We start from the raw sequence: 57,671 nt of genomic DNA on the forward strand, positions 1-57,671 counted from the left end.
ACGTCCTCAATCACATAATCAAAGGGAGCCTCTGGGGTTTGTGGACGCTCTGGCGCTTTTACTATTTCAATGCTGCGGTTGAGCACCAGTGGCAGTTTTGCACTACCTTGAGTAAAGGTGCCGGTTATGGTGTCTGGATTGCTGAAGCTTCCTGTAAAGCGCATGCCAATCGCATTTACTTTAAAGCTGACTTCTGGCAGCGCTACTACCACTTCGTTGATGGGGATGCCAGTTGCACCTTGTGCTGGGCTATCTAAGGTTGCGGTGATTTGGTCACTTTCTTGAGAAAAATGCACGATCATCGGCAAACTGGTGTTTTCATTCACCTTTAACTCACCTTGCCAACTGCCAATCACATTTGCCAAAGCGCTAAACGCGGGTAGCAAGCCCCAAAAAATAATGATGAAAGAGATTAACGGTTTTGTTTTGAACATTTTTTATTTCCTCTAGTTAGTTAGTGACACAAAGCTTAACTATCTGGATTGCTCATTTGTGGATTATATGACTAACGGTAAATGGCGAGGATGACTGGTAAAAAAGCATGTTTAGCAAATCTAATATGCTTTCAGAGTATATTAACCACTAACGGGTTTGCTATGATACAGGTTATCAAGATGCTGATATCTTTTTCATGCATTCAATATGGACTTATCAAAGTACAAGGATTAAGAGTGACTTTAAGGAAGATAGCAGTAGATGCAAACCGGTAATTTATCATCGCAAGTTGATGAACTGAGTATTAAACAAAAAGGCCTACATTTTTTACAAAACTCAGCTGGCGCGAGAGCCGCTTTACTGCTGATTAGTTGGGTTTTGGTTTGGTTCAGTGGCGCTTTGGTTGAATTTTCTCACCATGCCAGTGTTTGGTTTCCGCCAGCGGGGTTGACCTTTGCTGTGTTTTTTGTGGTGGGCGCTCGTGCTATCCCAATCGTCATGTTGGCGGCGATTTTGGTCACTTTGTTTACTAACAAAGACTACCAAATTGAACTGCAAAGCGTCGAAGCCATAGAAGGGGGCGTGCTGTTTGGCGTTGCCCATATCCTTCCATATTATGCCGCTAGTCAATTATTGCGTTGGTTAACGCAAACAAAGCAACTTACCTTACCACTATCTATTATCAGCTTTTTGCTAATTGCTGCGGTTGCATCATTAATCGCGACTTTTTTAGTTTTAAATTCGCTGGTCTTCTCCGATATGATGCAATTGCAAGAGATTATGTCTACTTGGTTACCGTTTTGGATAGGGGATATGGCTGGTATTGTTGTGCTCAGCCCATTATTTTTTAGCATCATGCATGTTATTTATCCGAAAAAATTCTTTTTGTTACTTGAGCATATTGAAGGCCAGTTAAGCACCTCAACCCCGCAGTATAAGTACAAGTTGTTGGTTTCAATAGCATTAATTGTAATAGCTATGTTGCTGGCCAAATTCACTCAATCTATGGATAGCTCGTTTGCAATCTTCTTCTTGGTCATACCGCATATGTGGATTGCCTGCACTGAAAATGCCTTTTTCAATATTTTGAGTTTGGCCGTGAGTAGTTTGCTGGTGGTATTTTTAGTCGATGCGTTAGAGCTGATGGAGTTTGTTATGGTCTATCAATATGCGATTAACGTGGTAGCGACTAATGCGATGTTTGCCATTGCTGTGCCTGCATTAACTGCACACAATCACCAACTTAAAAGCAAAGTTTTTACCGATAATTTGACCCAAACGGCATCCAGAGAATACCTAATACAGCGCGCTATTTCTGAATTACGTCATGCTCAATGGGAAAACAAAGATTTATGTTTGTTGGTTTATGATATTGATCACTTTAAAAAGATAAACGACTCCCACGGCCATAATGCGGGAGACAAGGCTTTAAAAATACTCAGTGAAAGCGTTAAACAATTATTACGTCCAAATGACTTATTGGGGCGCTTTGGTGGCGATGAATTTATTGTTCTGCTGCCTGATACCAATCAGCAAACGGCAATGATGGTTGGAAATCGTTTATTGGCGCATATCAATGGTATGCAATTGAATGATGGTGAACCTCTTTCTATCAGCATCGGGATAACCGAAATGCAAGCTGATGATGATTTTGAAAGCCTCTTCAAACGTGCAGATAGTGCTTTGTATGAGGCCAAACGTTCTGGAAGAAATTGTATTTATCAACATTAGCCAAAGCCCGGTTGAGTTCAGTTTATTCAACTGCACACCGCTGCTTTACTTAAGTCGTACATAAACCTCTGCTTAATTTAGATGACGCTTTGTTGCTATTTATCAAAAGCGCTTCAAAAAGTCAGTGAATAACCTTGTAACTTGATCCATTGACGAGTTAAGTCGGTGGTCTCCAGTAATCAAATGTAATTCACAACCAGATTGGGCAGCGTATTTTTCTGAGTGTTGATAGGGTATCACCTCATCTTCTTTACCATGCACGATGCAAATCGGTTGCTTGCCTGATGAGTAACTTTGTTTGTCATAACCTGGCATGAATAGGGCAGGTGCTAATAAGAATACACCTGCGCATGGATGACGCTCGCAGGCTACCAATGAAACATAGCCGCCCATTGATGAACCCACCAGTAATACGGGCTCAGTAACCTCGGCTAAACGCCCAATTAACTTTTCTACCCGTGCATCTGGATTGGCAATGGCTGAATAATCGAGGCTATCTACCTGATGACCATGGTGTTGCGCAATCTTTGCCAAGGTAGTTATTTTAGAGCCCCAAGGACCACTTTCTTTTCCGTGAGAGAAAATCACCTGCATAATTTTTCCATTAGTAAATTGTCATTTTATTGTTTAAGGCAGTGTATCAAATTGCCCGTGGTTTGCTGTTGAATACAAATGATTTTTTAGCTGATTTATAAAGTACTTGGAGCAACAACGATGTGCGAAAAATGAGTGAAAGTAGACTCATTGAAAAAATATAAATCTTTTATCTTTCATAAATCTGTCATTAATCCTGTTGTTTTATGAAGCTTTTATCACATTTTTTTTATGTAATAGAACTGTCTTTTTTATCTGCTAGTTTTTTTCTGCACTATTTATTCCTCAAAAAATATTCACGTGAAATGCAATATTTCTCGGGTTTTTTGTGCTGATTTTTAGTGGTTTGTCTTGACTTTCTCAAAGTTAAAAAAGTACCGATTAGGCGCGTTTTACTTTGTGTGGAATTGAAAAATCAACTCATATTTGATGGGAAAATTATAATGAAAACTAAGTTTGCGAACGCTCGTTCGTTAGGTTTGCTGTGTCTTGTTGCCACACTTGCTGCCTGTGACGACGATAAAATTGTAGAAATTGAAGTGCCTGTAGAAGTACCAGTTGAAATACCTGTGATGGTTAACGCAGAGCATGCAATGTTAACCGACCCATTCTTACAATTACCTACTGAGAGTTCCGTCAGCGTGGTGTGGTTTACCAATTTCGAAGGTACTGAGCATACTTTGCAATACGGTGAAACAACCACCACTAATGTTGTTACAACCTCATTAACTCGTATGATGGAAGATGCGTCATCTCAACAATTTGGTAAAACCTATGATGCAGTGAGTTATCGCTCTGTGTTTCGTCACGAGGCGGTGGCAGAGGGCTTAACGCAAGGTGAGCGTGTAGAATATTCAGTTTCCAGTAAAGATGAAGATGGGTTTGTATTTGCCAGCGATACTTTCACTTTAGCGCCAGCTCCTGCTAAAAATGCTCCTTTGAAGATATTACTTACATCAGATTTACAGTCGAAAAAGAATGTTGTCGCTAACTATCAAAAAGTAGTCGAAACCGTCGGTGTCCCTGATGCAGTATTGTTTGCTGGTGACTTTGTTAATGTACCGGATCGTGCATCTGAATGGTTTGATCAGGCAAAAGATAATGCGCCAGGTTTTTTCCCTGCACTACAAGGACATTATCAAAAGTATCTACCGGGATTCCCATACAATGGTGGAGAAATACTGCAACATTCACCTCTATTTGGGACCATTGGTAATCATGAAGTGATGGGGCGTTATCGTCCTACTGAAGATGATTACTCCCTTAATGGTGGCTTTAATGATCCGCAACCAGCTTGGTATGCGGAAGCCGCTTATGAGCAAGTAAAAGCCGACGTAAACCCGACTGATGATGCTCAGATTAAAGCCCAATGGATTGCTGATCAATCACATAATCAAAACAGCTTCTTAGATATTTTCTCTTTCCCTGATGATGGCCAAGGTGGTGAAGAATATTATGCAACTGTATTTGGTGATGTGTTTATTATTTCAATGAACGTGTCGAGAATCTGGCGTTCGTGGAGTGTCTCTGGTGCTAGCAAGTCTAAATTTGTGGAAAGCTTAAGCACCTTAGAAGATCCTTCACAATGGGGATTTGGTGAGTTTTTGTTTGAACGTTTTGACAAAGATTCCGAGCAGTACGCATGGTTAGAATCGGTTATGCAAACTGATGCTTTCAAAAATGCTAAATATAAAGTGGTAATGGCCCACCAAGGGGTATTTGGCTTAGGTGATAATACCGTGCCGGTGTTGTCACAACCAGTTATGCAACTTGTTGAAACGGATGCGCAAGGACTTGAAACTATCACTGAGTTCACCTTTCCGTTGAGCACTGAGACCTGGACCAATGACGTTGAACCAATGCTCAGTAATATCACTGAAGTGCGTTATCAATATCCGTTAGCTCAAGACGTATGGCTCAACGATATTGAACCACTACTGTTGGAAAATGGGGTGGATTTAGTACACATAGGACACTCACATTTGTGGAATCGAGCGCAAGTGGAAGACCTCCATTATTTAGAAAGCTCAAACGTAGGCAATTCTTATGGTGCTTATTATGTTGATAGCAGCGGTGTGTATACCAAAGACGTGCGCTCTAGTTATGCCGATTTTTGGGCCGATGTAAATTCGGAAAATCCACGCTGGGCAATTGAAGATTATCCACCAAATGGCGATCCACAAGGCCGCGCAATGAGTTTTCCAACGGTGTTTAGCCCGATGAGTTTAGAAAATGACGCTTATCCAAACTTGCCTTTTGTAACCAGTAATACCTTGTCAGTCTTTTCTATCTTAGATACTGGAACGGGCACAGTACAAAGTTATGTGTTTGATCCGACTAATCTTAATTCTGAAGTACAGTTATTCGATGAGTTTTCGATAGAGTAATTGCTGAAATTCTATATTGGCTAATAGTTGCGGCTAATATTCGCGGCTAATAGCGCATAGTGCGCTATTAGCCGATTTTTTAATGGTTTTACCTTTCGCTAAAGTTAACCGTTTGGGTGCTTTAACCTGGTTTGTACTGGCGGTGCAAATTTAGCGAAACGCAATATTCAGCTGTGAGCGTTAGTTTAAATCACGCCGCTAGCGTATTCACTTCATTTATCTGTGGCAACATCTAACTGTTGTATATGCAATTGAATCTCTATCTCCGAATCTGTGGCATCTTTAGAAAAGTAGTGCCCTTGAATAGGATCAATCACTTCGGGACTATGGCTCACCGCGGTGGGAATAAAAAAACTGTTAGCCAATATGCCGTTAGTGGGATCAAATCCCTTCCAGCCAGCCCCCGGTAAATAAACCTCAGCCCAAGCGTGCATAGAACCAACCGCCCGATTGAAAGTATACTCAGCACCATTTTCGGCCGGAGGATCATACAAATAACCACTAACAAATCGAGCGGCTAGGCCAAGTTGACGAACCACAGAGATAAACAAAACGGCCATATCTCGACAGGAGCCTGAGCCTAACGAAAGAGTGTCATTTGGCAGCTGTATGCCTTCTTCATCTCTGCGTATATAACGAATGTCTCGACGAATCGCTTGGTTTATATCCATTAAAAATTGAATAATATCCGGATGTTTCGAAGGCGAGGGAACCGCTTGCTGATACCAATCGAGAACTTGCGATTGGTTCTGTTGTTGCGGATCTAAAATATAGGGAGTGAGCGCTTTTACGTCAGCGCCACGATATTCAAATGGATATTCAAGGGCGTAAGATTCAAGTAAAAAGTCGTAGGGGTTGTCATCATCAATCTCAACATCGATTACCGTCAAAAATTCCAAAATTTCTGACTCTGTCATTCCGAAGTTACATTTGAGTAATGAGTTACCTTCAACATCGCGCACAAAACTTTGTTGTGAAGGGGGAATGGTCTCAACATCAAAACGATGGACACGTCTTAAGTGACCTTCGATTGGACGCAGATATAAACTATGTCCTGAAAAACTAACAGGCCCAGTGTAAGTATGACGGGTTAAATGTTCGATGCGTAATTTCATAAAATTAACAATGCCATGCTTAACTATTCAAGTTAGTTGAGGTTATACGCTATATAGTGGCTATGCAATCAACCTAGCTATATATTAACTTGCGTAACTTAAAATATCGGTTAACATTTTTTCATAAGCCTAGCTTAATTTTAATCGGAGGTAAGACGTTTTATTTATATCGAGTTAAAGTTACTCAACCTTTGAGCTGAAAATGTCATCCCATTCACGATCCAGTTGGGTCTGGGCGGCTTGTATCGATATGGCGCTATACATATTATTTTGTTTGTTAACTATGCCAAATCGAAGCAATTTATTTAACGCATCTTCAATTTCGAAATCTATTTCAAAATCGAATCGGCTGGCAAACCAATCTTCAATCTGCTGATCTAGTTGTTCACTGCTGATAGGCTGTTTAAATGTCAGTAAAAAATAATAGGCTAGTATCGCTTCTTTACATTCTTCTTCTTCCGCAGTATCAATTAGATGGTGAAAAACCCCAGCATTGTTGTCGAGATTTTTAAAATAGAGGTTATCAGCCAGTGCTTTCATAAATTTCAATTTACGATTTTTAAACTTACTCCATTCTTTGAATATAAACCCGCCAATTACCCCAGCTCCTGCGCAAAGAGCGATGAGTTCTTGAGTGCCAATTGTCACTGCTTTATCTGACAGACCAATCCAATAACTGATAATGCCTGCCATCAATAATAAAGACGCGCCTAGTTTTGTCACTAACACCACGGTTCCGCCAACTAACGCAGAGCCGCCGATAATGGCTTTGTCTAAGGTGCGCATGCGCACTTCGCTGTTGGGGAACAGCATTTCTAAATCCGCTTTTGGTACATTTTGGAATAATTTGATGATGGTTGAGTCAGGTTCAAAATTAACCGGTTTCATTTTCTTTGAGGCAAAGTATTCAGCGTTTTTAAACTTTATATAAACTGCTACTTTGTCATAGTTGGTGAAGCTTACCTGCTGTTTCTTCAGACCCCAAAACTTGCTCAGTGTTTCGGTTTTCTGGTATTCGCCACGGCGATAAAATACCACTTCGGCGAAATCTTCAAATTCCACTTCCAGCCTAACTTTAAATAAAGACGCTTCATGCAACGCCTCTTGTAAATCCTGCTCGGTAACCTTTTCAAAGTTTGCGGCATTTAACACCTGAGCAAAGGTTTGCGCGAAAACCTGTTGTTTGTTATCTAAGGAATCTTTAGAGGTTGAATGAACGGGCAGGGTGTCTGAGTTAGGATCAAAGGGGGCGTAACTATCTTTTAATATTTCAAGAGTCTGATGATATTCAAAATGTAAGGTGCTCACCAGAATATGGCACAAGTCTATGAACGCATTTTTATCCTTTTCATTGAGCTGGCCTTGTTGCAAACAGGCGTTGATAAGATCCGCTTTTCGTAACGGAATAAACCGATCTTTCTTAATACTTTGCTGCATAAAGGTTTATTAGCCTGTTTGGTTGCGTTTATTCAGGTTTTTCGTCTATGCCCACTATGCCCACTATGGCCAACGCCACAGCTTCGGCTACGCGAATACCATCAATTCCGGCCGACCAAATGCCGCCAGCATAACCTGCTCCTTCGCCAGCGGGATACAAACCTGCTACGTTGACACTTTGGTAATCTTTACCGCGTTTAATACAAATCGGTGAAGAGGTGCGGGTTTCAACGCCAGTGAGTAAACCATCCGCTTTGGCAAATCCTTTGATCTGACGATTGAACGCTGGAATGGCTTCGCGAATGGATTCGGTTACGAAATCAGGTACCACTTTGGATAAATCAGTTAGGGTGATACCTGGGGTATATGAAGGTTTTACATCACCTAATTCTGCACTGGCTTTACCTGCTAGGAAGTCTCCAATTAATTGCGCCGGTGCGTGATAGTTTTCACCTCCAACTGCAAAGGCCAGATCTTCTAAACTACGTTGTAATTCGATACCTGCCAAAGGATGACCTGGATAATCTTGTTCTGGGGTAATGCCAACGACTATGGCACTGTTGGCGTTACGTTCGTGGCGAGAATATTGGCTCATGCCATTGGTAACGACTCTTCCTGGTTCTGATGCTGCCGCGACTACCGTGCCGCCTGGACACATACAAAAACTATAGACGGTGCGTCCATTTTTACAGTGGTGGACTAGTTTGTAGTCAGCTGCACCCAAAATAGGGTTGCCGGCATTGTCGCCGAAGCGACATTTGTCGATCATGCTTTGTTCGTGTTCGATTCTAAAGCCTACTGAAAATGGCTTAGCTTCAATATACACGCCTTGCTCATACAGTGCCGTGAAGGTGTCCCTTGCACTGTGACCCACTGCTAATATTACGTGTTTGCAGCTAAGGTAATCCCCATCAGCTAAATGTAAGCCTTTTATTTTATAGCCGTCATTTTGCGGTTCTAAATCGAGTTTTTCTACTCTTGTACTGAAGCGAAATTCACCCCCTAAAGATATGATTTTTTCACGCATTTTTTCGACCATATTGACCAATTTAAAGGTCCCAATATGGGGTTTACTTACGTACATGATTTCTTCAGGTGCGCCTGCAGCGACAAATTCATGTAGCACTTTGCGCCCGTAATGTTTGCGATCCTTTACCTGACTATAAAGTTTGCCATCGGAAAATGTACCAGCACCACCTTCACCAAACTGCACATTTGATTCTGGATTGAGTGGTTTTTTTCGCCAAAAACCAAAGGTGTCTTTGGTCCGTTCTCGAACTTCTTTGCCCCGTTCCAGTATTATCGGCTTAAACCCCATTTGGGCCAAAATTAATGCGGCAAATAAACCACATGGTCCTAGTCCAACCACTACTGGTCGCTCGGTTAATTCATTTGGTGCTTGGGTGACAAATTTATATTGCATGTCAGGCGTGATGCGAACTTGCGGATCCCGCTCAAACTGTTCGAGCAGTTCAGATTGGTTTTTGACTTCCACATCAAGGGTGTAAATGAGCTGAATGTCTCTATTATTGCGAGCGTCATAGCCTCGTTTGAACATATTGAAGGATATTAACTGGCTTGGGGTGATTTTGAGTTTGCTAAGTATTGCTTGCTCAATAGCCTGTTCTTGATGATTTAGGGGTAATTTAATATCCGTCAAACGTAACATAATACACACTCTTTAAACGCCGGACAGCCTTTCTGTCAGGGCGCGATATTTTAAATCAGCTAGTCTGTGATAGATAGCCCTGTTAAATTGTATTTAGGTTGAAAACATCTGGTTATTGTTAACCACAACAAAATTTCAAAGAAACTTGTGTTTTTATCGTGCTTCTTTAAACTTGTCGGCATATTTTCAGCCTAACCAAAATAGCTTTCAATGACCTTTGTAGTGACCGACAATTGCATTAAATGTAAATATACCGACTGTGTTGCCGTATGCCCTGTAGATGCGTTTTTTGAAGGGCCTAATTTTTTGGCGATCGATCCAGTAATTTGCATAGACTGTGCGTTATGTGTCCCAGAGTGTCCGGCAGATGCGATTTTTCAAGATACCGAACTGCCAGCCGATCAACTCCAGTACTTAGCGCTAAATGAACAATTGAGCCAAGAATGGCCGAATATCACTGAACTAAAAGCCCCTCCAGAAGATGCCGACAAATGGAACGGTGTTGTCGAAAAGTTGCCGTTGTTAGAGCGATAGTCATTATTTAGATCTTGTTTTAGCCTTTGAATCCTTTTGCGACTATGTACACTTCGCGAGAGCGTGGGCGAGAGGCATCAGGTTTACGGATCACCACTTTATTAAAAGAACTACGAACGTCTTTCAAATATTCTTCATAGCCAACACCTTGAAACACTTTTGCACAAAAACTGCCGCCAGGCTTTAATACATTGCGGGCCATATCTAGTGCTAACTCGACAAGGTACATTGAGCTGTATTGGTCAGTGGCATTGACACCACTGATGTTCGGCGCCATGTCAGACACCACCACATCAACTTGTTCGTTGTCTAAGGTTGCCACAATTTGATCGTAAACCGCTTCTTCGGTGAAATCACCTTGGATAAAAGTTACATCCAATATCGAATCCATTGGCAAAATATCTGAGGCTATCACTCGGCCTTTTTTACCTACTAGGGGAGCGACTATTTGTGACCAACCACCAGGAGCTGAACCTAGATCCATGACAATACTACCGGGGCGAATTAACTTATCTTTTTCATTAATTTCGATAAGTTTATAACTAGCACGGGAACGATATCCGTCAATTTGTGCTTTTTTTACGTAGGGATCGTTAACGTGTTCGTCCAGCCATTTTTTACTGGTTTTAGAGCGTGCCATAAAGTGAGTCTGCTATTTTTGATGGTTTAAACGGCGCTTATTGTAAGCTGGCACGGCAAATTTGCAAATTACCTAGGCGAAAATAGCGTTTTTAACGGTAATTTATTTGCTTTAACTTGTTTTCCCTGACTTGATTTGAGCAAAGCGTTACAATTATCAACCTTGAGTATTTATTATTTCGTTTAGCCAATCTACAGACTAGGATTTTACATGACCGAACTTGCAGTATTTAACTTGTGCCATGCTGCACCAATTTATAAAGGCAAGTTAATATGAAATTTGATGATGTAAAAAAGCTCCACCAAAAGAAATATCGTTCGCAGTTTGGTTATTACCTTGTGGAAGGTGAACATCTGGTTTTAGAGCTTCAAAAAGCAGAACATGGATTAGATGATATTACCTTGTATGTCACTGAAGAATATCAAGATTGGGGCAAACGATTTACTCATCAATGTGCTTTAGTTGTGTTGAATAAAAAGCAAATGGCACAGCTCAGTGACACCAAAACCCCGCAGGGCATTATTGCTTGTGTGCCATTGCCAAAGGCCGCTAAATTGCAGCAAGCGAACCTGCAGGGTGAACGCTGTATCTATCTTCATGAAGTACAAGATCCCGGTAACTTAGGTACCATTTTACGAACCTTAGCTTGGTTTGGTGGTTTTCGCTTATTGCTCAGTCCCAACAGTGTCGATCCGTTTAACTCCAAAGTGGTAAGGGCCAGTATGGGCGCGATATTTCATGTGCCCATTGAGTTGGAGGTTGAATTGGCTGATCTACAAACACGCTTTAAGCGCTTTGCCTATTTAGATATGCAAGGCAAACAAATTCAAAGTACAGATTTTGTCAATTACCAGTGTTATTTGTTTGGCAACGAAGCGCGTGGCGTTCCTACTAATGCCTTATCGGCCTGTGCTGCCGACGCCTTTACTATTGCTGGAAGTGGAAAAATTGATTCACTTAATTTAGCCAGTGCAGTGAATATTTGCGTGTATCAGTTGTCGAGCTAAGTAATTTTTAGTTATTAGCACGATTAAAGTGATGTTATTCGATACGTGGAAATGCTGCTTTAACCATAGTGATAAGCGATTAAAGTGATTAAAGTGATGGGCAATCGCTTGTCTTAAGTAAAACACTATAGATTAGCTAAAATCTATGTTTAGTGGTCACTCTAAATTCAACACTGTTTACATTCGGATCTGAACTAATCGGCTTAATAACATCAATATGAATTACCCGTGCTTCACTGGTACGGGTGGAATAAAATCGAGCTCCAAGGCCTACGGATGTCATTAATGACGATTGCTTTTCTGATGACTCTGATTGGTCAAATACTTTACCGGAATCTATAAATGCAGCGCCACCTAACTCCAATAATTTGTAGATATTAATCTGCGGATAATAGCGGGCCTCAGCGGTAAATTGTGTGCTCTTTGTGGCGTGCTGATATTGCAATGGGTAACCTCGTACACCAGTTTCACCACCTAAAACCACAGGTGAGTCTAAATATTGATTGTCACTTATTACATTGGCATTTTTAAAATATGCCCCCCAATGCTGATTGAACTTGTAGAAATACTCAGCACTGGTTTTGAGTAGGACTCTGTCTTGTTGTTGCGAATTGTTGTATTGCTCGCCTTCAAGTGAGACATCAAAATACACTAACGCATTTTCAGATATTTCGATTCCTTTAGATAAGTTGGATTGCCAGATTAGGCTAGGGGCGTTATCTCTATCTGAAAAATCAGTACCGATACTAGCACTGACATGCCAGCCTAAATTGTAATCTTCGATATGGTTGATTAAGTGCAGATTGGTTAATTTCCTAAAATCTTTCTGCAAATACTCGATGGAAACAAAGGGATAATTAAACTCTCTGTCGTTGGGCAAAAGGTTAGTCTCGTTGAGTGCATTTTTGATTAAATCTGAAAAACGATGTGATTCCCGCGTGTAACCGACACCAAAGCGTAACGTATCTGTGGATGAATTTGTTTGCAGCCATTGCCACGCAATAGTGGAGAATCTTTGTTCATGGCTAAAGCGGTTAGATTGCTGGCCCAATTCGAATTGTGTGTCTATTTGACTGAAATTATCAAACCCTATTTGATATGCATATTGGGTATCGAAACTCACAAATTGCTTATTAATAAATGCAGCCTTTGAGCTGCCATCATCATTGCTCGTTAGTGTGATAGAGGCATTAATATTGTTTTTTAGATAAAGGGGGAATTGGGTATCAAGTCTATAACCCGTGCGCTGTTCATTACTGAAATATTCTATTTCTGCACCTATTCCCAAACCAAGCAAATTACGATCTCTTATACCAATAGCAAACTTATTTTTACCGCCTTTACGACTGAAATCTATGGTTGGCAATAACGTCCAGTTGTCCCAAGTTTCTACCGAAACTAAATTATTCTCATCATATTTTACTTTCGCGTCTCTTATGTATTTTTGATTGCGTAGATGTCGTTCCAGTTCGAGTAAATCATCGTAGTTAACCTCACATTTTTTGAGGAAAAAAGCAGCTTCATTTTCGAGGGTATCTTGCTTGGTTTTGATATGTAGAAAGTTGGCCCAATCGTGTATGAAAATACTGTCATCATCTTCTAAGTTGAATATATCGTTGGGTTTAAAGTGAACCTTGTCAGTTTGACTACACTCCTTTTCTTGCTGAGCGAGCAGCTTAGACGGCAAAAATAAAGTCGCGCAAATTATAATAAAAACAGTGAAAAGGTTTAAGTTCATACAACCACCAATAAATGTATGTATGAACTTTATATTGTTAACCTTAAGAACGGCTTAACAAAAAACCTTTAAAACTCTTAAGTTTACATTTTACGAGAGCTTTTTCATTCTTCTGAGCTCGCCGCGGCACAGTCAGCAAAAGTCTAAATAGGTTAAACAGCTTGTAAAACTACAATTTAAAGCGATTAACTACAGTATGCACTTTATCACTGAGGGCTTTTAGCGCCTGACTAGCTTGGTTTAAGGTGGCTGCCGTTGTGACAGATTGTTCTGAGGCATCGTTTAAATCATTAAGTCGCAAGTTAATGGCTTGCGCGGCTTGAGTTTGTTGCTCTGTCGCTTGGGCTATCTGGCTGTTCATTTGCGACATTTGGCCCATTAATCTTGCAACTTCTTGCAGTGTTTCATTCGCTTCGTTTATGTTTCCTACCGTTTTTTGAGAAGTGTCTTGGCTGGTTTTTACTGCTTCCACTGCGGCTTTAGCATCGCTTTGTAATTTCTCAATCATGGTTTGAATTTCGTCAGTACTATGTCCGGTGCGGCTGGCTAAGGTACGGACTTCATCGGCAACGACAGCAAATCCTCGGCCTTGCTCTCCTGCGCGAGCCGCTTCGATCGCCGCGTTTAATGCTAACAGGTTGGTTTGTTCTGCAATCGCTCGTATCACATCGAGTACGCTACCAATGTTTTCGCTTTGTTTGGCTAATTGAGATACAACCGAATTAACCTGATCGATGTTACTGGTTAATGATTGAATATCCTCTACGGTGCGATTCACCGCTACGGCTCCCGATTGGGCATTGGTTTTAGCATCAGTTGTGGTGTTTTCCGCATTCAATGCACTGCTACTAACTTCGCTAATTTGTTTCGTCATTTGATCAATAGCATCTGCTACTTGTAAGGTGGCGTCACTTTGCTGTTGGGCAAAGGTGTTACTGCTTTGACTAACACTGGCAACCGAATTGGATTGTTCTATTAACTCTTCAACGATTGTGCGCACTTGCAGAAGAGATTCTCGTATTTTGGAGGTAAATTGATTAAAAAACTGGTTTAGCTGGGTTATTTCATCATTTCCTTTTACCGGCAATTGACGGGTCAAGTCTCCCTCACCTTGAGCAATGTCACGCATTCGTTCACTTGCTTCTTGAATCGGCGCAGTAATACTCCTGCTAATTAACCAAGTAGCGCCAAGAATAACAAGCAATCCGATAAAAGCTTCGAGGATATATGAATTACGCAGTTTGGCGTAAAAGGCGTCAAGTTTATCTAAGTAAATTCCCGAGCCTATAGTCCATCCCCACGGCCGGAATTCTTTGACGTAGGATATTTTCGAGGTTGGTTCTTCCTCACCTGGTAGTGGCCAAACATAGGTCACAAAACCACTGCCTTGTTTTTTGACTAATTGCGACATTTCTCGGAAAAACGTTTTCCCATTGGCGTCAGTGCTGTTGTATAGAGACTCTCCATTTAACGCCGGTTTGAAAGGATGCATAATCATATTGGGGGTTGCATCTTGTAACCAAAAATAATTATTGTCGTCGTATCTAAGCTCACTCACAGTTGCAATCGCCATTGATTTTGCATCGTCTTCGCTGAGTTGTTGGGTACTGGCTAATTGATGGAAGTGTTCAATTACGCTGTATGCGACATCCACAACGCTTTTGTTTTCTTTGTAGGCTTGTTGTTCCAGTGCTTCATAATGATGGTTCAACACACTGAAGCTCAGAAGTACCAGTACGAGCACCATTAAAATGACAATAAAACTTAATCGGTATATCAATGAAAAATTGCGTAAAAATATCATTGCTAATTCCTCGACTATTGCAGCCCAACTTTTAGGCGACGCTTGCTGCCGCGTTATGCTTTTTCTTTCAGTCTAGTCTATTTTTGTTGATTCAAAACTTAATCACTTAAAATAGTCTTTAATTGCTGACAAATCATAACCTTTTGAGGAACATAGTTGTTGTAACTGTTGGAAGCTGGCCTGTTGTTTTTGACTCAACGCCCAAAGGTGGACTGCACGAGTGCCACTTCTGCAAAAACAATGGACTAAGCCCTTATGTTGTTCAAGCAAGCGTTTAAATAACGCAATTTGTTGATTTGAGTAAATACCCGATTTAACCGGAATATGCTGATACTCAATTCGAAGTGAACGACATATCTGTTGCCATTGGTGACTATTTATTTGAGTGGCAGACTCATTATCGGGGCGAACATTAATTAGCATGGTTAAGCCATTTTCAACTAACTGTGAGAGTAATTCATTATCGAGCTCACCAGATATTGAAAAGTGGTCGTTTAGGTTGACGATAGGCATGGCAAATCCTGGTTTAAACGTTGGTCATAAAGGTGTAGGCCGATAGCGCAATTAGCCCAGCACCGAATAGGCGCTTTATCACCAATTGGGGAAGTTTATCTGCGATTCGCAACCCGACTAATATTCCGCCTATTGCACAACTGCTGACCAGCGAGATCAACGGCCAATTTAAGCTGATATCAGCATTTTGAAATACTTTTAAGTACTGGGAAAAGCCACTAATACTCTGCATTACAATAATGACTAAACTGGTACCCACTGCCTGCTTGATGGGGATTTTGGCAATAAACATAAGTGCCGGCACTATCAGGAAACCACCGCCTACACCAATTAAGCCGGCTAAGCAGCCCACCAACAAGCTCGCAGGAATTAGCCAAAACCCTGATTGCGGACTGGTTGTTTGGGTGAGGTTAGGGGCGAGCGGTTTGAGCATAAAAAAACTCGCTAAAAGCATTATTACTGCAAAAGTAAGCAGTTGTAATTTTGCGCTGACAAACTGCGCTAAATAAGCGCCTCCATATGCCGCAAACATACTAGGAATGCCAAAATACAATACCAATTTGTAGATGATATTACCTTTTAGATAGTGGGATATAGTGCCAACTAACGCCACTATTCCTACAATAAGTAGAGATTCTGCAATGGCTAACTTTTCAGGTTCTTTGGCAATAAAAATCAGTAAGGGTAAGGTCAATATACTGCCACCGGAGCCCAGTAGCCCAAGACTCAATCCCATAGCAATTGCACCTAACCAAATCATTGGATCGTTCATGGTTTAAGCCAATTTTGTGGTTAACGGAATTTTGAGATACGCAACACCGTTATCCTCGCTATCTGGCAGCAGTCCAGCGCGAATATTAAGTTGAATTGATGGTAGCAGAAGTCTTGGCGCGGCTAATGTTTTGTCACGTTGATTGCGCATATTGACAAAATCCTCTTCAGTGGTGCCATTTTTTACATGGATATTGTTGCGTTTTTGCTGAAATACCGTGGTTTCCCACGCATATTCGTCACGACCTTCGGCTTTATAATCATGAGCGACAAAAATACGGGTTTCGTCAGGTAGTGAAAGTATTTTCTGGATGGACTGGTACAAGGCTTTGGCACTGCCATTGGGGAAGTCTGCTCGCGCGGTACCATAGTCGGGCATAAACAGTGTGTCACCAACAAACACAGTGTCTTCAATCAGGTAGCTAATGCAGGCAGGTGTATGACCTGGGGTATTCATTATTTGAATGTTTAGATGGCCTAAATTGATCATTTCACCGTCACTAAAAAGGTGATCAAATTGACTACCGTCACAAGCAAAGTCTGGTTGTAAATTAAAGATTTTTTTAAAGGTCGATTGGACTTTGCGTATATGCTCGCCTATGCCGATTTCGCCACCACGTTTTTCCTTAATATATTGAGACGCAGTAATATGATCAGCGTGAGCATGAGTTTCCAGTATCCATTCCAAGGATAAATTATTGTCATCTAAATACTTGATCACTTTATCGGCACTGGTGGAGGAAAGCGTGCCGGAATTTGGATCGAAATCTAATACTGGGTCAATAATCGCGGATAGGTTACATGTTTTGTCAGTTACCACATATGTGACAGTATTGGTTGTTTCATCCAAAAATGGTTGAATGATGAGTTTATTCATAATGAATGGCACCTTCTTTGTTTAATTCCGAATGCAATGGAGGATCAAGAGATATTTGCTGATCGATTTTCAGTTGACGTGGAATAATATGAGAGGCAACCAACACGATTTTATGTTGGGCCAATGTGTTGAGTTGGCGGCAGGCAATTTCAATATTGGTTTCATCTAAGGCTTCAAATGGTTCGTCAATCAAAATTAAATTTGCTTTACTTAATAGTGCTCGAGCCAAGCCCAAACGTTTTTTCTCACCGCCAGAAAAACGTCTACCGTTTTCTCCAATCCATTGATTAATATCGCTCATGTAGCCCAAACCAACATCATTCAGGGTTTCAATTAAACATCTATCGGACGCCTCTGGATTGGCAATAAGTAAATTACTTTTTAAGGTATCTGATAAACAAAATGGAAATTGTTCTATGTATAAGCTGTCATTAAGTAACCCTTCAGGCATATCGCTATGGTTGATCAAACGTTTACCTTGGTTGGGGATAAGGCCTGCGACAGCCTGTAAAAAACGACTTTTCCCAGAGCCAGAGCTTCCCACCAGTAAGCTCAAACTTGCTATGTTGAATGTGCCAAACACTTCCGGCATTACTGTATTTTGAGCTTTAAAGTTCGAAACTTCGAGATTCTTAACATGGGGATTAAGTCGCGAAATTGGCACTGACTCTTTTACTAGTTGAGCAATGTTGTTATTGGCAACCTGATAACTTGCCAGCTTGTTTTGAGATTCGATTGAGCGACCCAACCAATCATTTACACTCAGTAACGCCATAGGAATAATCACAAACAAACTGTTTCCTAAGTGAGTACTAGCGTGACTTACTAAAATAAAACACAAGGTTGAGATACTGGTTATAGAGGTCAGCAACGCGGCTAATCTTGTGTGTTGTTGGATTCGGTTTTGTATTTTTCTAATGCTATTTAGTTGTGGTGGTTGCAGTTGATTTTGCATATGCCAGATAGGCGCACTTTCAATATGCTGAATTAAGCGTAATTGTGTCGCTTTTTGATATTTGGCTAAGCGCTTAGCGTTGTGCAAAGTTGTGAGTACTAAAGTGGCGTAAATGAGACTAAATACGCTAAAGAAAACGATTAATGGCCAACTTAATGTCGGTGTAAATACAACAGCACAAAACATAAGTGCGCTGATGGATAATAACACACCTGCATTTTGCCCCACCCAAGCAATCCAAATAGAAGCCACTTCTTCACTTTGATAAGCAAGTGCGTTTAAGGATACATCTCTAGATGTAACATTATTGTCGGCGAGGGACTTGAACACCGATAAACGAATGTCTGCCAAAGAGCCAAGCAAGTGCTGATGGCCAAACAACATACTGAAATAGCCAGACGCAATCCGCAATATAGCAAGGGCGCGGATGATGACAGCCGGTAACATGTAATTGAAGCCTATGCCAGCAATGGCTGAGGCGGCAATAAACCAAGAAGACACCAGTAAAATAGTGAATCCCACCAGAAAGTGCACTATGGCCAGAAACAAACTGACGGCTAATAGCTTTTTATGCTTCATTTGGGATCCTCAATACACCATTTTCAAGTTGCCAATGTTGTGTAAACCAGTGATCTGGAATGGACTTGTGTGATGCCCAAATTACAGTCTTGTGTTGCAAGCGTTGACGCAGCAGTAAACTTAGGATTCTATGCTGTTCCTGAGTCAGGTGAGCAGTGGGTTCGTCGAGAAAAACCACTTCGGGGTTAATCAGTAAGATGCGCGCAAGGGCTAAACGCTGGGCTTCACCGCCGGAAAGTGGAGGGTAGTCACCTAAAGGTGTATCTAATTGCTGTTCAAGTTTGATCGCCCAGTCATTCAGTTCTACGTCGACTAACACCTCCCAAAGCATGTGATCGGCGAAATCGCGCCCTAGGGTGAGGTTATATCTCAGCGTATTATCTAGCACTACGGTATCTTGAGTTAACAAGTAACTTAGCGCAGGGAATTGATGTGAAGCTTCCCTAAAACCCATCAATGCCTCTAGCAAAACGGTTTTGCCTGCGCCGGATTGACCCTCGAGAAATATCCATTCACTGGGCTGGATGGAAATCTTTTTTGCGCAAATATTTGGTTGTTTAACTTGAAAATTAAGCCAATCAATTCCGCTGAAGTTTTGTTGGATGACGTTAGGTTTAACCTCTTGATATATCTCTGCAAACCTTTCCGCACTCGCTTCGGCTTTGGATTTTTGGTGGTAATATCGGCCTAATGTTTTTAATTCGGCAAATAATAACGGTGCAACCAGTAACATAAACAGACCAGTGTGTAGATTCATTGACGGTCCAAATTCAAATTCACCAATTAGACTGAAACCGATAAATACGGCCACCAGTGCAATTGATAAGGTCGAGAAAAAATCTAGAACCGTGGTAGACAAAAAAGCCACAGATACCACTTTCATGGTTTTTGAATTTACAATATTGCTGGCATGACTTAAGCGCATCTGTTGCTCATGATGCTGATTAGCGCTGGTAATCAGCGGCAAGGCTTTTAATCTATCTGAGAACATCGCGCCTAAACGTTCTAAAGCGATAAAATGTTTACGATGCAGTGCCGCAGCGCCTTTGCCGACGATAATCATAAACAAAGGAACCACTGGCATACAAAGCAGTAGAGAAACTGCTACCACGTAATTGATGGGGGCGATCACCAATAAGATCACCAGTGGCGTTATCCCGGCCATCCATTTTTGGACACAGTACTGACTGACGTAATTTCCTACATCAGCAATGTGATCAAAGATTAATTGTTGCCAATAAGCCGACGAGTATCGGCGTATTAATGCAGTTTGTTGTTGTTGCCAAATTGCATGGATATCCGATTCAATTTGGCTTTCAATTTTATTTTTGCAGATAGCCGATAAGCTATCTGCAACGTATACACTGACCAACCAAATACATGATGCGACCGCTAAGTATAAAACCTTGCGCCCATCAAATGCTTGTTGCTCAACAACAATCGACATCATCATTTCGGCAAATAACCAGAATGTGAAGATTTGAGCAATAAACTGTATTAGCCTGACCAAAAACACCTTCATTTGCGGCACGCGAAAATCCATGCTTTGCCGCTTTAACCATTGTATAGCTTGAGGTGTTATTTGATTTTCCATTATGATTCGTCCGTACGATCCATATCTTCTGTTGACTCAAGCCACATGGCGTTAATGATGCCAAATGAGCAAGCCAATAAAACGCCTAAAATCCACGTGAAATACCACATAATCTTTTTCCTTTTACATTAATAAATTGCGTGTGACTTACTTAAGTCCGCTTGTTTTACTCGACCTCTCATGACCCAAAAACCATATGCGGTGTAAAACAGCACTATAGGTACAAAAACACAGGCCACAATAAACATAGTTTGCAGGGTTAAAAATGAAGACGTTGCGTCCCACACAGTCAAACTTGCATCAGGCATGATGCTGCTTGGTAGTAGAAACGGAAACATCGAAAACCCAGCGGTTAAAATGATGCCAGCAATACTTAAGCCACTTGCAGTAAACGCCCAACCACTTTTTCCTTTACTTGAAAACAAGGCAGAGGCGAGTGCTGCAACGATACCTAGAACAGGAGCGACTACCATCCATGGATAAATGCTGTAGTTTTGCAACCATGCACCACTGACAACCGATACGGTTTTATGTAATGGATTACTCGTAGCGGCAACATCTATGGTTGAGGTGATTTGATAACCATCGACTCCCAGGGCTAAATAAACACCTGCTAAAGCGAAAAGCGCCGCACTTGTACAAGCCAATATCACCGCAACAGAGCGCGCTCGTTGATACAGGTCACCATAAGACTTAAGTTGTAACCAAGTTGCGCCATGATTTAGCAGCATGGCAACCGAAACTAGGCCAGTAAGCAAAGCAAAAGGGGTGAGTAAACCAAAGAATGAGCCTGTATAGGTTGATTTCAACGTCTCATCTAACTCAAATGGGATACCCAGTAGCAAATTACCAAATGCCACACCAAATATTAGGGCAGGGATGAATCCGCCAGCAAATAGTGCCCAATCCCACATCATTCGCCACTTTTTATTGGTTAGTTTGCTGCGATAGTCAAACCCAAGTGGACGCATCCAAAGTGCGATTAAGGTTAAGGCTAACGCTAAGTATAGACCGGAAAAAGCAGTCGCATAAATCATTGGCCAAGCCGCAAAAATGGCACCACCGGCAGTGATAAACCATACTTGGTTTCCATCCCAATGGGGACCAATTGTGTTGATCATAACTCGTCGTTCTTGATCGGTTTTGCCAATCAGCGTTAACAATGCGCCTACGCCTAAATCAAAACCGTCGGTAACAGCAAAGCCTATGAGTAATACACCAATTAACACCCACCAGATAACGCGCAGCGTTTCATAGTCAATCATGAGTTTGCTCCTTGAGGTTGTTCATTATTCAGTAATTGAGCGGCTTCTTCTAATTCACGCTCGGCGTCAGCGAAGGTCTCGCTAGGTCCTTTTTTGGCGTACTTTTGCATGAGATAGAAGGCTGCAATAAACATAATTGCGTAGAAAAATGTGTAGGCAATTATTGTAATGACGACATCAGTCACAGATAAATTTGATACCGATGCATGTACGGGTAGTATTTCTGCAATCGACCAAGGTTGACGGCCATATTCTGCTACAAACCATCCGGCTTCAGAGGCAATCCAAGGAAGCGGCAGGCTGTAAAGTGCAAATTTCAACAACCAACGAGGCTTGGTAATCTGATGCTTAGTGGAATAGTAAAACGCAAGGGCGAACAGCACTAACATCGCAAACCCAGATGCAACCATCAGCCTGAAACTCCAAAATAACGGCGCAACTTTAGGGATGCTGTAGTCTACTGCTTGTTGAATAGCCTGTTCCGACGGGTTGCTGACATCTTCGGTAAATGGTTGCAACAACATGGCAAAGCCTAAATTGTCTTTGTGTTGTTCAAAATCAGTGCGCTCATTGACAGTCGCTTCTCCATTCCTGACTTTATCTAGTAAGTCGTAGGCTATAATTCCAGATAAAATTCGTTCTCTGTGACGCTCTTTATGCTCTTTTAATCCGACCACTTCTTCGTCTAGAGAACGAGTGGCAATAATACCCATGGCATAGGGAATTTGAATTGCATAATCGACTGTTTGGGTCTCATCGTTGGGTATCCCAAATAGGGTAAATGCCGCTGGAGCAGGTTGTGTCTCATATTCTGCTTCTACTGCCGCTAATTTTACCTTTTGAACATCACCCAATTCGTAGCCACTTTCATCACCCAATATAATGACCGAAATCACCGAGGCCAAACCAAAACTGGCGGCAATGGCAAAAGAACGTCTAGCAAAAGCAACGTCTTTATTTTTCAGTAGATAATATGACGAAATCGCTAATACAAAAATAGCGCCTGTGACGTATCCTGCAGAAACGGTATGTACAAATTTAACCTGTGCAACGGGGTTGAAAATTACCTCTGCAAAACTAGTCATTTCCATCCGCATGGATTCAAAGTTGAATTCAGCTCCTACTGGAAACTGCATCCAACCATTTGCAATTAAAATCCAAAGTGCTGAGAAGTTAGAGCCAATTGCAACCAGCCAAGTAGTCATTAAGTGTTTTACCTTGGTCATTTTGTCCCAACCAAAGAAAAACAAACCAACGAATGTAGACTCTAAAAAGAACGCCATGAGCCCTTCAATTGCCAAAGGTGCGCCGAAAATATCACCGACATAATGGGAATAATAAGACCAGTTCATACCGAACTGAAATTCCATGGTTAAGCCTGTGGCAACGCCAATGGCAAAGTTGATCCCAAACAACTTACCCCAAAACTTGGTCATTTGTTTGTAGATTTCTTTGCCAGTCAAAACATAAACTGATTCCATTATGGCAAGCATAAAGCTCAGCCCTAAAGTTAATGGAACAAATATGAAATGAAACATGACGGTAGAGGCAAATTGCCAACGAGATAACTCGATAAGAGTCTCGTTCATACTGTTTCTCCTAGTGATTAAAAATGTGTTTGCGCATAAAGAGTTAGCGAAATTTATTATATTCCGAAGATTTCTAACTCGGAGTTGATCTTAATCAACAGAATTGCATTCAACGTGCCAAATTTTGAAATTCATGTAACCATATGAAATTATGAGGGTTTTATTTTTACCATGGCTCTATAGAGGAGGGTGGTTGTCACTTATGACAGAGGTTCTGTCATAAGTGACAATATGTGATTTAATCACAAGTAGATTATTGACCTATAGGCGCTGTGACACTAAAAGCACCGCGAATATCCTTTAAAGAGAAGTTGATTGCTGTGTCTTGTGGGTAGTGCTGGTTAATTTTGTTGGATAATTCAGGTGAAATATTTGTGCCGTGGCAGGCGATACATAGCTGGCCAGTAGGAATCGCTTTCATCATCCTAAATTGACCGTTTACGGTATCGCTGAATACTAATTTATCTATCGGTTTTCCATTTTGAGCTTGTTGTTCAAACTCAAGTAATACAGGCTTTTGCCATTCATTTGGCAGATTAAGAGGGTTACGAGTTTTTAAGCTAGTGCGACTTAATTGCCAGCCATCAGTGGATAGTTCGGCGGCTATTTTCGGTGCTTCATTCTGACAAACTTCCACTGCATTTTCAAAACCGCCAGTAGCAATTGCGTCCAATAATGCACTTTTGAGTTGCTTTCCAAATTGCGCCATTTTTTCCTTGGCGATTTGTTGGTATGATGCATTATCTTGTTGATTTTCTACCTTATTGTTGGCCAATGGTATATTTGATTTTGTTATTTCGTTTGCATTGGCTAGCGTCATATATAACCCAAAACCGGATATAATTGATAAGCTAACTGTCGTTGAATATATTGCCAAAATCTTGTTCATAATTATTCCTACTCTAAACGTTCTATTCCAAGTGCTTTTAACACATACTTTTCGTAAACAGGCTCACTGGTGCCGGTGCGCATTTTGCGCATAAAATACTTTTCAAATGCGATTTTGGCTAAATGCACCCATTTGCCCTTTTTAAACCAAGCGACATTGCGGGGAGGAATTTGCGGCATTGCCACAAATGCTGCCCCAGTATTTCCCATGTCGGCTAGGCAAATTGCGTGCATAGTGCCTTTGGTTTGCGGTGGTTGATTGTCAATAATGAGTGCTTTTAGATTGTGCGCAATAGCTGTCATCATTGTTTCTATCATGTAACCGGTTTTAGGCGTCCCTGTGGGCACTGGTGTTGTCTCAACTGGTGGAATAGCAACACAAACACCGCCCGAAAAAATAGTTGGATAAGTTGGATTACGATGGAATTCATCGGTAACAACAAATCCCTTTGGATTGCACAAGCCGTCAACATTTGCGACTGCATCCACGCCACTAAAAGGCGGTATTAACATGGCGTGATGAAAAGGCAGCTGATGTTCAAATTCCACTTCTCCTTTACGGTTTAATTCGGATACATGCATCATATTTTCACAGACTTCATCTACAGTGCCATTGCATGTCCATTTTATATCTCGAGATCTGAGTTCCGACTCCAACATGGTTTTGGAATCTCCAACACCACCTAATCCCATGTGTCCGATGTAGGGTTCACTGGTAACAAAATGGATTGGAACTTTATGGCGGATTTTGGCATCGCGAAGAGCTTTATCTAATATAAACGCATATTCGTAAGCTGGCCCAAAACAACTTGCGCCTTGAAACGCACCAACCACAACTGGACCAGGGTTTTTCAGCAGTTTTTCGAAATCTTGATAACATTGTTTGGCATGATCTAAGGTACATATGGATTGGGTATAATAATCTGGGCCAGCTCCTTTAATGTTACTAAACGCGAGTTTTGGACCTGTAGCGATTATCAAATAATCGTAACTTATGCTTTCATTTTCATGGGTTAAAATAACTTTGTTTGCGGCATCAATTTTGTCCACTTTTGCACAAATGAACTCTATGCCTTTTTTGTTCAGATATTTTTCAATCGGCATAGTTATGGCGTCAGGTTCCCGCCAGCCAACTGCTACCCAAGGGTTCGATGGCACAAAACGGAACTCCGGTCGTTCATTGACGACAACAACTTGATGTTCTTTACCGAGTATTTCCTTTGTTTCATAAGCCGCTGGCATGCCACCGGTTCCTGCACCTAAGATCACTACTTTAGCCATTTTAGTTCCTCACTTATCTTATCGTTGTTAATAGTTACGATATGTGAACATTATGTAAGCAAGAGGCGTGCTATAAATTCAAAAAATTTAACATGTTGAAAAGTATGCAGTTTATTAAGTATTGATGAACTAGCTTAGATAAACCTTGATTCCTTTGTCATTTTTGTCACAGAATGAGTCAATATTGACTTACTGACGAGCTATCTGGATATGAATATTGGTGTAGTGCAATCGATGATCGATGCCATGGAAAAACCGGCAATTTTTATCGATCTTGAATATCGTATTTTAGCGGTAAATTCCGCCTATCGAGATACTTACGAAAATGAAGTCATTGTTGGTAAAAGCAGTTGTTTTGAAATTTCTCACGGTAATTCATCTCCTTGCGATAAACACGGCGAAGACTGTCCTATGGAGCAATGTAAAAAAACCAATAGAACCAGCAGTGTCATTCACATTCACGATACGCCTTATGGTAAAACCTATTGCGATATTTTGATGAAACCGATTAAAGATGAAAATGGCATAACCACCGGTTTTCTAGAAGTGCTTGATCGCATAAGGTTTGCCTCTAATGAGTCTAATGCACAGCTGATGATAGGTGCATCAGAGCCGTTTAAAACCATGCTGAATAAAATTAACCGCTCTGCTAAGGCCGATATTGCGGTATTACTGCATGGTGAAACCGGCACAGGAAAAGAGCTAGTTGCTAAAGCGGTTCACGAGTCGAGCGCTCGGGCACAAAAGCCTTTCGTTATAATTGAATGTACTGGCCTTAATGAAAACTTATTCGAATCTGAATTATTTGGTCATGAAAAGGGGGCTTTTACTGGTGCAACTCATGCCAAAAAGGGACTGATAGAAATGGCCAATGGTGGTACCGTTTTTTTTGATGAAATCGCCGATGTGCCATTAGCAATGCAAGTGAAATTGTTACGTCTTCTTGAAACCCATTGTTATCGAACCGTTGGCGGAATTAAGCAGAAAAAGGCGGATTTTAGGCTGATTTGCGCAAGCCATAAAAACCTGCTTGATTTGGTAGCGTCAGGCGAGTTTAGGAAAGATTTGTATTATCGCATTGCTGGCTTTCCAATAATGTTGCCGTCTTTGGCTCAGCGACGCTCTGATATCCCGATTTTGGCAGAACACTTTTTAAAACAGTCTGAGCTGCATCGTAAAAGGTTCAGTGAAAAAGCGCTGCTTGCGCTGTGTCAATATGATTTCCCCGGTAATATTCGTGAACTAAGAAGTATTGTTGAACATTCAGCATTGCTCGCAAATGAAGATATTATTGAAGTGGAGGACTTGCCGGAACTCGTGATTAACACCGGTGGTTTTGAAGCCAAAGAAGTGAATCAAATTATTTCCTTGGACGATATGGAAAAACAATATTTATCGCAATTGTGTTTTGCAAGCACTTTACCGGTAGATGAACTGGCTCAGAAATTGGGCGTCAGCCCTCGAACGTTTTACCGTAAACTTCAGAGATATGGCTTAAAATACGAGGGCGTCTGACTTGAGATAGTGCGCTTAAATCTCGCCTCAGACTGATATAAGATTTTGATATTTAATAATAAAGTATACGATTCATTGACCGTTAGCTAATTCCTTTTCAGTTTTGAAACCAAATACTTTGCGAATAACAAAGGTTGCAGGACAAAGGCCAGTAAAACTTTGTTGAAACAAGTTGGCACCAATGAACACCGTAAACCATACAAAGTTTGGATGAACCCAAACGGTTAATGCAACGGATACTAACACCATAAAACCAGCAAATGCGGTTAACGCTCTTTCTGCAGACATAAACATCCTCTTTTTTATCGGATAGCCATAGTTAATAAAAGTATCTGAAACTAGCATAAAGGTTACTAGCATCTTCGAATTGATTGTAAAAGGTGTATTGCTCTTCACCGTAAAATAGATTCATTCCAGCAGACAGTCGCCACTCATCTACAGGGCTGTAATCGGCACGCAGTTTCAAAAATCCGTCTTGATCACTGGTGGAGTAAAAGTTAAATACATTAATTGTTAAGGTTTGCTGCATTAACCGATACACCAGTTGCTGCGTAACGACGATACGACTGCGGTTAGGATCATATTGTGGCGTAAGTGAATTTAAACGCAGTGCTGAATAATCATGAGTGCGCTCCATATACCACTGTAAACTCCCCGATAAATCTTTTATTAGTTCTTGTTCATAACCAATTAACACTCTACTTTGATCGTTAGGGATCAATGCTTCAGTACCCTGGCTATCATCACCAGAGGCATAATAGGCGACTTCAGCTTTGATTAAACCTGCAAAAGCAGGGCTGACTACACTGGCGCCATAAACGTTGAGTTTAGCAAAATAAGGTTGGCCTTGTGCCGTTTGACTGCTAGGCGATTTATGAAATCCATGGTAACCGTATACAGCAATTTCAGATGATCCTAAGGTTTTGTAATAACGCAGTGCATATTCTGGCGACTCAGGTCGGTAGGGTGGGCTCACGTCAAAACCAGGCGCAATGTTTTTAGCAAATTGTGGTGAGAAAAAGGAAAAATAATCGCCGTTAATATAGTTGTCAGGAGCAAATTCAGGGGTAATAACCAAGTCGATATTACCCCAATCAAAAAATCCAGATAACTTTGCAGATAGGGAAGGGGCCTTAAGATAATCATCATTACGACCTGCAAAAAATGATTGATAATCTTTTGGGAAAAGGTCATTTAGAAATAAATAATCTCCCGTTCCCCAGGTCAGCACTTGTTGACCTAATTTCAGATCAAAATATTTTCCCCATTCGCCTAAGGAGTCCAATCTTCCTTGCCAAGCAAACTCCCTAATATCTACTTTTACCTCATCGAGTATACCGTCATAATATAAGTCGCTAGTAATAGTTACGCTAGAATGGCTGAGCAGTTTTTCCCATTGTACTTGTAAACGAATATCTCTGAGGGTTTTGGCTTGATCAATTTCAGGATCAGAGGATATTCTGTTGCCAGCACTAAAGTCGACAAAGCCGGTAAATAGCGGCTTTGCTACTTCTTCTTCCGACCAATCGCCCATATCCCATTCATCTTCTGAAGTTTGCGCTACAGCATTGAATGTGAAGAGTATTACAGTTATGTATAAACCGCTGGCGAGGGATGAATTTTTTTTCATTAGTCTAGCCATTGACGTGGAGGCGTACGTAAACTGCGTTCCGAAAATACATCATCTGGAAGTCCTAAATCGTAACTGATATTTCTAAATTCCATTAATGTATAACCGCCGTTAATCAAATCACTTACTTTCGAGCGGACAACGGTAGGGAAACCTTGAATATCTTCGATTTTAATCGCTTCAACACGTCGGTAATTAACCCCATCTTCATTGAAAAAATCAATATTCACAGGTAGCTTTGATTGTTTATCGATACTGACTTGATAGTAGCTAAATTCAACGCTATTTGCTGACTTCGGGGTTGCTTTTAAGATGTAGTGTTCAGCGGTTTCATTCAGTAATTCAAAGTTATCCTCTGATACGGCACGGCCTGACACATCTTCATAGAAAAAATGCGATCCCACAAAGGACGTGCGTTTATCGCCAGCCGAAATGCGCTTAACCAAATCCAGCGCAGGTAAGTACAGCCAACGGTCATCGTCTATTGCAATATCTGCATGTTTTTCCACTCTAAATACAGTGTCTTTTACATCTGTTGGACGACTGAAAAATACCATCATCTGTTGATCACCATTGTCTTCAACATCTCGTCTGAGAATGGTGAATTGACGCATTTGTTTGCGTCCCTGAGAATCAACAATCATCATGCGTGCATCTGAGCGACCGTCTTCTCCACTGTAATAAGCCACTTTTTCAGCGCTGCTAATTAATTCGGCAACATCAATAGCAGCAAGGGTCGGTAACGACATAAATAACGATAAAGTAAATAATGTAAATCTAGGCATTCTAAAACTCCTAATCATCTAGTTTTTAAAAACCAATTGTTTTGCTAACGACATCACAGCGGGCAAGATAAGTAGCGTCACCAAGGCCGAAATTGCCATTATGCTAGCTAAAAATACTCCCACGGTGATATAGGGAACAAGTGGAGCAAAGAGCAAGGGGGTAAATCCTAGGGCGATAACTAACGCGTTGCGAGTGATTGCGGTGGCTGGTTCTTGAAACATCAAGGCCAATGTTTGTTTCACATCCTTGGTTTGTTTAAATAAGGCGCGGGCCCTTTCTAAAAAGTGGATCGCAAAATCAACAGACAAACCAAGTGTTAATGCAGACAACACTGCGATTGGCATATCGTAATCTTTGCCAATAATACCAATCAATCCATAAATGAAGGTGATGGTAATTGTTAGCGGCAGCATCGCAAGCACACCATATACTAAGGATCTGAACAAAATTACCATCATCACAAATACAATAATAAATGCGCTTATTAAACTATCGAGCATGCCTGCAACCATATTTTCTTGCCAAATGACATTAATATAGGCTTTGCCTGCCCAGCCTAGTTCAATATTCGCTGGCAGTGGGTTGTTGGCTACATAATCGTCTACTAACTGGATTACCTCAGTCATATCTTGATTATCGCCACTGCTTAATTGCAACCAAACCAGAGTTTGTTGGTAATCGGGCGTGACAAAATGCCACAAGTCATTAGGACGATGAGAAGATTGATATTGCATTAGCGTTTGCGCCACAGCTTGCGGTGAATTCGGGATCTGGTAATCCTTGGCTTCGCCAGATCTGAGTTCGCGATTCACCACTTTAGTTACATCGGCTAGGGAATTAGATTTACCGACCAAGCCTGATGCCTGCAAAGCTGTTTGTAAAGACTCTATGTAGGCAAGTAATTGCGGAGACTGAAAAGCTTTTGACTGGCTCAGGGCTTTCTCTGTCAGGTTTAACAAGTCGTTTAAAAATTGTTCTTCTTGTGAGCTTAAATCAGTAAACATCTTATCTTCTATTTCAATGATAAGTTGCTGATATTGTTCATTTAGCGGCTCATCTTTAAGCTTTTCTAAAGTTGCCTGTTGCCAATTGGTTAAGCTTGAGGGGATATTTTTTGATAATAAGTTCTCCACAGGCACCAAAGATGAATGTTGACTTAGCACTATGTAGGCATCGTAGGTACCTGCAAAATTTTCGTTTAAGACTTTATCGGCTATGCGAATTTCATGATCAGGTTTGAACCATCGCACCGGGTTATCGTTTATTTGAATTTGGGTAATTCCCCACACGGAGATGGCGAACACCACTGAAAAACTCAATATCAATGCGCCTTTGAAGTTCATTGCAATCTTACCCAAAGCACCTGCAAGTTTTGCAATTCTAGTACCGCCACTTTGCTGGCTATGCATCACATCCTGTAAACTTTGTAGTGACTTTTCACTCATTCTCGACAGATAAGCAGGCATAAACGTAATGGTAATTAAAAACGCGAGTAGGATACCTGAACCTACAAAAGCACCAAATATTTGTACCGGAGGAATAGGAGTTAACATTAATGAATAAAACCCTACGGAAGAGGTTATTGAGGTGTACAGCATGGGCGTAAATAAATGTCCTACCACTTCCTCAATCGTGGCCTGAAGATCTTCTCCTGGTTTATGACGGTCACTGAATTCCGATAAAATATGTACTGAATCTACCACCGCAATCGGCATTAGAAAAATCGCAATCATGGATGACATGATATGAACAGTGAATCCCATTCCTATTAATGCCCCCATGGTAATAATGACGGTTGCCATCGCCACTATCATAGGCGCGATAATTAACGGAATGTTGCGGAAGAAAATAAACAATAGAATGAATATAGTTAAGCCTGCTAGGGGCGCTGAAATTCCCATTTGCACAAACATCTCGAAACCAAATTGGTCTTCGGCAACAGGCAACCCAGTAATATACCATTGTGCGCTGCTATCACGCTTTTCGATTGCGCCGCGAATTTGTTCAGCAATATTAAAACTTTCGTTTTTATCTAAAATAGGTACGTAAATCGCAGCGGCTTTACCGTTGTTTGATGCCAAAGTGTCTTGTAACAAGGGCAGACGGGACAAGTTGTGTTGTATCTGTTGACTAACTGCAATGGTTTCCGGTGGGGTGGGCATCATCCATTCAAAACGAATCGCACCTGTTCCTTCCTGACTGATATTGTCAACTGTTGAAATTGACATGACATCAGCGGAAACAACCCCGTCCAATGACATAATTGTCTTTGTAATGTCAAAAATGTCAGAAAGCACATCAGGCTTAAACACACCGTTTTCATCTTGTGTATTAACCACCCCAACAACTATTGCATCGTGCATACTAAATGTTTGCTTAATTTGATTATGAAACACTCGTGCAGGGTGCTCTGCATCCAGCATGTTTTCTGGATCTGTATCTATTTGAATTCGAGGGATCTGGGCCGCTAATAACACCACAAAAAGCAACAATATTGCATATACAGATTTAGGTTTGTGAGTGCATAAATGCACTAAATTATCGGCTATATTTTTCATGAAACCCAACAGATTTTTTATAATATGTATCAGTAAAGCAATAAAAGTGCCATATCTAGTTTAGATAGCATTGATGCATATTGTTGAGACAGCTTTTCGTCGTTTGAAAATCTTGCAGTGGTTGAAAAATGTGTTTAGTTAAACTGCTAGAGCCTTTTTATGATGGTCTAGAAAGAAGTGGCTTAATCTGCATGGGTGTGGGCGACTTTAGGCATGGTGCGGTTACGTCCTTCTTCTTTAGCTTGATACAAAAACTTATCCGCAGCTGTGATAGCTTTATCTACGCTTATATTCTTGGTTACTTCTTTAACACCGATACTCAAGGTAATACTAAATTCTTTGCCAGCATATTTGAAAATATGATTAGCTACTTTCTTGCGTATTTTTTCTGCTAAAAAGTGTGCATCAGATTCGCTGGTTTCTGGCAAAAGGAATAAAAACTCTTCTCCTCCCCATCGAGATATCTTGTCTTGTTTACGCAACGTTGAGGTAAATAGCGCCGATAAGTTTTGTAGTACGTAATCTCCACCATCGTGGCCGTGGAGGTCATTTACATTTTTAAAGTGATCAATGTCGCACAGTAATAACGACATATTGACTTTACTGCGCTGTGCACGATTGTATTCGTGTTCTAAATAATCTTTCATGGCCCTGCGGTTTGGTAACAACGTAAGGGGATCTTGCATTGCTTGTTGTTCGAATTGGTCACTTAATTTTTGCATAAAAGTAATGAATTTTTGCCGTGAAAATTCGTAGAAGCCAAATAATAAAGTAACCGTTAAAAAGGAATAAATTAAACGTGACTTAAATTCGTGGGTGTAGGATGTATTTAATAAAACTTCGCCTGGATAGAACAACATGATGCTAATCAAAATAACAAATAGGCCAATGTTGGCTAAGCCTTTACGCAAACCGCCAAAAAAGAAAGCTACAGGAGGCAGAATATAAATCCATAATGGTCCAGTGTTGGCATGGCCACCGGTGTAAACTAAATAAAGCATTAAAAATAACAAACATATAAAAATAATGCGGGTAGATATTTTGTAGGTATTTTTGATTCGTTTAAAACGATGGATTTGGTGACTTAAAAAGAATAAAAAACAGGCTGAAAAAAGAGAGATGGATAACACCATTTCGCCACCGAAAGCGGCGGAAATACCTAAAACAAGAGTGAGACTATAGCCAATGCAGGAAAAAAGATTGGAGACAAATATTTGTTGATTAGATTCGCTATTTCTATCGCCAACAACACCCAAATAAAGATAAGCCAGCATCCACTTGGTCATTTTTCTGATCATTAGATTTCAACGTTTTCCATGTTTATTACGATATCTTTGCTTAACTGTTCTAGTAAATTTCGTAGTTTGCCCACCGCATGTCCATAACCATTTTCTGCCAGTGGTAGTTCGTACTTAAAGTTATATATTGAGTCAGTTAAATTTCTGTTGCTTTGATCATTATATATCCAATACTGTCCAGCTAACACCACTTTTGATTCATATGTAGGCAGAAAGTGGTTTATTTTTAACCCTAATGTTAAGTCTGCTTGTTTGAAATTAACTAATTGTGGATCAACAAAGTAGGCAGTTTTCGACGTTTTATTGAGATCATTTAGTAATGAATTACGAATGCTCGTTTGTAATGGTTGCGCCCAATAATGTTGTTTAGAGTAGAACACTTGATGATTATCCATTTGCATATTCAAACTGGCTTGTTTGAGGTAGTCGGCCAACTCAATAGTCTGAATTGCTACTGTAGTAGGGCGCTGTGCAATATCATCTGGCATTGAAATAGAGGCTGCGTTATCGAGTAGATAATAGTGCACATTTGTGTTCACTTCACTCGCACAACCCGCTAGCAGCAGAGTCAGCCCGAATAGGTAAAAGGTTGGCTTAGTCATTGTCGGTTTCCTGATTTAAAGATTGCGCTTTGGGTTCAACTTCTGGCTGCGTAGCGTCGCTGAATATTAAACTATTCGGTTTTTGGTTGAGTTGTTGCAATAATGGAGTGAGTTGCTGCAAGGTCGTTTGAAACCTTTGCATTGTCGAAATTAATTCTTGATTAGTTCTAGACCCTGCAGAGTAATCTTTGAGTAAGCTAGTTAGCGATTCGGCAGCTTGATTAATATTCTGACTTGTTTGTTGGTCCTTCACGTCAACCAGCAGGCTATCGAGGGTGTCAACGGTCTCTTTTAATGCCTCAGCTGTGGCATTAAAGGTTTGCATTAGTTGACTCGCATCTTCAGACATTTGGGCAAAAGGAATGGCATTTATATTGTCTAAAACACCACTTACTTTTTGAGTGATTTGCGCAAATTCCCCTGATGTTGTAGGAATCACATTGTAGCCAAGAAACTTACTCAGAGGTTCCGGTTCAGCATCCTCATAATGCTGTAAATCAACGTACAAGCCGCCGGTCACAATATTACCAATTTTAAGGGATGCTCTAAGACCTTGTTCTATTCCACGTAATGTTTGTGTTCTAACAATCTCTACACCCGTGTGGTCATCGGGTTGCTGCATTCTGCTTGGCTGGATGTTGATCAGGACTGGAATCGCAAATTCATCATCAAGTAATTTACTCTGCGCTGCGCCTGGTAGGTTAATTTCAATCACTTTACCAATTTGCAAACCTCGGTATTCTACAGGTGCGCCGACAGTTAATCCGCGAATACTATCTTTGATCATCAATACAAAATTAACCCCCAGTTTATATCTTTTGTTTGAAGCGCTTTTATAGTCTTTATATATTTCAAATGACGCTTGTGTTGTGACTAGCTTGCCCGTTGACATACCCTCAGGAATGCCAAATGTGACACCGTTAGTGAGAATGGTTTCGATACTTCCTGTTTTTATTTCTATCCCATTGGCGGCAAGATCAAGACTCATACCGCTGGCATTCCAAAACTTGGTATTTTCAGTGATAAGTTTGTGGTAAGGCGCTTGGATAAAGGCATTGTAAGAAACTATGCGTCTATCTACATCAAAATGCATGTCTTCAAATTCACCGACTTTCAATCCTTTATAAATAATCGGATCACCGGCTTTAAAGGATAGTTCTTCGTCACTATTTAAGGTTATCTGTAATCCTGGTGTGCCAGCTGCTGTGGCAGGGGGATTTTCAAATGCGATAAATTCAGTAGACAGTTCGCCCTCGGTGCTTGGTTCCAAAGTAATATAAGGGCCGGAAAATAGGGTGGTTAATCCAGAAACACCATTAAGAGAGACACGGGGCCTCACCAGCCAAAACTTACTATCTTTTCCAAGCAGCATTTCGGCACTTGGGCTCATTCTTGCGGTTACAATTACGCCACTTAAATCGGGTTTTAGTTCTACCTTTTTAACCACACCAATTTCGACATCTTTGGTTTTTATCTTTGTTTGATCTGCTTCAATACCAGAGGCTGAAACAAACTCAATGTTAATTAACGGGCCTTGATTTGCCCACTGGTGATACACCATCCACATTCCAATAGACAGGGCGACTAATGGAATCAGCCAAAATTTTGAGATTATTCGACTAGACTCTACATCTGCTTCTTGCGCGCTTACTTGTTGGTTTTTATTGTCTATCATCTTGTGCGTCCGAATTGCTCCAAATTAATCTAGGATCGAAAGTCATCGCTGCTAGCATTGTTAATATCACCACACCACAAAATGCCATTGCAGCAGGACCAGGAAATACACTCATGGTATTACCTAGTTGAATGAGACTAACCAAAATCGCAACGGCGAATATATCAACCATTGACCACCGACCTATAAACTCTGTTAATCGGTACCAAAATATACGGGTGTTTTGTTTTTTGATTGTACCGTTTTGCGCACAATAGTTAAGCCAGATTAATATTACCAACTTACCTATGGGCACAACTATACTGGCAATAAAAATGACCAACGCAATTGGATACGACTTGTTCTGCCACATGGAGATGACCCCACCCAGTATGGTGCTGGGTTCATCGGTACCTAAAAATACCGTGTGCATAATAGGTAAAGTGTTAGCTGGAATATATAACAATATCGAGGTCAGTAATAACGCCCAAGTACGCTGTATACTTTCGGACTTCGGAAGTCTTTTACGGCGGTGTTGGGTTTGGGTGGCGTTGATATAAAGTTGGTGTTTATCCATGGATAACAATGTGGCTACCATGCATAAGGTGAAACCGATGTAAGCATAAAATGATAGGCCAATACTGATATCTGCAAAAGAACTGATTTTGATTAAACTTACGAGTACTCCAATCAAAAATATCTCTGCCATGCTCCATGGAATGAGGGCGTAAACGATATTTAAGATAGTCTTTGAAGTGGCTGGATTTTTATTTACAGGCAATGGCACAACGACTAGCAGTAAACCCAGCAATACTATGGCGGGGACGATGATAATAGACAGCAATTGGATCACCGCTAAAAACATATAATCATTGACGATTAATACCTCTAAGCCGGAAATGATCCCAATTGCATGATTTTGCCCGTTGCTGCTAAATCCAAGAAAGTTAAATGGCATTGATAACAGTAAAAAAATTAAAGCGCTAAGGGCGAACATGATTATTCTTTGATTGGCCCTTGCGAGGTGTTGCGTCAATACGTGCCCACAACATGGGCATTTTGCTTTCTGGCGATGAGCTAAACGAGGTATTTCTACTGATGTATCACATTGTTGGCAGACCGTTTGCCCGCTGTGGATAGGATCGGATAAGTGTTGACTCATTTATAAACACCGTTAGCCAGTTGTATGTGTTTATCCAAACATTCAGAAAATACCGCGATACTTTTATCTATTTCAGTCTCTGTGGTTGCCCAAGAGCATATACTAATTCTAATCACCTTTCGGCCCATCCATGTCGCGCCACCACACCAGGTTACACCAGAGTTTTGAATTGCTTTGAGTGTATTAACCGTAATTTCATCTGAATCAGCGCAGATTATAACTTGATTAAATACAACATCGTTAAGTACTTTAAAACCCGCAATTAGAATATTTTTGGCGAAGTAGACGGCATGTTGATGTAATAACTCAACAAGTTCTGCAATACCGTTTTTACCCAAATAAGCCAAACATGCCCATAATTCTATTCCACGGGCACGCCTAGACATGTCAGGTGTAAAAATCATATTGTCGCGGTTTTCACTGGTTTGTATATAGGAACCTTGTTGATGCAGAGCCTGCGTTAACGCTTTGGGATCTGCACATAAAATAATTCCACAATCGTAAGGCGCATTTAAGGTTTTGTGACCATCAACAGACCATGAATTCGCCAGATTAACGCCTTTGGTTAGTTCATTAAACTTTGCGGATGCTGCCGCCCATAAGCCGAAAGCGCCATCAACATGCACCCAGGCTTTAGCGGCTTGGGCTTTAGGAATGATGGTTTGGAAGTCATCGAAAGCCCCGCTACAAACGTTTCCAGCTTGTAAAACGAGAATACAACTATGATCAAGCGGAGGAATCGCATCAACGCGCATGCGACCTTGTTCATCACATTCAACCCATTCAATTTGCTGTTGACCAAATCCTAATAGATTCAACATTTTCACCACAGTTCCGTGGGTTTGTTTAGCTAAAATGATGCGAAGGGCAGGCGCTGCAAAAAGTCCGTGTTGTGCAATGTCCCATCCTAAATGCGTTAATTGACGATAACGGGCAGCCGCCAAACCGCATAAACTGGCAACTGAAGTCCCTCCAACTAGCCCTGCCACAGTATTTTCTGGTAGTTGAAATAGTTGTTGTAACCATTGTTGGCAAACGCTCTCTAATTTTGCCGCTATTGGTGACATGACAAATAGCGCTGCATTTTGATCCCAAACATCAGCTAACCATTTTGCCGCCAAACCTATGGGCAGTGCCGAACCATTAACAAAACCATAATAACGACCATTTGAGTAACGTACGGTATTTTGTGCCCCTTGATTGGCGAGTAAATTTAACAGCGCGTTTGCGTCGCCAATATTTTCCGGTAAGTCGCCATCAAATGCGCTGAGCAGATCCAAATCCTTATTGCTTGGATAGATTGCTTTTTCATCTGTATCTGTCTGGTATTCAAGTGCACTTTTGCAGGCTTGTTTTAACAGAACAGAAGTACGAACTTGCTCGAACATGTGTTTTTGTATTTTTGACATAGTCGTACTTCTTAGTTGTGGGTAAGGCTAACGTTATCACTAAATGTAGTTGTTTTTTAGGAAAAATAAGTAAAAAAAAGCCATCTTTAAGATGGCTTTTGTCTGCGAGAAAAGTAAATAAACTTTATCGATTAATAATTTGCATTACCTGGCGAGCGAGGGAAGGGGATTACGTCACGAATATTCTGCATACCTGTGACATAAGCAACTAGGCGTTCGAAGCCTAAGCCGAATCCAGAATGTGGAACTGTGCCATAGCGACGCAAGTCTCGGTACCAAGCGTAGTCTTCTTTATCCAGTCCCATTTCTTCAAGTCGTTGGTCAAATACGTCTAGGCGTTCTTCACGTTGAGAGCCGCCGATGATTTCACCAATACCCGGGGCCAATACATCCATTGCTGCCACTGTTTTGCCATCGTCATTAATGCGCATATAAAATGCTTTAATATCTTTTGGATAGTTCTGCATAATAATCGGCGCACCTACATGCTCTTCTGCAAGGTAACGCTCATGTTCTGACGACAAGTCCACACCCCAATCAACTGGGAATTCGAATTTTTTACCGCAGTTTTTGAGTATTTCAATGGCATCGGTGTAATCCATTCTGACGAAATCTTGGGCGATCACTTTTTCCATTCTATCTTTAACGTCTTTATTGATATGCTGCGCAAAGAAAGCCATATCATCGGCACGTTCTTCCAATACCGCTTTAAACACATATTTTAAAAGATCTTCGGCAAGTTGCGCTACGTCAGACAATTCTGCGAAGGCGACTTCTGGTTCGATCATCCAAAATTCCGCTAAGTGGCGGCTTGTGTTTGAATTCTCAGCTCTAAAGGTCGGCCCAAAAGTGTACACTTTGGACATTGCTGTACAGTAGGTTTCAACGTTCAATTGACCTGATACTGTTAAGTAGGTTTCTTTTCCGAAAAAATCTTGTGAATAATCGACTTCACCTTGTTCGGTTTTAGGGATGTTCATCATATCTAAGGTCGAAACCCTGAACATCTCACCAGCCCCTTCAGTATCACTGGCAGTTAATATGGGAGTGCTGATCCAAAAATAGCCTTTTTCGTGGAAAAAGCGATGGATAGCTTGAGATAAACAATTGCGAACACGGGTTACCGCACCAATGACATTGGTTCTAGCACGCAAGTGCGCATGTTCCCGTAGGTATTCAATACTATGGCGTTTTGCTGACATTGGGTAAGTGTCTGGGTTTTCAACCCAACCTAAGATGTCAACTTGGGTCGCTTCTATTTCTAACGACTGACCTTTACCTTGTGATTCTTTCACTTCGCCAGTAACTGCAACTGAGCAACCTGTAGTGAGACGCTGGATATCGCTGTAATTTTGCATTGTATTCAGTGCAATAACCTGAATAGCGTCAAAGCAACTTCCATCATGCAAATTGATAAAAGATAATCCTGCTTTAGAATCTCTGCGGGTTCTCACCCATCCCTTTAAAACTACTTGTTCCCCGATTGGGTACTTGCCAGTTAACACGTCAACCACTGGGGCATGCGCCATTGATATTCTCCACTACAGCAGGGTTAACCTGCAAATTTTTGATTACAAACTAAAATAAGACAAACGACTAGGATAAACAATAACCTAGATGAAACCAAATTAATGCTCTACAGTAACTAAAGCTGGATAATTAAAATGTCACTAGAATCTGTCGCATAAATAAGGTGTGTAATCTTACTTAGCTAAATGACAGACTCAAGTAAAAATAGGCGCTAAATAGAGAATATGTCTGAACAATTCCCTTGGCAGGGCGAAAACCGCCGAAAAACGCCTCGAAGCCGCGATAAATTTTACCAAATTGTATTGGGATTGAATATTGTTGCTTGGGTGATATTTGTCGCTTCTTTGATAGTTTTCCATTATGCACGGCCAGAATTGATATCTGGCGTGCAAGAATATTGGGGAGTATCTGGTCGACAAGATTGGGCTATGTCTCTTAGTCTTTATCTAATTATGTTACTTTGCCTATGCACATTCATGAGTCTGTTTGTACTTTTCATGCGGCGATATAGAACTCGCCGCCGAAATGACTATTTTGGTATAAACGTAGTTATTTTATTGGCAATCAGCGTAGTGGTATTAGTTTGGATCTTATCTGATCTTTGAAATATCACTAATTGAGTGTCTGTAAACTGATCGCAATAGCGGCGGTCAGTTGAGTGAGTTGTTGCTGATTAATAATAAACGGCGGCATAATGTAAATGAGTTTTCCAAATGGTCGGATCCAAACGCCGTTATCAACAAAAACACGTTGTAACTCAGCAACGTTTACTGCTTTTTTACATTCAACGACACCAATTGCGCCCAATACTCTGACGTCTTCTACAGCAACATGGTCTTTTAAGGGGAACAACTGATGTTGCAGTTGTTTTTCAATTCTTTCGACTTGTGCTTGCCACTTATTCTGTGCCAACAAAGCCAAACTGGCATTAGCTACCGCGCAAGCTAACGGATTACCCATGTACGTAGGGCCGTGCATAAACACGCCCGGTTCAGACGCACAGACCCCTAATGCAACATCTTCTGTGCAAAGCGTTGCTGCAAGTGTCATATAACCACCGGTTAACGCTTTGCCTACGCACATGATATCTGGACTTATACCAGCATGTTCGCACGCAAACAGTTTACCTGTTCTACCAAACCCTGTAGCAATCTCATCACAAATTAACAAAATGTTGTGTTCGTCACATAACTGTCGACAACGATGAAGATATTCTGGGTGGTATATGCGCATACCTCCGGCTCCTTGCACTATTGGTTCGATAATAAGTGCTGCGACTTCGTTTTTGTGGGTAAGAATCAAATCCTCAAGGGGTCCGATATCATCTTCATTCCAAGTTTGATCAAATTGAGTTTGTGGTGCTGGGGCAAATATTTGTGAAGATAACACTTGGTTAAATAAACTGTGCATACCGTTTACCGGGTCACATACCGACATAGCCGCAAAGGTATCACCATGGTAACCATTGCGAGGGGATATAAAACGGTGTTTCTCTGGAGCACCTTGGCACGCCCAATATTGCAATGCCATTTTCATTGCGACTTCTACCGAAACTGAGCCAGAATCAGCTAAAAACACACGCTCCAAGCCTTCAGGTGTAATATCCACTAGTGTTCTGCAAAGATCGATAGCGGGTTTATGAGTGATTCCGCCAAACATCACATGAGACATTTTTTCTAACTGTTTATTGGCCGCTTTATTTAGCTCTGGATGATTGTAGCCATGAATGGTTGCCCACCAAGATGACATGCCATCGACTAAACGTTCGCCATCTTTCAGTTTCAGGAAAACCCCTTCTGCTGATTCAACTTCATAACAAGGAAGAGGGTTAATCGCAGATGTGTATGGATGCCAAATATGTTTTTGGTCAAATTCGATATCAGTTAGGTTAGATTTGTTCAAATAATACTCACTTGTAAATCAAAGTATCTGGTAAGAGTTGACAATGTTTAAGTCGGCCTTAGACTAAGCCAACATAATTCGATAGTAAAGGACCAAATATGGCGTTCCCAGCAGATTTTTCAGGTGCAGCACAGATAAGACACGACTGGACATTAGACGAAGTGAATGCATTATTCGCTATGCCTTTTAATGATTTGCTTTTCCAGGCCCAATGTATTCATCGCCAACATTTTGATCCTAATTATGTGCAGGTCAGCACATTATTGTCGATTAAAACTGGGGCTTGTCCGGAAGACTGCAAATATTGCCCGCAAAGTGCGCGTTACGATACTGGCCTAGAAAAAGAACGCCTTTTGGAAATTGAAAAAGTTATTCAGCGGGCCAAAGAGGCTGTGGCAACAGGGTCAACGCGTTTTTGTATGGGGGCGGCTTGGAGAAATCCAAAAGAGCGTGATATGCCATATGTTTTGGAAATGGTCAAAGAAGTTAAAAAGCTTGGCCTAGAGACTTGTATGACCTTGGGTATGTTAACCCGTGATCAGGCGATAGCACTAAAGCAAGCTGGATTAGATTATTACAATCACAACTTGGATACGTCACCCGAATATTATGGTGATATCATTACAACCCGTACCTATCAAGATCGTTTAGATACACTGCAAAATGTGCGTGATGCCGGTATGCATGTCTGTTCTGGTGGTATCGTCGGCATGGGTGAAGAGGCCGATGACCGCTCTGGTTTGTTGATGCAATTGGCCAATTTAGAACATCACCCAGAAAGTGTGCCGATCAATATGTTGGTGAAAGTAAAAGGTACACCATTGGATGATGTGGAAGATTTAGATTCTTTCGAATTTATTCGTACTATTGCTGTCGCCCGTATTTTAATGCCTAAGTCTTTTGTTCGTTTGTCGGCGGGGCGTGAGGCTATGAATGAACAAATGCAAGCCATGTGTTTTATGGCTGGCGCAAATTCAATTTTTTACGGTTGTAAATTGTTAACCACCTCTAATCCAGAGACCCATGAAGATGTCATGCTATTCAAAAAATTGGGAATCAACTCTAAACAAACCCGTGAGTATTCTGATGAAGCCCATGAAGCCGCTTTAATGGAAGAGATTCAGGCGGGTGAGTCAGAGCAAGCTGGAAATGAATTATTCTACGATGCCAGTAAACCTGTCGTCGCTGTGCCTGAGACGACTAATTAGTCAGTGGCTTTTGCTTATTTACAAGCGGCTCTGAATGCACGTAAACGTGAAGGTTTGTTGCGTCAACGGCGGATAATCGATTCTTCTGCTGGCACAATGATTGAGGTTGATGGGCAGCACTTTTTGAGTTTCTCCGGCAATGACTATCTAGGACAACGTCAAGATATTGCTGTTATGCAGGCTTGGGTGGAAGGCATTTCCAGCTATGGTGTGGGCAGTGGGGCTTCGCCACTTGTTACCGGCCATACTCGTGCGCATCAGCAATTGGAAGAGTTTTTGGCCAGTGGTTTAAAGCGTGAAGCCGCTTTATTATTTAATTCTGGCTTTGCCGCCAACCAAGCTATTTGTCAGGCATTAGCAAACCCGAATTTGTGTATTTTGTCGGATAAGTTAATGCATGCATCATTTGTGGAAGCGGCAAAACATTGTGACGGCACATACAAGCGCTTTCGGCATAATGATATTGATCATCTGACAACGTTATTCGCTTCGAGTAACCGACAAGCACAGCAACAGTCTCAAGCTAACATTCAGGATTACCTTATTGCCACCGAAGGGGTATTTAGTATGGACGGTGATTTGGGACGTTTAGATGAACTGCACAAAGTGGCTCAGCAATATGATGCTTGGTTAATGGTAGATGATGCGCATGGCATGGGAGTATTGGGTAAAACCGGCTTAGGCAGCGCTGAACAATTGAATCTAAGTCAATCTCAGGTGCCGATATTAATGGGGACTTTTGGCAAAGGAATTGGCACCTCTGGTGCTTTTGTCGCAGGCTCGCAAGTGCTTATCGACTACTTGGTTAACTTTGCCAAGCATTATGTATATAGCACCGCAATGCCTCCTGCTATGGCGATGGCAACCTATGCGAGTTTTCAATCGTTAGCGGATGGTGTCAAGCAGCGAACGTTAACCCAACGAATTGCTCAGTTTAGACAGTTATGCTTGCAAACGGGTGTGCCGATAACTGATTCACAAACTGCCATCCAACCTATTGTTATTGGCGACCCAGTTAAGTGTGTGAAAATTAGTGAGGATTTGAAGCAGCTTGGGCTTTGGGTCACAGCCATACGTTATCCCACTGTTCCTAAGGGAACTGACAGGCTACGAATTACCTTATCAGCCAGTCATAAACACACTGACATAGATGCATTTGTTGATGCTTTAGTAATAGTGCTTAAGCGTTATCAGGTATTAACCCATGATTGACACCGTTGTGGATAAAAAGCGCAGAATAGCCTACCAGTTTAGTCAATCAGCATATCGTTATGATGATGTCGCACAAGTGCAATTAGATATTGGTTTTGATGCAATTCAGTTGGTGCAAGCTAATACACTCGGAAAATTGTTGGATATTGGTTGTGGGACCGCTCGTTTAACCCGAATGCTGGTGGACAAATTTCAACATGTCTGCGGCATAGACTTAGCAGCGGGCATGATTGAGCAGGCGAAAAAACTTAATCCAACTGACGACATTAAAGGATTCATTGACTTCCACATAGCAGACGCGGAATCTTTGCCATTTCCAGATAAGTCTTTTGATTCGATTTTTTCTTGTATGGCATTACAGTGGTGTACGCCAATTCAGCAGAGTTTAGCGGAGGCGAATCGGGTCTTAACCGATGATGGCCGCGCCGTCTTAGCGTTGCTGAGCGAAGGTTCGATGTCAGAATTACAGGTAACTTGGGGGGAAATCGATTCAGTCCCTAGAGTCAACCAATTCATTCCCCATCGCGAATTGGTAAAAGCAGCACAACAGTGCGGGTTTAAAGTGCTTGAGCAGCAAAAAACCTATACTACCTGGCACCCTAACGCGATTAGCGTGTTAAATAGTATTCGCCATATTGGCGCAAATGTTGTGCCTCAAACCGGTAACCACTCAAAACTGAGTCGACAGTCTTTAGCTGAATTTGAACGGATTTATAAGCAACGTTTTGCCGTTGAAGACCAGTTACCCTTGTCTTACCAAGTTAGTTTTTTGATTTTGAGCAAAGATATATGATCAACTCTATTTTTATTGCAGGTACTGATACCAATGCAGGAAAAACCGTTATTGGCTCAGCCATTTTGCAGCTTGCGGCAAAAAGAGGGCTTTCCACCATAGGTTTTAAACCGGTTTCTGCCGGCTGTTTTGAAACCGCGGAAGGTCTTAGAAACGATGATGCAGTGGCCCTGCAGCGTGTTAGCACATTGCAATTACCCTATGAAAAAATTAATCCCATCGCGTTTGCTGATCCTGTCGCACCCCATTTAGCCGCTCAGCGCATGGGAGTGACCCTCGATTTACAACAAATAACCTCAGCCTATACAGATTTACTCTCTGCAAATGCTGATTTACTGCTAACCGAAGGAGCGGGTGGGTGGCGTTTGCCATTAGGCGAAGGGGCATTCTTATCAGATTTTGCGATCCAACAAAAAATACCTGTGGTGTTGGTGGTTGGTATGAAGTTGGGCTGTTTGAATCACGCATTACTCACCTATCAAGCTATCTGCGCTGATGGTCTAGAGGTTATCGGTTGGGTAGCTAATCAGATTGATGAGCAGATGTTGTATTTACAGGACAATATTGAGAGCTTAAAGCAATTGATCCCCGCACCTTGTCTCGGTGTTGTGCCTAAGCTAAAAAACACCGAACAAGCTGCAGAGTATTTGTCGATTGATAGGTTATTTCAATAAGTTATTTAGAGCTGTATTAGCAGCTATGGTTTGTTGTTGATTCCCTTTAAAGATAACACCGTCGAGTTCACCAATTAGCGTAAATGTATCGCCCTGGAGCAGCAAACCACTTCCTTCTCTTATCCCAATTACATGGGTGTCTGGGTTCAATACACAAAATTCAGCAATCCGTTGAGCCCTTGTTTCACCATTGTGACCAGGTGGCTGATAATCGCTATAATGGGGATTAATTTGTACCGGAACAAAGGCTAAAGCAGAAAATGATTCAGGCTGAATGATTGGCATGTCGTTCGTGGTTTTAATACTCAAACCACAAATATTTGAACCTGCACTCCAACCGATATAAGGGGTACCAGAATTCACTTTATTTTGGATACTTTTTATTATGTCATTGCTCTGCAATTGATAAAGCAAGTTAAAGGTATTGCCTCCACCGACAATAATTGCTTGGGCGTTATTGATTGCATCGGCTGCATTTGGCAATGTGTGGATACCAGTAATACGTATCTCTGGTAACGCCTGTTGCACTTTTTCAGTGTAGTCATCCCATGACATAGTGACGCCTGCATAGGGGATGAAAATCGCAGTTTTAACCTTATCTAAAAACGGCAATATCATTTTTCTGGGGTTAGCTAGGTATTCTTCATTGCCAACTTTTGAACTGCTCAACATGAGTACACGTTTTTCTGACATTTTTTTCCTTTGAAATGAATTTAACGCTAGACGCGCTTTTTTAGCTAGATAGAATAGACTCTTAAGCATAAGAGAATCAGGAATAGGAAACAACTCGAATGGCTGTAACAATTCGCTCTGTATTGTTTGTATGTTTGGGCAATATTTGTCGTTCTCCTAGCGCAGAAGCAGTATTTAGGAAAAAAGCCCATGAAAAAGGTTTGCTGTTGAAAATAGATTCAGCGGGAACCCAAGGATATCATACTGGCGCGGAACCCGATGAGCGTTCTGTTGCCGTGGGGGAAGCCCGAGGTTATGATTTTTCAGGGATAAATTGTCGCAAAATCACCAAACAAGATTTTAGTGACTTCGATATTCTGATCGCCATGGATGAAATGAATCTTCGTGGTTTGCAAAGTGAATGCCCAGAAGAGTATCAAGATAAAATAAAGTTGTTTATGTCTTTTTCTGGGTTAGAGGAACAGGAAATCCCAGATCCTTATTATGGCGGTAAGAAAGGCTTTGAGTATGTTCTTGATTTAATCGAGGCATCAGCCGATGGTCTTATCGAGCATATATCTGCTCTGATTGTTCTAGATGATTAACAATCGTAAGTACGTTTGAATTTATTCCCATCTCATTGTCTATATTGTCTATGATAATTTAAATCGATGTTATAGTCCATAGTTGAATAGATTAGCGCGTATTGACATTGTACTATAAAGGCGTTTTAGGGTAATTTCCCCGTAATTTTTATTTAGCAGGTATAGCCTGCTTTTTTTGACTGTATTTAAGGAATGCGTGTGAGCCAATGGCAACCGGATAGCTGGAGATCTAAACCTATCCAGCAACAACCTACTTATCAAGATCAAGCTTTATTAAAAGAAGTAGAGAGCAAACTTCATAGTTATCCTCCGCTGGTTTTTGCTGAAGAAACAAGGCAACTATACAAACAACTTGGTGATGTAGCCGAAGGCAAAGGTTTCTTACTACAGGGTGGTGATTGTGCGGAATCTTTCGACGAATTTAATGCGCCTAAAATAAGAGATACCTTTAAAGTTATTCTGCAAATGGCAATTGTTTTAACCTTTGCTGGAAAATGCCCAGTAACAAAAGTTGCGAGAATGGCAGGGCAGTATGCAAAGCCACGCTCCTCTGATTTAGAAACGATTAATGGTGTTTCTTTACCGAGTTATCGTGGTGATATCATCAATAGCTTTGAATTTACTGAGCAGTCTAGAATGCCTGATCCTAATCGGATGTTAGAGGCATACCATAGAGGCGCTTCAACCTTAAACTTATTGCGCGCATTTGCCCAAGGTGGTTTAGCGGATTTGCATCAGGTGAATCGTTGGAATATGACCTTTCTTGAGAACAATCCGTTACGTGATCGTTATCAAGACGTCACCAACCGCTTGCAAGATGCATTGGAATTTATGGATGTGATTGGTATTAATCATGTGAATAACGCAACTTTGCATGAAACTAATTTATTTACTTCCCATGAAGCCTTGCTACTAAATTACGAACAAGCGTTAACCCGCATTGATACATTGACAGGTAAACCTTACAACTGCTCTGCACACATGGTGTGGATTGGTGAGCGTACCCGTCAATTGGATCACGCCCATATTGAGTTCTTCCGCGGCATACATAATCCTATTGGGGTTAAAATTGGTCCAACAATTCAAGAAGACGAATTGATGAGATTAATCGACACCTTGAACCCAGATAATAGCGCTGGTCGTTTGACGTTCATTACGCGCATGGGGGCAGATAAGCTTGAGCAAAATTTGCCAAAATTACTGCGCCGAGTAAAAGCGGAAGGACGAAAAGTCGTGTGGAGTTCAGATCCAATGCATGGCAATACCAAAAAAGCATCTAGTGGTTATAAAACTAGAAACTTTGATGACATCTTAAGCGAAATTCAGCAGTTCTTTGCTGCTCATCGTGCTGAAGGTACACATCCAGGTGGTATTCATTTAGAAATGACTGGCCAGCATGTGACGGAATGTACTGGTGGCGCGTATCAAATCAGTGATGACGATCTTGCCCAGGCTTATAAAACCCAATGTGATCCGCGTTTGAATGCTGACCAAGTGTTAGAAATGGCATTTTTAGTAGCAGACCATTTGAAAAGTGGTAAATAGTTTATATCTAGTGCTCTTTATACGTTAATTCTTTAAGCCAGTTGCTGACCCAACTGGCTTTTTTGGTTTTTACAAAAAAATAATGAAGAGAGACGATAAAATGAGCAAATTAATAGATCTCAGTCATACCGTCGAAGATGGATTGGTCACGTACAAGGGGTTACCTGCCCTATAATTTGTGACTATCTGAGCCGAGAAGCATCTACGTCATACTATGAAGAGGGCACCATATTTCAAATAGGTAAAATTGATATGTGTTCAAATACCGGAACCTATCTTGATTCTCCATTTCTTCGTTATGTGGAAGGCGCTGACCTTTTTGGTACGTGCGTTTGCCCAGTTACAGGAATAATGATAAAACTATCAAGGTGTTAAAATTTAAAAATATTAGCTTGTGTACGTATTTAGATAATCATGGAAAGAAAATAATATGAATAAAACGTTGAAATGGATGGGTCGTGCGCTAACAGCATTGTTGATTTTTTCCGCCTTAGGGTGGTGGTGGGTTGGTCCTAAATGGCGTTCGCTTATTTTAGATCCACCTGAAGCTCTTGATGTTCTTTTTTGGAGTCAAAGTCAGCGTGATGCTGCTTTCCAAGTTATGGATCAGTTTTCTCTTCTCGTTAAGTCTCGCGAAATGCTGCCAAGTAGCAAAGTAAAAGAGTTGCCTATCGGCGAGGAATTGATACTAAATGAAGATATCGATGGTTTTTTTGAGGAGCAGCGTTTAGCTGGTGGTTTAATACTGCATAAAGGCAAAATCAGGTTTGAAAAATATAGTCTCGGACATTCAGCTGACTCCAGGTGGACTAGCTTTTCAATGGCTAAATCATTCACTTCAAGTCTTGTTGGTATTGCCTTAAAAGAAGGCCACATAAGCAGTCTTAACGACAATGTTTCTGAATATGTTACCGGCTTAAAAGACTCTGTTTACGATAATGTAACCATTGAACAATTACTTACCATGACCTCTGGTGTTGCATGGAATGAAGATTACACTGATCCAAATTCAGATGTAGCCATGTTCAACAATCATAAAGCAGAAGATGGCTTGCCCACGATAGTGAGTTACATGCGTGGTTTATCTAGAGCCTACCCACCGGGTGAAAAATGGCAATACTCTACAGGGGAAACCAACCTAATTGGTATTTTAGTTGAACGAGCAACTGGGCGTAATATTAGCGAATATTTGACTGAAAAAATTTGGCAGCCCTTTGGGATGGCACAAAAAGCGACTTGGATTTTGGGTTCTGATGGTAACGAAATATCAGGATGTTGTATTCAAGCTAGCTTACGTGATTTTGCCCGCTATGGTTTGTTTATGTTGGAAAATGGGCAAATAGAAGGGGAGTCGGTTTTTCCTGATGATTGGGTAGCAAAAGCGACAATTAAACAAGTTGACTATGGATTTCCCGACAGAGGCTATGGGTATCAATGGTGGACATTCAATGACGGAAGTTATACTGCTCGAGGTATATTTGGGCAAACTATATTTATTGATCCAAATAGAAATCTTGTGATTGCCTTCAATGGTAATTGGCCAACAGCTAGCGATGCCGATTTGAATCGGAAACGCTTTGAATTTATAGATCGGATTAAGGTTGCAATTGATTTGCAGGCAAACGAATAATAAGTCAGATAATTTGATTAGCTTCGTTTACCAATGATTCGCATTGTAACTATTAAACATGCAGCACCGCCGAGCAAACCAAGCCACCATGGGAAGCCAAAGCCAGCAGGTAAGGTGCCTAACATTACTGCGACAAACCCGACAAGCAGTGCATAAGGCATTTGGGTGCGAACGTGTTGAATATGATCGCATTTTGATGCCATAGAAGATAAGACCGTGGTATCTGAAATCGGCGAGCAATGATCGCCCCAGACTGAACCAGCTAAAACTGCTGATATTGACGAATAAAATATGTGCATATTAGCAGCAGCTGGAATATCTATGTCTTGATTAATTATTTTCCAACTTAAAGGTATAACTAATGGCACTAGGATTGCCATGGTTCCCCATGATGATCCTGTACCTAATGCTATGATTGCTGACAATACAAACACAATTGCCGGAAAGACTGGCGCGTAAACTGAATCACCTAGTTGAGTGATTATATATTGCGCTGTGTTCATCTCTTGAGTTAACTGCGCCAATGACCAACTTAAAACGAGAATAATAACAGCACTGGTAATTGAGCTGACTCCTTCACCCCAGGTTTCTATGGCGTGATTAAGGGACATCAGTTTACGACTAACTGACATGACTATGGCAACAATCGAGCCCACAAAACCAGCGATTAAAAGTGATTTAAACGGATCAGCAGAACTTATTATCGAAAATAGCGTGTTACCGTCGCCAGTAATATATAGCCCGGTTAGCATACTGGAAACTAAAACGAATATAGGAATAGTTGCGTTATAGGCAGAAGAGATTTTAATGCTATTTTGCGGGCTATCAATTTTATTTTCTTCATTTAGTGTCTTCAACGCACTTTTTTCTGCTTCTAACATAGGACCAAAATCTCTGCCTGTTGAAGCGACAATAAAAACAAAAAAAAGTGCTAAAATTGGGTAAAAACTGTATGCAATCGAATGGATAAACAGCATAAATGGACTTTCTAATTCAGTGATAGATTTTGTTGCAGTTTCTATGAGTCCAACTTGAAATCCTACCCATAACGAAATAACGGCAATTGAAGTAATTGGCGCGGCAGTTGAATCTACGATATAAGCCAATTTCTCTCGCGATACCCTTAATCTATCCATTAATGGTCGCATCGTATTACCGGTTAATAGCGTGTTGGAGTAATCGTCAAAAAATATCAAAATGCCTATAAACGCAGCACTTAATTGTGCTTTTTTGCGCGTATTGGCCCTTTTTGAAATTATATTCACTAATCCCAGCATTCCGCCATTGCGATAAATAACGGCCATCAAGCCACCAATAAACACAGATAAAAGGATCAACATAATGTGTTCACTATCAACTAATACTGATACTGCATACTTGGCGGGAACGTCAAATAAACTGGTAATTACTGCATTGATATCTGCGCCATTAATTACCCAAGCCCCAAACCATATACCCATAATCATCGAGACGATAACCTGACGAAAAATAAATGAAAACAAAATAGCAAGTACAGGAGGTATTACTGCGATGAAACTAGGATGTTGCGCATCAAATGGAGGAGCATACAGTACAGATCCAACAGAAAGAATGATTACACTAATGGCAATAAACAGGTTATTGAGCTTCAAAGTCCAGATCCTTCTGATCAATTTCAATTTTGCCAAATACTGATACTAAAATAATGACACGATACAGTTTTTTCGCACTTCTGAGTTACTTATTGACCTATGGAATATAAACCAGAATGATTGTGTACAAATATTAGTCTATAGCTTGTATTTATTCAATGATAGAGTGGCGGAATTGTTATAGTTTTTTGCATACAGGTTTAGTCCGAACCTAGAGTTTGATGGATACATTGTTTCGAGGGAGTGCAAGAAACGCTTACACAAAAGTGTAAGCGTGTTTTTTAGCATTCGGATAATTTAGGGGCTTTACGATAATTTCGGGTAGTGTGTTGCTTACGCTTTCTTCTTATCCATTTTTACCACTTCTGCTTTTTCTTGCTCTAAAATTGAATCTGCATCAGTACCTTTAAATAACTTCGCTATCACGTCTTTGTTTTTAGACAGCATGATGGTGAGTTCTTCAGATACATCATTAGGTAATTTAATACCTTTAGCCTGAATGTAGGTACTTAGGTTATCCGCTACATCAAGCATTTTGTCATATTGGTCAGCGGCTTTTTTGTCTGAAGTCACAAGTTTCTCTTCTCCATTTCGCTCAACAACATATTTCACAATAATCGCCATAATATATCCTCAAATTTCAGTAGGTTTTGTGCCGTCGAAATTAAATATAACAAACTACTGTATGTTTGGACAGTATTAATTGTGATTGATATTTATTTATTTGAGTAACGGAGAATTAGCCTCAATTGAATGATACACATCGACACAATCACTCAATGTTTTGGCGGTTAATTTAGGCACGCTATAAACCTGTGTAGAAACGCCAAACTTAGTTTTAATGTAGCCCATCAGTACCGCGAAATCGCCATCCCCACTGAGTAAAATAACTTCGTCTAAATGCGCTGACTGGTCGATCATATCAACGGTAATACCGACGTCCCAATCACCTTTGGCGGTACCATCACTGCGTTGAATAAAGGGTTTTAGTTTAACCTCAAAACCAATATGCCGAAGGGCATCTTGGAATTTAATTTGTTGGTCATCTTGGCGGGCTATCGCATAAGCGTTGGCTACAACTATATTGCCGTGTTCTGAAAGTTGTTGCCAAAGCTGGCGATAATTAAACTGTTTTTGATAAGCCTGTCGGCAGGTGTAGTAAACATTTTGCACATCAACAAAAACGCCGATGTTTTTAGCTTTATTTTGCATACTGATACCGCCCACAGGTTATTTAAATTAGTTTGTTTAAACGAGCTTTTTACTGCTTAGATAATCTTCGTAGTTGCCTTTGAAGTCGATTATCCCATCTTCAGTAATCTCTAAAATCCGGGTTGCCAATGAAGATACAAATTCACGGTCATGGCTAACAAACAACAGTGTGCCTGGGTAGTTTTCAAGGGCTAAGTTTAACGATTCTATGGACTCCATATCTAAGTGATTGGTTGGTTCGTCCATTAGTAATACGTTATTTTTCTGCAAAATAAGCTTGCCGAAAATCATTCGACCTTGCTCACCACCAGATATGACTTTAACTGATTTATCAATTTCTTTTTGAGAAAACAATAGTCTGCCTAGTGTTCCTCTAATAACCTGTTCATCATCGCCTTCTTTACCCCACTGATACATCCAATCTAATAAGGTTTTGTCTTCTTCGAAATCATGAGCGTGGTCTTGCGCGTAATAGCCTATAGATGCGTTTTCAGACCATTTTACATTCCCGCTGTCGGCTGCAATGTCTCCATATAAACAACGCATTAAGGTTGTTTTACCTGCGCCATTGGGACCAATGATCGCAACCCGTTCGCCTACCTCGATCATTAAATCCAGATTAGAGAATAGGGGAGTTTCAAAGGATTTACTCAAACCTTCTACTTCTAGGGCTAATCGATGCAGCTTTTTATCTTGTTCAAAACGAATAAATGGATTTTGACGACTAGAAGGTTTTACTTCATCCAGTTGGATTTTGTCTATTTGCTTGGCACGAGATGTAGCTTGCTTAGATTTTGACGCATTAGCTGAGAAGCGACTGACAAAGGTTTTTAGCTCTGCAATTTGTGCTTTTTTCTTGGCGTTGTCAGACAGTAAACGTTCTCTGGATTGAGTAGCAGCGGTCATGTACTCATCATAGTTGCCAGGGAAAAGTCGTAACTCACCATAATCGAGGTCAGCCATATGGGTGCAAACACTGTTTAAGAAGTGACGATCGTGAGAAATAATAATCATCGTACAGTTACGTGAATTAAGTGTATCTTCCAACCAACGAATAGTATCAATATCCAAGTTGTTGGTGGGTTCGTCTAACAGCATAATATCCGGGTCTGCGAATAAAACTTGGGTTAACAACACCCGTAATTTCCAACCTGGTGCTACTTCGCTCATTGGACCGTAATGTAAAGCTTCTTCTATTCCCACACCGGTAAGCAATTCAGCCGCGCGAGACTCAGCAGTGTATCCATCCATTTCGGCAAATTCAGATTCCAGTTCGGCTGCTCTGATACCATCTTCTTCTGTCATTTCCGGATTAGCATAAATCGCATCTCGTTCTTCTTTGACTTTCCACAGCTCTTCATGGCCCATAATAACAGTATCGATTACTGAATATTTTTCAAAGGCGAATTGATCTTGTTTAAGCTTACCAATTCTTTCATTAGGATCTTTTGTAACGTTACCTGAAGATGGCTCTAAATCATTACCTAGAATTTTCATGAACGTGGATTTACCGCAACCGTTAGCTCCGATAAGACCGTAACGATTTCCCTCTCCAAATTTGACGGACACATTTTCAAAAAGAGGCTTGGCACCAAATTGGATGGTGATATTGGCAGTAGCTAACACGTTGGCAATTCCTATAGATTAAAGACATATAAATTTTGCGCAGGATTATGCCACAAATAACTTTATTTTGATGGGGTTTGTTGATTTAAATCGCGAAGCACCGTTTTAACCCGTTAATCGCGTTTTGGGCTAGGGTAATGGTGGGATATTATGAATTATCAATAAGATAGGTTAACTAACAATTAGATTGCAGCACAGTGATGGCAGAAATCATCGATTTTCCCACCTTCCATTAAATATGTCAGGCGGGGAAAAGATTCGATAAATTAGAGAAGAACTATTGATCTAGCGGTGTATTAAAATCTTCGGAAAGCTCAAAGTCACCAGTTACGCTAGCCACTTTTTCATCTTCAAAATGAATGATTAACTCTTTGCGAAAGTCTTCACCTCGCTTGCTCATACCGCGTTTCATCTCGTATATGTAATACCAAGTATCGTGGTCGAAAGAATCCTGAACCACTGGACGCCCTAGTACGTAAATAACCTGTTCTTTGGTCATTTCAACACGCAGTTGTTTAACGCTTTTTTCCTGTAGGAAATTCCCTTGGGGAACGTCAATACGGTATATCCAATCTGTGCAGCCAGACAACAATAATGTTGTTACAACAGCCGCTATTATACTTTTATACTTCATTCATTCTTTCATTTAAGTTAAATAATTAATCTAGCTTAGCCCAATGAGCCAGCTTATTTCTGGACACGCATGCTAACTCAGCATTAGGTCTGCAATCAATAATTAATCGAGACTAATGATAACTGCTGAGTAATTCTTTTGCATTAGCAATAGCTGAATTGGTCAAAGTGTCCCCAGCTAGTAGGCGAGCTAATTCCTCAATTCGTTCATTTTCTTGTAAACAAATCATGTGTGTTTCAGTGGTTTTTTTATCTGAAAACTTAGTCACAAACATTTGCTGATGACCACTTGCTGCTACTTGCGGTAAATGGGTTACACAAATGACTTGGCTTGTTTGACCGAGTTTCCGCAATAACTTTCCAACTACAGATGCCGTGGGTCCACTGATACCTGTATCCACTTCGTCAAAAATCATAGTTGGAATTAAGTTACCTTTGGCACTAATCACTTGTAAGGCAAGACCAACTCTAGAAAGTTCACCACCGGAGACTACTTTTTCTAAAGTATCCGCTTTAATGCCTAAGTTTGTGGAAATTAAAAACTTCACTTTGTCTAAACCTGAGGGGGAGGGAGCAAGTTCGGCATCAAATTCTACGCACACTGAGAATTTTGCCTGCGACATATTCATCTCTTGAATATGTTGTTCGACCAATTTTGCTAATTTATTGCCTGCCTTGCTTCTACTGGCGCTTAGTTTTTCTGCTGCACTGATATAATTTTGTTGTAATACCGTGAGTTTGCCCTGTAATTCCTCCAGAGACTCGTCTTGATTATCTAATTCGGCTAACTCAGTAGACAATTGTTGATGATGCTCAAACAGTCCTTCAGGACGCACACCGTGCTTTCTAGCCAAATCTAACGCTTGAGAGTAACGTTGTTCAATTTGTTGCATCCTCATGGGATCAATTTCTAAGCGGTCAGTATAGGCGCGCAATTGGCTAGAGGCTTCATCAATATTAATGAGTGCTTCGTTTAATATGGTAACGATAGGCGCTAATTCAGGATCATGCTCTTGCAATTCTCCGAGCATATCAATACTACTTTGCACTGCATTTAAAGCGCTGCCTTCATCAGCATCATATAGTTGATAAAAGCTCTTCTGTGATTGTTCTAACAAAGCTTGGCTGTTACTTAATTTTTTATGCTCTAATTCCAGTTCAATAAATTCATTTTCAGCGATATTGAATTCATCTAATTCTTGCACCTGATATTGCAGTAAATTTCGACGATCTGAACGTTTTTGCGTACCAGCCAATAGCACGGCCATTTGCTTCTGGGCAGTGTTAAGTAATTCATATTGCTGCTTAACATCACTGACTAAATTGCCATGTTCTGCAAAATTATCGACCAATTGCTTCTGAATTTCAGATTTAAGCAATAATTGATGGGCATGTTGACCATGAATGCTAATTAATTGTAAGCCTAAACTTCTGAGTTGTTGTGCCGGAACGGGATAACCATTTACATAGGCTTTTGAACGGCCTTCAGAGGAAACTACGCGTCGAATCATTAGCTCTTGATGTTCGTTTTCCGATGTTTCTTGCTCACTTAAGTCATTCTCATTTAGCCAAGATTTAACTTTGGGAAGATTTGTTATATCAAAGGTTGCACAAACATCCGCTTTGTCGCAACTAGGTCGCACCATACCAGCATCGGCACGATTTCCTAAACATAACCCAAGGGCATCAATAGCAATAGACTTACCAGCCCCGGTTTCACCGGTAATAACGCTAAGACCTTGCTTAAAATCGACGTCTAATGACTTTACGACTGCTAAATTTTGTACAGATAAGTGAATTAACATAAAAACAAACACATGGTTATACATACAGTAACTGTAAATATATACATAAATTTCTAGTTGTAAAGTAGAATTGCTATTTGCACGCTAAAAGTTAATAGAGTTTCGAACCCCAGCCTAGTTTGGTGCGAAGAACGTTGAAGTAGTTATAATCTTTTGGATGGATCAGAGACAATCTGTCTTGATTTTTTTTGATATGGATTTCATCACCAGGAAACACAGTGAGTGCAATGTGACTGTCACAACTTACTTGTAGATTATCGGTGTTATCATTAGACACTTTCATTCTCACTACACTGTTGGCATCTACCACTATTGGTCTACTACTCAAGGTGTGGGGAAACATTGGCACCAATGTTAAGGCATCTAAGTTAGGCGTTAGAATCGGGCCACCACCAGACAGGGAGTATGCTGTGGAACCTGTGGGTGTGGCCACAATGAGTCCGTCGGAGCGCTGACTAAAAACAAAGTTATCGTCAATGTATACTTCGAATTCCATCATATGGGCTACTTTACCGTGATGCAGCACGACTTCATTAATAGCCGAATTGGAGCTTTGTTGTATACCGTCACGAAATACATCAACTTGCAGAATAAAGCGCTGTTCTCTGACAAACTCACCATTGAACAAACAGGTTAACTGACGATCTATATCGTCTGGGTGGATATCTGTTAAGAAACCAAGGTTGCCACGGTTGACACCCACCACTGCTACGTCGTGTTTAGCCAGTATTCTGGCAGCCCCTAACATGTTGCCATCACCACCCACAACAATGGCTAGATCTGCTTGTAAGCCGATGTTTTCTAACTCAGCCGTTTCAAAACCATTTCCTTGTAGCATGCCAGAAACCTTTGTTTCGACAAGAATTCGACATCCTTTTCGTTTAAGGAATTGCAATATAGCGTTAAGGCTCTTGTTTGCACCTTCATGTGCAGGCTTTCCAATCAGACCAATAGTTTTAAAAGGCATAACTTTCTA

50 protein-coding genes (1 of these 50 cut by a window edge) are annotated in these 57,671 nt (G+C 40.9%); 13 read left to right on the forward strand and 37 right to left on the reverse strand.

The window, feature by feature from the left end:
* Nucleotides 1-434, reverse strand: partial view of an alpha/beta hydrolase family protein gene (locus tag KO530_RS10655; protein WP_216048388.1) — the beginning only. It extends 934 nt beyond the left edge of the window; only the first 434 of its 1,368 coding nucleotides appear in the window; the start codon lies at nt 432-434; the stop codon falls past the left edge of the window.
* 262 nt (nt 435-696) lie between these two features.
* On the opposite strand from KO530_RS10655, the gene KO530_RS10660 reads away from it, so the two are divergent.
* Nucleotides 697-2,166 carry a sensor domain-containing diguanylate cyclase gene (locus tag KO530_RS10660; RefSeq protein ID WP_216048389.1) on the forward strand — a complete coding sequence of 490 codons (1,470 nt, stop codon included), beginning with the start codon at nt 697-699 and terminating at the stop codon, nt 2,164-2,166.
* Nucleotides 2,167-2,268: 102 nt separating this feature from the next.
* On the opposite strand, the gene KO530_RS10665 is transcribed toward KO530_RS10660, so the two are convergent.
* Nucleotides 2,269-2,760 (reverse strand): YqiA/YcfP family alpha/beta fold hydrolase, encoded by a 492-nt coding sequence (locus tag KO530_RS10665; protein WP_216048390.1) that lies wholly within the window; start codon nt 2,758-2,760, stop codon nt 2,269-2,271.
* Between the two features lie 443 nt (nt 2,761-3,203).
* On the opposite strand from KO530_RS10665, the gene KO530_RS10670 reads away from it, so the two are divergent.
* Nucleotides 3,204-5,147, forward strand: coding sequence for a fibronectin type III domain-containing protein (locus tag KO530_RS10670; protein ID WP_216048391.1), 1,944 nt, complete (start codon nt 3,204-3,206; stop codon nt 5,145-5,147).
* A gap of 212 nt (nt 5,148-5,359) precedes the next feature.
* Here KO530_RS10670 and KO530_RS10675 read toward each other — a convergent pair whose 3' ends face one another.
* The 3 genes from KO530_RS10675 to KO530_RS10685 form a co-directional block, all read right to left on the reverse strand.
* Entirely contained in the window at nt 5,360-6,262 is a 903-nt protein-coding gene (locus KO530_RS10675; RefSeq protein ID WP_216048392.1) for a transglutaminase family protein, read from the reverse strand.
* Between the two features lie 180 nt (nt 6,263-6,442).
* A complete protein-coding gene (locus KO530_RS10680; protein ID WP_216048590.1) occupies nt 6,443-7,687 on the reverse strand; it encodes a TMEM143 family protein in 1,245 nt (414 codons plus the stop codon).
* 40 nt (nt 7,688-7,727) lie between these two features.
* Nucleotides 7,728-9,368, reverse strand: coding sequence for an NAD(P)/FAD-dependent oxidoreductase (locus tag KO530_RS10685; protein WP_216048393.1), 1,641 nt, complete (start codon nt 9,366-9,368; stop codon nt 7,728-7,730).
* A 210-nt stretch (nt 9,369-9,578) separates the two neighbouring features.
* On the opposite strand from KO530_RS10685, the gene fdxA reads away from it, so the two are divergent.
* Entirely contained in the window at nt 9,579-9,902 is a 324-nt protein-coding gene (fdxA, locus tag KO530_RS10690; protein WP_216048394.1) for a ferredoxin FdxA, read from the forward strand.
* A gap of 19 nt (nt 9,903-9,921) precedes the next feature.
* Here the strand turns inward: fdxA and rlmE are convergent, their stop codons facing one another.
* Nucleotides 9,922-10,542, reverse strand: a complete 621-nt coding sequence (gene rlmE, locus KO530_RS10695) for a 23S rRNA (uridine(2552)-2'-O)-methyltransferase RlmE (RefSeq protein ID WP_216048395.1) — start codon at nt 10,540-10,542, stop codon at nt 9,922-9,924.
* 272 nt (nt 10,543-10,814) lie between these two features.
* On the opposite strand from rlmE, the gene KO530_RS10700 reads away from it, so the two are divergent.
* Nucleotides 10,815-11,549 (forward strand): TrmH family RNA methyltransferase, encoded by a 735-nt coding sequence (locus tag KO530_RS10700; RefSeq protein ID WP_216048396.1) that lies wholly within the window; start codon nt 10,815-10,817, stop codon nt 11,547-11,549.
* Between the two features lie 136 nt (nt 11,550-11,685).
* Here KO530_RS10700 and KO530_RS10705 read toward each other — a convergent pair whose 3' ends face one another.
* From KO530_RS10705 to KO530_RS10760, 12 genes are all read right to left on the reverse strand, one after another.
* On the reverse strand, nt 11,686-13,287 hold the full coding sequence (locus KO530_RS10705; protein ID WP_216048397.1) for a hypothetical protein: 1,602 nt from the start codon (nt 13,285-13,287) through the stop codon (nt 11,686-11,688).
* A 169-nt stretch (nt 13,288-13,456) separates the two neighbouring features.
* Nucleotides 13,457-15,091, reverse strand: coding sequence for a methyl-accepting chemotaxis protein (locus KO530_RS10710; protein ID WP_216048398.1), 1,635 nt, complete (start codon nt 15,089-15,091; stop codon nt 13,457-13,459).
* Between the two features lie 102 nt (nt 15,092-15,193).
* Nucleotides 15,194-15,604, reverse strand: coding sequence for a TIGR01244 family sulfur transferase (locus KO530_RS10715; RefSeq protein ID WP_216048399.1), 411 nt, complete (start codon nt 15,602-15,604; stop codon nt 15,194-15,196).
* Nucleotides 15,605-15,617: 13 nt separating this feature from the next.
* Nucleotides 15,618-16,376, reverse strand: a complete 759-nt coding sequence (locus KO530_RS10720; RefSeq protein ID WP_252729097.1) for a sulfite exporter TauE/SafE family protein — start codon at nt 16,374-16,376, stop codon at nt 15,618-15,620.
* Between the two features lie 3 nt (nt 16,377-16,379).
* Nucleotides 16,380-17,252, reverse strand: a complete 873-nt coding sequence (locus tag KO530_RS10725; protein WP_216048400.1) for an MBL fold metallo-hydrolase — start codon at nt 17,250-17,252, stop codon at nt 16,380-16,382.
* Nucleotides 17,245-18,786 (reverse strand): ATP-binding cassette domain-containing protein, encoded by a 1,542-nt coding sequence (locus tag KO530_RS10730; RefSeq protein ID WP_216048401.1) that lies wholly within the window; start codon nt 18,784-18,786, stop codon nt 17,245-17,247. Before KO530_RS10730 ends, KO530_RS10725 begins: the two co-directional genes overlap by 8 nt.
* Complete coding sequence (locus tag KO530_RS10735) at nt 18,776-20,380, reverse strand: ABC transporter ATP-binding protein/permease (RefSeq protein ID WP_216048402.1); 1,605 nt, start codon at nt 20,378-20,380, stop codon at nt 18,776-18,778. Before KO530_RS10735 ends, KO530_RS10730 begins: the two co-directional genes overlap by 11 nt.
* Entirely contained in the window at nt 20,380-20,490 is a 111-nt protein-coding gene (gene cydX / locus KO530_RS10740) for a cytochrome bd-I oxidase subunit CydX (RefSeq protein ID WP_100643419.1), read from the reverse strand. Before cydX ends, KO530_RS10735 begins: the two co-directional genes overlap by 1 nt.
* 18 nt (nt 20,491-20,508) lie before the next feature.
* The gene (gene cydB, locus KO530_RS10745; RefSeq protein ID WP_216048403.1) at nt 20,509-21,645 is read right to left on the reverse strand and encodes a cytochrome d ubiquinol oxidase subunit II; all 1,137 of its coding nucleotides are present in this window, start codon (nt 21,643-21,645) and stop codon (nt 20,509-20,511) included.
* On the reverse strand, nt 21,642-23,234 hold the full coding sequence (locus KO530_RS10750) for a cytochrome ubiquinol oxidase subunit I (RefSeq protein WP_216048404.1): 1,593 nt from the start codon (nt 23,232-23,234) through the stop codon (nt 21,642-21,644). The genes cydB and KO530_RS10750 overlap by 4 nt, the downstream gene beginning before the upstream one ends.
* Before the next feature lie 253 nt (nt 23,235-23,487).
* On the reverse strand, nt 23,488-24,123 hold the full coding sequence (locus KO530_RS10755) for a Tll0287-like domain-containing protein (protein ID WP_216048405.1): 636 nt from the start codon (nt 24,121-24,123) through the stop codon (nt 23,488-23,490).
* 8 nt (nt 24,124-24,131) lie between these two features.
* A complete protein-coding gene (locus tag KO530_RS10760) occupies nt 24,132-25,403 on the reverse strand; it encodes an NAD(P)/FAD-dependent oxidoreductase (protein WP_216048406.1) in 1,272 nt (423 codons plus the stop codon).
* A gap of 210 nt (nt 25,404-25,613) precedes the next feature.
* Here KO530_RS10760 and KO530_RS10765 point away from each other — a divergent pair, with 210 nt between their 5' ends.
* Complete coding sequence (locus KO530_RS10765; RefSeq protein WP_252729099.1) at nt 25,614-26,918, forward strand: sigma-54 interaction domain-containing protein; 1,305 nt, start codon at nt 25,614-25,616, stop codon at nt 26,916-26,918.
* 72 nt (nt 26,919-26,990) lie between these two features.
* On the opposite strand, the gene KO530_RS10770 is transcribed toward KO530_RS10765, so the two are convergent.
* The 10 genes from KO530_RS10770 to asnS all read right to left on the reverse strand — a co-directional run bounded on the left by KO530_RS10770 (nt 26,991) and on the right by asnS (nt 39,546).
* Nucleotides 26,991-27,206 (reverse strand): YgaP family membrane protein, encoded by a 216-nt coding sequence (locus KO530_RS10770; RefSeq protein WP_216048407.1) that lies wholly within the window; start codon nt 27,204-27,206, stop codon nt 26,991-26,993.
* Nucleotides 27,207-27,237: 31 nt separating this feature from the next.
* The gene (locus tag KO530_RS10775; RefSeq protein ID WP_216048408.1) at nt 27,238-28,548 is read right to left on the reverse strand and encodes a hypothetical protein; all 1,311 of its coding nucleotides are present in this window, start codon (nt 28,546-28,548) and stop codon (nt 27,238-27,240) included.
* Complete coding sequence (locus KO530_RS10780; RefSeq protein ID WP_252729100.1) at nt 28,548-29,333, reverse strand: outer membrane lipoprotein-sorting protein; 786 nt, start codon at nt 29,331-29,333, stop codon at nt 28,548-28,550. Before KO530_RS10780 ends, KO530_RS10775 begins: the two co-directional genes overlap by 1 nt.
* Nucleotides 29,334-29,351: 18 nt before the next feature.
* Entirely contained in the window at nt 29,352-31,892 is a 2,541-nt protein-coding gene (locus tag KO530_RS10785) for an efflux RND transporter permease subunit (RefSeq protein WP_216048410.1), read from the reverse strand.
* Nucleotides 31,893-32,074: 182 nt separating this feature from the next.
* Nucleotides 32,075-33,190, reverse strand: coding sequence for a GGDEF domain-containing protein (locus KO530_RS10790; RefSeq protein WP_216048411.1), 1,116 nt, complete (start codon nt 33,188-33,190; stop codon nt 32,075-32,077).
* The gene (locus tag KO530_RS10795; protein WP_216048412.1) at nt 33,190-33,792 is read right to left on the reverse strand and encodes a PqiC family protein; all 603 of its coding nucleotides are present in this window, start codon (nt 33,790-33,792) and stop codon (nt 33,190-33,192) included. The genes KO530_RS10790 and KO530_RS10795 overlap by 1 nt, the downstream gene beginning before the upstream one ends.
* Nucleotides 33,785-35,467 (reverse strand): intermembrane transport protein PqiB, encoded by a 1,683-nt coding sequence (pqiB, locus tag KO530_RS10800; protein ID WP_216048413.1) that lies wholly within the window; start codon nt 35,465-35,467, stop codon nt 33,785-33,787. Before pqiB ends, KO530_RS10795 begins: the two co-directional genes overlap by 8 nt.
* Nucleotides 35,454-36,608, reverse strand: a complete 1,155-nt coding sequence (locus tag KO530_RS10805; RefSeq protein WP_216048414.1) for a paraquat-inducible protein A — start codon at nt 36,606-36,608, stop codon at nt 35,454-35,456. Before KO530_RS10805 ends, pqiB begins: the two co-directional genes overlap by 14 nt.
* On the reverse strand, nt 36,605-38,017 hold the full coding sequence (locus tag KO530_RS10810; RefSeq protein ID WP_216048415.1) for a pyridoxal phosphate-dependent decarboxylase family protein: 1,413 nt from the start codon (nt 38,015-38,017) through the stop codon (nt 36,605-36,607). Before KO530_RS10810 ends, KO530_RS10805 begins: the two co-directional genes overlap by 4 nt.
* Before the next feature lie 131 nt (nt 38,018-38,148).
* Nucleotides 38,149-39,546, reverse strand: a complete 1,398-nt coding sequence (gene asnS / locus KO530_RS10815) for an asparagine--tRNA ligase (RefSeq protein WP_216048416.1) — start codon at nt 39,544-39,546, stop codon at nt 38,149-38,151.
* 225 nt (nt 39,547-39,771) lie between these two features.
* Here asnS and KO530_RS10820 point away from each other — a divergent pair, with 225 nt between their 5' ends.
* Complete coding sequence (locus KO530_RS10820; protein ID WP_216048417.1) at nt 39,772-40,152, forward strand: hypothetical protein; 381 nt, start codon at nt 39,772-39,774, stop codon at nt 40,150-40,152.
* Nucleotides 40,153-40,159: 7 nt separating this feature from the next.
* Here the strand turns inward: KO530_RS10820 and bioA are convergent, their stop codons facing one another.
* Nucleotides 40,160-41,449, reverse strand: a complete 1,290-nt coding sequence (gene bioA, locus KO530_RS10825) for an adenosylmethionine--8-amino-7-oxononanoate transaminase (protein WP_216048418.1) — start codon at nt 41,447-41,449, stop codon at nt 40,160-40,162.
* A gap of 98 nt (nt 41,450-41,547) precedes the next feature.
* Between bioA and bioB the strand changes: the two genes are divergently transcribed.
* Genes bioB through bioD form a run of 4 tightly spaced genes read left to right on the forward strand, consistent with a single transcriptional unit; the run spans nt 41,548 to nt 45,336 of the window.
* Nucleotides 41,548-42,657, forward strand: a complete 1,110-nt coding sequence (gene bioB / locus KO530_RS10830; RefSeq protein ID WP_216048419.1) for a biotin synthase BioB — start codon at nt 41,548-41,550, stop codon at nt 42,655-42,657.
* Nucleotides 42,658-42,660: 3 nt separating this feature from the next.
* Nucleotides 42,661-43,869: an aminotransferase class I/II-fold pyridoxal phosphate-dependent enzyme gene (locus tag KO530_RS10835; RefSeq protein ID WP_216048420.1), complete on the forward strand. Its 1,209-nt coding sequence runs from the start codon at nt 42,661-42,663 to the stop codon at nt 43,867-43,869.
* Nucleotides 43,862-44,662, forward strand: coding sequence for a methyltransferase domain-containing protein (locus tag KO530_RS10840; protein WP_216048421.1), 801 nt, complete (start codon nt 43,862-43,864; stop codon nt 44,660-44,662). The genes KO530_RS10835 and KO530_RS10840 overlap by 8 nt, the downstream gene beginning before the upstream one ends.
* Nucleotides 44,659-45,336 (forward strand): dethiobiotin synthase, encoded by a 678-nt coding sequence (gene bioD, locus KO530_RS10845; protein ID WP_216048422.1) that lies wholly within the window; start codon nt 44,659-44,661, stop codon nt 45,334-45,336. Before KO530_RS10840 ends, bioD begins: the two co-directional genes overlap by 4 nt.
* Here the strand turns inward: bioD and pepE are convergent.
* Nucleotides 45,325-46,029 carry a dipeptidase PepE gene (gene pepE / locus KO530_RS10850; RefSeq protein WP_216048423.1) on the reverse strand — a complete coding sequence of 235 codons (705 nt, stop codon included), beginning with the start codon at nt 46,027-46,029 and terminating at the stop codon, nt 45,325-45,327. The two genes, bioD and pepE, sit on opposite strands and share 12 nt — an antisense overlap.
* A gap of 98 nt (nt 46,030-46,127) precedes the next feature.
* Here pepE and KO530_RS10855 point away from each other — a divergent pair, with 98 nt between their 5' ends.
* The 3 genes from KO530_RS10855 (at nt 46,128) to KO530_RS10865 (ending at nt 49,788) form a co-directional block, all read left to right on the forward strand.
* Nucleotides 46,128-46,613, forward strand: a complete 486-nt coding sequence (locus KO530_RS10855) for a low molecular weight protein-tyrosine-phosphatase (RefSeq protein WP_216048424.1) — start codon at nt 46,128-46,130, stop codon at nt 46,611-46,613.
* 198 nt (nt 46,614-46,811) lie between these two features.
* Entirely contained in the window at nt 46,812-48,158 is a 1,347-nt protein-coding gene (locus KO530_RS10860) for a class II 3-deoxy-7-phosphoheptulonate synthase (RefSeq protein ID WP_216048425.1), read from the forward strand.
* 430 nt (nt 48,159-48,588) lie between these two features.
* Nucleotides 48,589-49,788, forward strand: coding sequence for a serine hydrolase domain-containing protein (locus tag KO530_RS10865; RefSeq protein WP_216048426.1), 1,200 nt, complete (start codon nt 48,589-48,591; stop codon nt 49,786-49,788).
* Nucleotides 49,789-49,805: 17 nt separating this feature from the next.
* Here KO530_RS10865 and KO530_RS10870 read toward each other — a convergent pair whose 3' ends face one another.
* From KO530_RS10870 to nadK, 7 genes are all read right to left on the reverse strand, one after another.
* Nucleotides 49,806-51,419: a Na+/H+ antiporter NhaC family protein gene (locus KO530_RS10870; RefSeq protein WP_216048427.1), complete on the reverse strand. Its 1,614-nt coding sequence runs from the start codon at nt 51,417-51,419 to the stop codon at nt 49,806-49,808.
* A 333-nt stretch (nt 51,420-51,752) separates the two neighbouring features.
* Nucleotides 51,753-52,043 (reverse strand): YebG family protein, encoded by a 291-nt coding sequence (locus KO530_RS10875; protein WP_216048428.1) that lies wholly within the window; start codon nt 52,041-52,043, stop codon nt 51,753-51,755.
* A gap of 96 nt (nt 52,044-52,139) precedes the next feature.
* Nucleotides 52,140-52,631, reverse strand: a complete 492-nt coding sequence (locus tag KO530_RS10880) for a LabA-like NYN domain-containing protein (RefSeq protein ID WP_216048429.1) — start codon at nt 52,629-52,631, stop codon at nt 52,140-52,142.
* A gap of 36 nt (nt 52,632-52,667) precedes the next feature.
* Nucleotides 52,668-54,257 carry an ABC-F family ATPase gene (locus tag KO530_RS10885; RefSeq protein ID WP_216048430.1) on the reverse strand — a complete coding sequence of 530 codons (1,590 nt, stop codon included), beginning with the start codon at nt 54,255-54,257 and terminating at the stop codon, nt 52,668-52,670.
* A 277-nt stretch (nt 54,258-54,534) separates the two neighbouring features.
* Nucleotides 54,535-54,891 carry an outer membrane protein assembly factor BamE gene (locus KO530_RS10890; RefSeq protein WP_216048431.1) on the reverse strand — a complete coding sequence of 119 codons (357 nt, stop codon included), beginning with the start codon at nt 54,889-54,891 and terminating at the stop codon, nt 54,535-54,537.
* A 112-nt stretch (nt 54,892-55,003) separates the two neighbouring features.
* On the reverse strand, nt 55,004-56,695 hold the full coding sequence (gene recN / locus KO530_RS10895) for a DNA repair protein RecN (RefSeq protein ID WP_216048432.1): 1,692 nt from the start codon (nt 56,693-56,695) through the stop codon (nt 55,004-55,006).
* A gap of 91 nt (nt 56,696-56,786) precedes the next feature.
* Nucleotides 56,787-57,662: an NAD(+) kinase gene (nadK, locus tag KO530_RS10900; protein ID WP_216048433.1), complete on the reverse strand. Its 876-nt coding sequence runs from the start codon at nt 57,660-57,662 to the stop codon at nt 56,787-56,789.
* Between the last annotated feature and the right edge of the window lie 9 nt (nt 57,663-57,671).

Source organism: Aliiglaciecola lipolytica (genome assembly GCF_018860635.1).
Classification (GTDB): Bacteria; Pseudomonadota; Gammaproteobacteria; order Enterobacterales; family Alteromonadaceae; genus Aliiglaciecola; species Aliiglaciecola lipolytica_A.

Excerpts from the sequence above, each read along its gene's own strand:
- KO530_RS10660 (WP_216048389.1), top strand. The coding sequence starts at position 697 with ATGCAAACCGGTAATTTATCATCGCAAGTTGATGAACTGAGTATTAAA.
- KO530_RS10665 (WP_216048390.1), bottom strand. The coding sequence starts at position 2,760 with ATGCAGGTGATTTTCTCTCACGGAAAAGAAAGTGGTCCTTGGGGCTCT.
- KO530_RS10670 (WP_216048391.1), top strand. The coding sequence starts at position 3,204 with ATGAAAACTAAGTTTGCGAACGCTCGTTCGTTAGGTTTGCTGTGTCTT.
- KO530_RS10675 (WP_216048392.1), bottom strand. The coding sequence starts at position 6,262 with ATGAAATTACGCATCGAACATTTAACCCGTCATACTTACACTGGGCCT.
- KO530_RS10685 (WP_216048393.1), bottom strand. The coding sequence starts at position 9,368 with ATGTTACGTTTGACGGATATTAAATTACCCCTAAATCATCAAGAACAG.
- fdxA (WP_216048394.1), top strand. The coding sequence starts at position 9,579 with ATGACCTTTGTAGTGACCGACAATTGCATTAAATGTAAATATACCGAC.
- rlmE (WP_216048395.1), bottom strand. The coding sequence starts at position 10,542 with ATGGCACGCTCTAAAACCAGTAAAAAATGGCTGGACGAACACGTTAAC.
- KO530_RS10700 (WP_216048396.1), top strand. The coding sequence starts at position 10,815 with ATGAAATTTGATGATGTAAAAAAGCTCCACCAAAAGAAATATCGTTCG.
- KO530_RS10705 (WP_216048397.1), bottom strand. The coding sequence starts at position 13,287 with ATGAACTTAAACCTTTTCACTGTTTTTATTATAATTTGCGCGACTTTA.
- KO530_RS10710 (WP_216048398.1), bottom strand. The coding sequence starts at position 15,091 with ATGATATTTTTACGCAATTTTTCATTGATATACCGATTAAGTTTTATT.
- KO530_RS10715 (WP_216048399.1), bottom strand. The coding sequence starts at position 15,604 with ATGCCTATCGTCAACCTAAACGACCACTTTTCAATATCTGGTGAGCTC.
- KO530_RS10720 (WP_252729097.1), bottom strand. The coding sequence starts at position 16,376 with ATGAACGATCCAATGATTTGGTTAGGTGCAATTGCTATGGGATTGAGT.
- KO530_RS10725 (WP_216048400.1), bottom strand. The coding sequence starts at position 17,252 with ATGAATAAACTCATCATTCAACCATTTTTGGATGAAACAACCAATACT.
- KO530_RS10730 (WP_216048401.1), bottom strand. The coding sequence starts at position 18,786 with ATGAAGCATAAAAAGCTATTAGCCGTCAGTTTGTTTCTGGCCATAGTG.
- KO530_RS10735 (WP_216048402.1), bottom strand. The coding sequence starts at position 20,380 with ATGGAAAATCAAATAACACCTCAAGCTATACAATGGTTAAAGCGGCAA.
- cydX (WP_100643419.1), bottom strand. The coding sequence starts at position 20,490 with ATGTGGTATTTCACGTGGATTTTAGGCGTTTTATTGGCTTGCTCATTT.
- cydB (WP_216048403.1), bottom strand. The coding sequence starts at position 21,645 with ATGATTGACTATGAAACGCTGCGCGTTATCTGGTGGGTGTTAATTGGT.
- KO530_RS10750 (WP_216048404.1), bottom strand. The coding sequence starts at position 23,234 with ATGAACGAGACTCTTATCGAGTTATCTCGTTGGCAATTTGCCTCTACC.
- KO530_RS10755 (WP_216048405.1), bottom strand. The coding sequence starts at position 24,123 with ATGAACAAGATTTTGGCAATATATTCAACGACAGTTAGCTTATCAATT.
- KO530_RS10760 (WP_216048406.1), bottom strand. The coding sequence starts at position 25,403 with ATGGCTAAAGTAGTGATCTTAGGTGCAGGAACCGGTGGCATGCCAGCG.
- KO530_RS10765 (WP_252729099.1), top strand. The coding sequence starts at position 25,614 with ATGAATATTGGTGTAGTGCAATCGATGATCGATGCCATGGAAAAACCG.
- KO530_RS10770 (WP_216048407.1), bottom strand. The coding sequence starts at position 27,206 with ATGTCTGCAGAAAGAGCGTTAACCGCATTTGCTGGTTTTATGGTGTTA.
- KO530_RS10775 (WP_216048408.1), bottom strand. The coding sequence starts at position 28,548 with ATGAAAAAAAATTCATCCCTCGCCAGCGGTTTATACATAACTGTAATA.
- KO530_RS10780 (WP_252729100.1), bottom strand. The coding sequence starts at position 29,333 with ATGCCTAGATTTACATTATTTACTTTATCGTTATTTATGTCGTTACCG.
- KO530_RS10785 (WP_216048410.1), bottom strand. The coding sequence starts at position 31,892 with ATGAAAAATATAGCCGATAATTTAGTGCATTTATGCACTCACAAACCT.
- KO530_RS10790 (WP_216048411.1), bottom strand. The coding sequence starts at position 33,190 with ATGATCAGAAAAATGACCAAGTGGATGCTGGCTTATCTTTATTTGGGT.
- KO530_RS10795 (WP_216048412.1), bottom strand. The coding sequence starts at position 33,792 with ATGACTAAGCCAACCTTTTACCTATTCGGGCTGACTCTGCTGCTAGCG.
- pqiB (WP_216048413.1), bottom strand. The coding sequence starts at position 35,467 with ATGATAGACAATAAAAACCAACAAGTAAGCGCGCAAGAAGCAGATGTA.
- KO530_RS10805 (WP_216048414.1), bottom strand. The coding sequence starts at position 36,608 with ATGAGTCAACACTTATCCGATCCTATCCACAGCGGGCAAACGGTCTGC.
- KO530_RS10810 (WP_216048415.1), bottom strand. The coding sequence starts at position 38,017 with ATGTCAAAAATACAAAAACACATGTTCGAGCAAGTTCGTACTTCTGTT.
- asnS (WP_216048416.1), bottom strand. The coding sequence starts at position 39,546 with ATGGCGCATGCCCCAGTGGTTGACGTGTTAACTGGCAAGTACCCAATC.
- KO530_RS10820 (WP_216048417.1), top strand. The coding sequence starts at position 39,772 with ATGTCTGAACAATTCCCTTGGCAGGGCGAAAACCGCCGAAAAACGCCT.
- bioB (WP_216048419.1), top strand. The coding sequence starts at position 41,548 with ATGGCGTTCCCAGCAGATTTTTCAGGTGCAGCACAGATAAGACACGAC.
- KO530_RS10840 (WP_216048421.1), top strand. The coding sequence starts at position 43,862 with ATGATTGACACCGTTGTGGATAAAAAGCGCAGAATAGCCTACCAGTTT.
- bioD (WP_216048422.1), top strand. The coding sequence starts at position 44,659 with ATGATCAACTCTATTTTTATTGCAGGTACTGATACCAATGCAGGAAAA.
- pepE (WP_216048423.1), bottom strand. The coding sequence starts at position 46,029 with ATGTCAGAAAAACGTGTACTCATGTTGAGCAGTTCAAAAGTTGGCAAT.
- KO530_RS10855 (WP_216048424.1), top strand. The coding sequence starts at position 46,128 with ATGGCTGTAACAATTCGCTCTGTATTGTTTGTATGTTTGGGCAATATT.
- KO530_RS10865 (WP_216048426.1), top strand. The coding sequence starts at position 48,589 with ATGAATAAAACGTTGAAATGGATGGGTCGTGCGCTAACAGCATTGTTG.
- KO530_RS10875 (WP_216048428.1), bottom strand. The coding sequence starts at position 52,043 with ATGGCGATTATTGTGAAATATGTTGTTGAGCGAAATGGAGAAGAGAAA.
- KO530_RS10880 (WP_216048429.1), bottom strand. The coding sequence starts at position 52,631 with ATGCAAAATAAAGCTAAAAACATCGGCGTTTTTGTTGATGTGCAAAAT.
- KO530_RS10890 (WP_216048431.1), bottom strand. The coding sequence starts at position 54,891 with ATGAAGTATAAAAGTATAATAGCGGCTGTTGTAACAACATTATTGTTG.
- recN (WP_216048432.1), bottom strand. The coding sequence starts at position 56,695 with ATGTTAATTCACTTATCTGTACAAAATTTAGCAGTCGTAAAGTCATTA.
- nadK (WP_216048433.1), bottom strand. The coding sequence starts at position 57,662 with ATGCCTTTTAAAACTATTGGTCTGATTGGAAAGCCTGCACATGAAGGT.